Origin of the sequence: Flavobacterium hydrophilum (genome assembly GCF_003202405.1) — a bacterium.
Classification (GTDB): domain Bacteria; phylum Bacteroidota; class Bacteroidia; order Flavobacteriales; family Flavobacteriaceae; genus Flavobacterium; species Flavobacterium hydrophilum.
The window spans coordinates 230685-288355 of record NZ_QJHL01000005.1; the positions used below are offsets into that span (position 1 = coordinate 230685).

At 33.2% G+C, this 57671-nt stretch carries 49 protein-coding genes (2 of these 49 cut by a window edge); 33 read left to right on the forward strand and 16 right to left on the reverse strand.

Going from position 1 to position 57671, the window contains the following annotated elements; all coding sequences use genetic code 11:
• On the forward strand, nt 1-709 hold the 3' portion of the coding sequence (locus DMB68_RS19300) for a DUF294 nucleotidyltransferase-like domain-containing protein (protein ID WP_110348275.1). 1205 nt of this gene lie to the left of the window's left edge; only the last 709 of its 1914 coding nucleotides appear in the window; its start codon lies off the left edge, out of view; the stop codon is at nt 707-709.
• 2 nt (nt 710-711) lie between these two features.
• The gene (locus DMB68_RS19305) at nt 712-1341 is read left to right on the forward strand and encodes a 3'-5' exonuclease (protein ID WP_110348276.1); all 630 of its coding nucleotides are present in this window, start codon (nt 712-714) and stop codon (nt 1339-1341) included.
• Nucleotides 1342-1369: 28 nt separating this feature from the next.
• Here the strand turns inward: DMB68_RS19305 and DMB68_RS19310 are convergent, their stop codons facing one another.
• The 3 genes from DMB68_RS19310 to ychF form a co-directional block, all read right to left on the reverse strand.
• Nucleotides 1370-2284, reverse strand: a complete 915-nt coding sequence (locus DMB68_RS19310; protein ID WP_110348277.1) for a YihY/virulence factor BrkB family protein — start codon at nt 2282-2284, stop codon at nt 1370-1372.
• Between the two features lie 103 nt (nt 2285-2387).
• Nucleotides 2388-3065, reverse strand: a complete 678-nt coding sequence (locus DMB68_RS19315; RefSeq protein WP_110348278.1) for a TIGR02117 family protein — start codon at nt 3063-3065, stop codon at nt 2388-2390.
• 298 nt (nt 3066-3363) lie between these two features.
• Nucleotides 3364-4458: a redox-regulated ATPase YchF gene (ychF, locus tag DMB68_RS19320; protein WP_110348279.1), complete on the reverse strand. Its 1095-nt coding sequence runs from the start codon at nt 4456-4458 to the stop codon at nt 3364-3366.
• Nucleotides 4459-4751: 293 nt separating this feature from the next.
• Between ychF and DMB68_RS19325 the strand changes: the two genes are divergently transcribed.
• The gene (locus DMB68_RS19325; protein ID WP_110348280.1) at nt 4752-7487 is read left to right on the forward strand and encodes a TonB-dependent receptor; all 2736 of its coding nucleotides are present in this window, start codon (nt 4752-4754) and stop codon (nt 7485-7487) included.
• Between the two features lie 73 nt (nt 7488-7560).
• On the opposite strand, the gene DMB68_RS19330 is transcribed toward DMB68_RS19325, so the two are convergent.
• Together DMB68_RS19330 and DMB68_RS19335 are read right to left on the reverse strand one after the other, a co-directional pair.
• Nucleotides 7561-8724 (reverse strand): hypothetical protein, encoded by a 1164-nt coding sequence (locus DMB68_RS19330; RefSeq protein WP_110348281.1) that lies wholly within the window; start codon nt 8722-8724, stop codon nt 7561-7563.
• A gap of 149 nt (nt 8725-8873) precedes the next feature.
• Complete coding sequence (locus DMB68_RS19335) at nt 8874-9224, reverse strand: 4Fe-4S dicluster domain-containing protein (RefSeq protein WP_110348282.1); 351 nt, start codon at nt 9222-9224, stop codon at nt 8874-8876.
• A 127-nt stretch (nt 9225-9351) separates the two neighbouring features.
• On the opposite strand from DMB68_RS19335, the gene DMB68_RS19340 reads away from it, so the two are divergent.
• From DMB68_RS19340 to DMB68_RS19375, 8 genes are all read left to right on the forward strand, one after another.
• Nucleotides 9352-10434 carry an acyl-CoA reductase gene (locus tag DMB68_RS19340; RefSeq protein ID WP_110348283.1) on the forward strand — a complete coding sequence of 361 codons (1083 nt, stop codon included), beginning with the start codon at nt 9352-9354 and terminating at the stop codon, nt 10432-10434.
• Nucleotides 10435-10513: 79 nt separating this feature from the next.
• Entirely contained in the window at nt 10514-11584 is a 1071-nt protein-coding gene (gene serC, locus DMB68_RS19345; protein WP_110348284.1) for a 3-phosphoserine/phosphohydroxythreonine transaminase, read from the forward strand.
• Between the two features lie 193 nt (nt 11585-11777).
• On the forward strand, nt 11778-12728 hold the full coding sequence (locus tag DMB68_RS19350; RefSeq protein WP_110348285.1) for a D-2-hydroxyacid dehydrogenase: 951 nt from the start codon (nt 11778-11780) through the stop codon (nt 12726-12728).
• Between the two features lie 101 nt (nt 12729-12829).
• On the forward strand, nt 12830-13393 hold the full coding sequence (locus tag DMB68_RS19355) for a DUF937 domain-containing protein (protein ID WP_110348286.1): 564 nt from the start codon (nt 12830-12832) through the stop codon (nt 13391-13393).
• 161 nt (nt 13394-13554) lie between these two features.
• A complete protein-coding gene (locus tag DMB68_RS19360; RefSeq protein ID WP_110348287.1) occupies nt 13555-13992 on the forward strand; it encodes a DUF6146 family protein in 438 nt (145 codons plus the stop codon).
• Nucleotides 13993-14026: 34 nt separating this feature from the next.
• Nucleotides 14027-14329 (forward strand): DUF6787 family protein, encoded by a 303-nt coding sequence (locus tag DMB68_RS19365; RefSeq protein ID WP_110348288.1) that lies wholly within the window; start codon nt 14027-14029, stop codon nt 14327-14329.
• Nucleotides 14330-14683: 354 nt separating this feature from the next.
• Nucleotides 14684-17461 carry a T9SS type A sorting domain-containing protein gene (locus DMB68_RS19370; RefSeq protein WP_110348289.1) on the forward strand — a complete coding sequence of 926 codons (2778 nt, stop codon included), beginning with the start codon at nt 14684-14686 and terminating at the stop codon, nt 17459-17461.
• A gap of 109 nt (nt 17462-17570) precedes the next feature.
• Complete coding sequence (locus DMB68_RS19375; protein WP_124019454.1) at nt 17571-18305, forward strand: trypsin-like serine protease; 735 nt, start codon at nt 17571-17573, stop codon at nt 18303-18305.
• 18 nt (nt 18306-18323) lie between these two features.
• Here DMB68_RS19375 and DMB68_RS19380 read toward each other — a convergent pair whose 3' ends face one another.
• Entirely contained in the window at nt 18324-18620 is a 297-nt protein-coding gene (locus tag DMB68_RS19380; RefSeq protein ID WP_110348291.1) for a hypothetical protein, read from the reverse strand.
• 187 nt (nt 18621-18807) lie between these two features.
• On the opposite strand from DMB68_RS19380, the gene DMB68_RS19385 reads away from it, so the two are divergent.
• From DMB68_RS19385 to DMB68_RS19430, 9 genes are all read left to right on the forward strand, one after another.
• Entirely contained in the window at nt 18808-19470 is a 663-nt protein-coding gene (locus DMB68_RS19385) for an ABC transporter ATP-binding protein (RefSeq protein WP_110348292.1), read from the forward strand.
• 1 nt (nt 19471) lies between these two features.
• The gene (locus DMB68_RS19390; protein ID WP_110348293.1) at nt 19472-21172 is read left to right on the forward strand and encodes an LIC_10190 family membrane protein; all 1701 of its coding nucleotides are present in this window, start codon (nt 19472-19474) and stop codon (nt 21170-21172) included.
• Nucleotides 21165-21929, forward strand: a complete 765-nt coding sequence (locus DMB68_RS19395) for a TIGR02757 family protein (protein ID WP_110348294.1) — start codon at nt 21165-21167, stop codon at nt 21927-21929. The genes DMB68_RS19390 and DMB68_RS19395 overlap by 8 nt, the downstream gene beginning before the upstream one ends.
• 210 nt (nt 21930-22139) lie before the next feature.
• A complete protein-coding gene (locus DMB68_RS19400) occupies nt 22140-23207 on the forward strand; it encodes a HEAT repeat domain-containing protein (protein WP_110348295.1) in 1068 nt (355 codons plus the stop codon).
• Complete coding sequence (locus tag DMB68_RS23685; RefSeq protein WP_231131694.1) at nt 23197-26991, forward strand: sulfatase-like hydrolase/transferase; 3795 nt, start codon at nt 23197-23199, stop codon at nt 26989-26991. Before DMB68_RS19400 ends, DMB68_RS23685 begins: the two co-directional genes overlap by 11 nt.
• Nucleotides 26992-27011: 20 nt before the next feature.
• A complete protein-coding gene (locus DMB68_RS19415; RefSeq protein WP_110348400.1) occupies nt 27012-28286 on the forward strand; it encodes a YaiO family outer membrane beta-barrel protein in 1275 nt (424 codons plus the stop codon).
• A 182-nt stretch (nt 28287-28468) separates the two neighbouring features.
• A complete protein-coding gene (locus DMB68_RS19420) occupies nt 28469-30637 on the forward strand; it encodes a DUF4838 domain-containing protein (protein ID WP_231131696.1) in 2169 nt (722 codons plus the stop codon).
• Between the two features lie 2 nt (nt 30638-30639).
• Complete coding sequence (locus tag DMB68_RS19425) at nt 30640-31023, forward strand: response regulator transcription factor (RefSeq protein WP_231131697.1); 384 nt, start codon at nt 30640-30642, stop codon at nt 31021-31023.
• Between the two features lie 97 nt (nt 31024-31120).
• Nucleotides 31121-32473, forward strand: a complete 1353-nt coding sequence (locus tag DMB68_RS19430) for a DEAD/DEAH box helicase (protein ID WP_110348297.1) — start codon at nt 31121-31123, stop codon at nt 32471-32473.
• Between the two features lie 82 nt (nt 32474-32555).
• On the opposite strand, the gene DMB68_RS19435 is transcribed toward DMB68_RS19430, so the two are convergent.
• On the reverse strand, nt 32556-33668 hold the full coding sequence (locus tag DMB68_RS19435) for a lactonase family protein (RefSeq protein WP_110348298.1): 1113 nt from the start codon (nt 33666-33668) through the stop codon (nt 32556-32558).
• A 213-nt stretch (nt 33669-33881) separates the two neighbouring features.
• On the opposite strand from DMB68_RS19435, the gene DMB68_RS19440 reads away from it, so the two are divergent.
• The 5 genes from DMB68_RS19440 to DMB68_RS19460 all read left to right on the forward strand — a co-directional run bounded on the left by DMB68_RS19440 (nt 33882) and on the right by DMB68_RS19460 (nt 38799).
• Nucleotides 33882-35813 (forward strand): vWA domain-containing protein, encoded by a 1932-nt coding sequence (locus tag DMB68_RS19440; RefSeq protein WP_110348299.1) that lies wholly within the window; start codon nt 33882-33884, stop codon nt 35811-35813.
• Nucleotides 35814-35880: 67 nt separating this feature from the next.
• The gene (locus DMB68_RS19445) at nt 35881-37137 is read left to right on the forward strand and encodes a dihydroorotase (protein WP_110348300.1); all 1257 of its coding nucleotides are present in this window, start codon (nt 35881-35883) and stop codon (nt 37135-37137) included.
• A gap of 4 nt (nt 37138-37141) precedes the next feature.
• Nucleotides 37142-37468, forward strand: a complete 327-nt coding sequence (locus DMB68_RS19450) for a hypothetical protein (RefSeq protein WP_110348301.1) — start codon at nt 37142-37144, stop codon at nt 37466-37468.
• Nucleotides 37469-37565: 97 nt separating this feature from the next.
• Complete coding sequence (locus tag DMB68_RS19455; protein WP_110348302.1) at nt 37566-38210, forward strand: alpha/beta hydrolase; 645 nt, start codon at nt 37566-37568, stop codon at nt 38208-38210.
• Nucleotides 38211-38232: 22 nt separating this feature from the next.
• The gene (locus DMB68_RS19460) at nt 38233-38799 is read left to right on the forward strand and encodes a hypothetical protein (RefSeq protein WP_124019455.1); all 567 of its coding nucleotides are present in this window, start codon (nt 38233-38235) and stop codon (nt 38797-38799) included.
• A gap of 46 nt (nt 38800-38845) precedes the next feature.
• On the opposite strand, the gene DMB68_RS19465 is transcribed toward DMB68_RS19460, so the two are convergent.
• The gene (locus DMB68_RS19465) at nt 38846-39349 is read right to left on the reverse strand and encodes a hypothetical protein (RefSeq protein ID WP_110348304.1); all 504 of its coding nucleotides are present in this window, start codon (nt 39347-39349) and stop codon (nt 38846-38848) included.
• Nucleotides 39350-39362: 13 nt separating this feature from the next.
• Nucleotides 39363-40127 carry an MBL fold metallo-hydrolase gene (locus tag DMB68_RS19470; protein ID WP_110348305.1) on the reverse strand — a complete coding sequence of 255 codons (765 nt, stop codon included), beginning with the start codon at nt 40125-40127 and terminating at the stop codon, nt 39363-39365.
• 92 nt (nt 40128-40219) lie between these two features.
• Between DMB68_RS19470 and DMB68_RS19475 the strand changes: the two genes are divergently transcribed.
• From DMB68_RS19475 to DMB68_RS19505, 7 genes are all read left to right on the forward strand, one after another.
• Nucleotides 40220-41677, forward strand: coding sequence for a TonB-dependent receptor (locus DMB68_RS19475; protein WP_110348306.1), 1458 nt, complete (start codon nt 40220-40222; stop codon nt 41675-41677).
• A gap of 141 nt (nt 41678-41818) precedes the next feature.
• Complete coding sequence (locus DMB68_RS19480) at nt 41819-42346, forward strand: NADPH-dependent FMN reductase (protein WP_110348307.1); 528 nt, start codon at nt 41819-41821, stop codon at nt 42344-42346.
• Nucleotides 42346-43326, forward strand: coding sequence for a transglutaminase domain-containing protein (locus DMB68_RS19485; RefSeq protein WP_110348308.1), 981 nt, complete (start codon nt 42346-42348; stop codon nt 43324-43326). The genes DMB68_RS19480 and DMB68_RS19485 overlap by 1 nt, the downstream gene beginning before the upstream one ends.
• 90 nt (nt 43327-43416) lie before the next feature.
• Nucleotides 43417-44592 (forward strand): nicotinate phosphoribosyltransferase, encoded by a 1176-nt coding sequence (pncB, locus tag DMB68_RS19490; protein WP_110348309.1) that lies wholly within the window; start codon nt 43417-43419, stop codon nt 44590-44592.
• A 163-nt stretch (nt 44593-44755) separates the two neighbouring features.
• Complete coding sequence (locus tag DMB68_RS19495) at nt 44756-46624, forward strand: DNA topoisomerase IV subunit B (protein ID WP_110348310.1); 1869 nt, start codon at nt 44756-44758, stop codon at nt 46622-46624.
• Nucleotides 46625-46861: 237 nt separating this feature from the next.
• On the forward strand, nt 46862-47425 hold the full coding sequence (locus tag DMB68_RS19500) for a hypothetical protein (RefSeq protein WP_110348311.1): 564 nt from the start codon (nt 46862-46864) through the stop codon (nt 47423-47425).
• A 32-nt stretch (nt 47426-47457) separates the two neighbouring features.
• The gene (locus DMB68_RS19505) at nt 47458-50178 is read left to right on the forward strand and encodes a DNA gyrase/topoisomerase IV subunit A (RefSeq protein ID WP_110348312.1); all 2721 of its coding nucleotides are present in this window, start codon (nt 47458-47460) and stop codon (nt 50176-50178) included.
• 66 nt (nt 50179-50244) lie between these two features.
• Here the strand turns inward: DMB68_RS19505 and bcp are convergent, their stop codons facing one another.
• The gene (gene bcp, locus DMB68_RS19510; RefSeq protein ID WP_110348313.1) at nt 50245-50697 is read right to left on the reverse strand and encodes a thioredoxin-dependent thiol peroxidase; all 453 of its coding nucleotides are present in this window, start codon (nt 50695-50697) and stop codon (nt 50245-50247) included.
• 261 nt (nt 50698-50958) lie between these two features.
• Between bcp and DMB68_RS19515 the strand changes: the two genes are divergently transcribed.
• Nucleotides 50959-51609, forward strand: a complete 651-nt coding sequence (locus tag DMB68_RS19515) for an endonuclease III domain-containing protein (RefSeq protein ID WP_110348314.1) — start codon at nt 50959-50961, stop codon at nt 51607-51609.
• An 81-nt stretch (nt 51610-51690) separates the two neighbouring features.
• Here DMB68_RS19515 and DMB68_RS19520 read toward each other — a convergent pair whose 3' ends face one another.
• The 6 genes from DMB68_RS19520 to DMB68_RS19540 all read right to left on the reverse strand — a co-directional run.
• Nucleotides 51691-52755: a tetratricopeptide repeat protein gene (locus tag DMB68_RS19520; protein ID WP_231131698.1), complete on the reverse strand. Its 1065-nt coding sequence runs from the start codon at nt 52753-52755 to the stop codon at nt 51691-51693.
• A gap of 495 nt (nt 52756-53250) precedes the next feature.
• On the reverse strand, nt 53251-53394 hold the full coding sequence (locus DMB68_RS23420; protein ID WP_165830175.1) for a hypothetical protein: 144 nt from the start codon (nt 53392-53394) through the stop codon (nt 53251-53253).
• 51 nt (nt 53395-53445) lie between these two features.
• Nucleotides 53446-54030, reverse strand: coding sequence for an RNA polymerase sigma factor (locus DMB68_RS19525; protein WP_110348315.1), 585 nt, complete (start codon nt 54028-54030; stop codon nt 53446-53448).
• 317 nt (nt 54031-54347) lie between these two features.
• Nucleotides 54348-55103: a glycoside hydrolase family 16 protein gene (locus DMB68_RS19530; RefSeq protein ID WP_110348316.1), complete on the reverse strand. Its 756-nt coding sequence runs from the start codon at nt 55101-55103 to the stop codon at nt 54348-54350.
• A gap of 75 nt (nt 55104-55178) precedes the next feature.
• The gene (locus DMB68_RS19535) at nt 55179-56846 is read right to left on the reverse strand and encodes a glycoside hydrolase family 16 protein (RefSeq protein WP_110348317.1); all 1668 of its coding nucleotides are present in this window, start codon (nt 56844-56846) and stop codon (nt 55179-55181) included.
• A gap of 11 nt (nt 56847-56857) precedes the next feature.
• Nucleotides 56858-57671, reverse strand: partial view of a PKD domain-containing protein gene (locus tag DMB68_RS19540; RefSeq protein ID WP_110348318.1) — the 3' portion only. It continues 812 nt past the right edge of the window; the window shows 814 of its 1626 coding nt (coding positions 813-1626); its start codon lies beyond the right edge, outside the window — the gene reads right to left on this strand; it ends in the stop codon at nt 56858-56860.

Here is a 57671-nt window from a genome sequence, read left to right on the forward strand (position 1 = left end):
TTTTCTAAAATTAGCCACGTATATCAACAAAGGACTTTTTACTATAGGCTATGAATATTGTCCTGCCGAAATGATGGCATCCAACCCAAAATGGTGTATGAGCCTTGACGAATGGAAAAATCAGGTGGCTTACTGGATTAAAAATCCGGGTAAAAATGAAGTTTTGCTATCGTTCATCTTTTTTGATTATAGTGTAAAATATGGGAATCGTGAAATTGTAGACCAGCTATCTGATTCAATATTTGAGAATGTAAAAGCTAATCCTATTTTTTATGTTCATTTGGTGAGCGGTGCTCTGCAAAGCCCATCTCCTACTGGCTTTTTCAGGCAATTTTTAGTGGAGCAGGATGGCGCCAATAAAGATCAGTTCGATATTAAAAGAAGAGCCTTAATGCCTCTGACAGATGCAGCCAGGGTTCTGATTTTGTCACATTCGGTAAAATCTATAAGCAATACTGCTGAACGTTTTGAAAAATTAGCCGAACTTGAACCTCAAAATAGTGAACTGTACTTATCGTGCTCTTATTCGTTTAAAGCTTTATTGAAATTTAGGACAAAACAGGGCCTTTTGCATCACGATTCAGGACAATTTATCGCTTTGGAATCCCTTTCTAAAATGGAAAAAATAAAACTGAAAAGAACTTTTAAAACCATTAAGGAACTTCAGGAATTAATTTCAGTACGTTTTAATGTTTCTAATCTTGTATAAGGATGAGTTTATTTAATTTTTGGCAAAAAGAAGAAGAAAAATTTTTCGATGAAAACATCACCATCGAAGAAACACGTTTTGTGGTTCTGGATACAGAAACAACAGGATTTGATTTTACAAACGACCGGATTTTATGTATTGGCGCACTTGTTTTACAAAATGGCACTATTTCGGTTCAGCATAGCCTTGAGATTTATATAGAGCAGGATCATTATGATGAATCGACTGCCCAGATTCATGGTATTTTGAAAGATTTTGTTGTAAAACGCCCTTCAGAATTAGAAGCTTTGGAACAGTTTTTAGCCTATTTGGGAGATGCCATTATTATTGCACATCATGCGTATTTTGATATCACAATGATTAACAAAGCCCTTGAAAGAAATGGTTTTTCAGAGTTAAAAAACAAAGCACTTGATACCGGAGTTTTATACAAAAAAACTTTAATAAAATCTCATCTCTTTGAAAGAAAAGACCATTACTCATTAGATGATCTGGCCGATAAATTTGATATTTCAAAAAAAGACCGACATACCGCATTGGGAGATGCTTACATAACTGCTATTGCCTTTTTGAAAATTGTAAAAAAATTAAGAGAAAAAAAAGAGGTTAATCTGAATCAGCTTTTTAAATAATTTTGAGTCAGGGTTTCAGACTAAGATTTTACTCACTAATTTCAAAAATCTCTTTCTTAATTTCTACAGAATAATCGTTTGGAGAAATATTTCCTCCAAAAGTTTTCGCATAAACTTTAGTAAACTCAGCTCCAAAATATAAAATAATAGCCGAGTAATATACCCAAACCAATATAATAACTACGGATCCTGCAGCTCCGTAAATATTTGCTATAGTGGAACTTCCCAAGTAAAACCCGATAGCAAACTTACCAATCATAAACAATACTGAAGTAAATCCGGCTCCAATAAACGCATCTTTCCATTTTATATTTCCATCAGGCAATGTTCTGAAAATGATCGCAAAAAGAAGTGCTATACTCCCTAATACAATGATAATATTTATAAAATAAAACAGATATACTGTACTTTCTGGAAAATAAATCTTTAATCTGGAATTTAAAACATCTAAAGTTGCATTTAGCATTAAACTGACTAACATTAAAAATCCAACTGACACGATCATTGAAAAAGACATTAGCCTGTTTTGAATAAATTTTTTAAGACCTTTATTAGGTTTTGCACGTAATCCCCAAATATAATTAATAGAACTCTGTATCTCAGCAAAAACTCCAGAAGCCCCTATAAGTAACATAATTACGCCGAAAACAGTTACAAAAACATTACTATCTGAAAGCTGCACATTTTTTATTGCTTCCTGAATTTGTTTGGCAGCATCGTTTCCAACCAACTCATTAATCTGACCATACAGCTGACCAGTAACAGCTTCCTCGCCAAAAAAGAAACCACAAATAGTAATAATGATAATTAACAATGGTGGCAAAGCAAAAATGGTGTAATAAGATAATGCAGCACTCAATTTTATAGCGTCATCTTCAGTAAATTCTAAAAAAGTTCTTTTTAGCAGATACCAGGATTTGGAAAGAATATTTTGATTTTTCATTTACTGATTTTTTAATATTCTCTCAAATTTAAGGAATATTAAAAATCATTCATTCTCTTATTTTTACCGAATTTTATATTTTTTCCATGCTAATAAATTTTATTTACTTATAGTGACAAAAAATCCCTTTATCATAAACTGTCCACAAGCTCGCTTTTTGATTAGCTGCTTTTAAAGCATTGTTTGCCCAGGTATTACAGGTATAAAAAAGGCTGTAGCTTCCTTTTGCTTCATAAAAAGCATCTTTTTTTCCGTAGCTGTGACCTTCAATCCACTCAGGGTGAACTGAATCACTAAAACTGTCTGAAATATAAGTAACTAAACTTTGATAATCTTCTTTTGAAATTAAAATACGTTTGCAGTCATCTCCTTCTTTCAATTGTTTAAAAAATGTAGTATGCATGGCAGATGAGCTGACACCAAATGCTGCTTTTAATGCCGTACTGGCTTTCAGGTCTGACCATTCCGGAGTATACAGATAGAAACCTTTGTCGCCCCACCCGAAAGCAATATAATTCATCAATGAATCTTTTGATTGTGTATGACTAAACTGGATTTCGTTGCGCCAGTCTTTGATTTCGTTTTTTACCGGAACAACAATATCAGTATGAACGCCGTTTGAAAGAATGTAAATCGGAATTGCGTTTTGTTCTTCAACCTGAACAATATCAGAATTGACCGTTATTTTTGAAATTAGAAGAACTGATGAAACGTACAACGCAAGAAAAGCGAAAATTCCGAAAAGTGTCCAGCCCAGAAATTTGAAAGTTTTTTTTAGCATTTTGATTGGTTTTTAGATTTAGTTATTGGTTGATTTTCTGTAACCAATTTTTGAGCCAAAAATTTACATTCGAAAAAACAGGGCACGGATTTTTCTGATTCGCTTTCGCGAAAGCGCAGATTTACACGGATTTTTTTTCTTACTTTTTTTTCTTTTCTCATTTTGTCATCCTGATGAAGGTAGGAATGACAAACTTTATGTAAAACCAATTCAATAGTTATTAAACATAAAAAAACTGCTGAATTTCTCCAGCAGTTTTCTCTATTCTTTTTCTTCTTTCTTCTATGCTCTAAGAAAACTATACGTTAAAACGGAAATGCATTACATCACCATCTTTTACAACATATTCTTTTCCTTCTACTTTGAATTTCCCAGCCTCTTTAGCTTTTGCTTCAGAACCATATTGAACGTAGTCTTCGTATGAAATTACCTCAGCACGAATAAAACCTTTCTCAAAATCAGTATGGATAACTCCTGCAGCTTGTGGTGCAGTTGCTCCGATATTTATTGTCCAGGCACGAACTTCTTTTACACCAGCGGTAAAGTAGGTTTGTTGCTTTAATAATTTGTAAGCAGCACGAATTAAAACGGATGCTCCCGGCTCTTCCAATCCCATATCTTCAAGGAAAACCTGACGCTCTTCGTAACTTTCTAATTCTGTAATATCAGCCTCAGCTCCAACAGAAAGAATGATAACTTCTGCATCTTCGTCTTTCACTAATTCACGAACCTGATCTACATATTTGTTTCCGTTTACAGCAGAACCTTCGTCAACATTACAAACGTATAAAACTGGTTTTGCAGTAATTAACTGAAAAGATTCTAGTAAAACTTCTTCATCATTACTTTGAGGCAAAATTGTTCTTGCAGATTTAGCCTGTAATAAAGCTTCTCTAATTCTGTCTAAAAGCGCTTTTTCTGTCTGAGCTTCTTTATTTCCGGTTTTTGCAGCGCGATTTACTTTTTCTAAACGTTTTTCAACAGTTTCTAAATCTTTAAGCTGTAATTCGATATCAATTGTTTCTTTGTCACGAATAGGATTTACGTTTCCGTCAACGTGTACAATATTATCATTGTCAAAACAACGTAAAACGTGAATAATAGCATTACATTCTCTAATGTTTCCTAAAAACTGGTTTCCAAGACCTTCACCTTTACTTGCTCCTTTTACTAAACCTGCGATATCAACAATATCAACAGTTGCCATCTGTACACGTTCTGGTTTTACCAATTCTTCTAATTTATTGATTCTCGGATCCGGAACATTTACAACACCAATATTAGGTTCGATTGTACAAAACGGAAAGTTGGCACTTTGCGCTTTTGCATTAGATAAACAATTAAATAATGTTGATTTTCCAACATTTGGTAATCCTACAATTCCTGCTTTCATCTGTTTGTTTCTATATTATTTTATTCGGCCTTTTTGTTCAGGCTCAACATTAATCCCTGTAATTTAATTCTTTATGAATTACTCATTTCTTTTAGTTTCTGCCAAATTGCTATTTTTTGGCTTTAAAATTTTGCAAATATAAGATTTAATAACTCGGGAGTGAAGTAAAAATGTGTATTAATGTATTTTCCGATGTCTACTTTTAAATTTTTAAACTTTTTACTAATATTTTGTTAAAAAACATTAATTTTATAGAAACAACAAACAAAAACAAACCAAAAAATTAAACAACCATGAAAAAGATTGCATTATTTTTATTTCTGATAAATTCAGCTTTTCTTTTTGCCCAAAAAGAAGTTTCAGGGACCGTTAAAGACAAGTCAGGCGCACCCTTGCCGGGTGTAAACGTTGTCGAAAAAGGAACAACAAACGGTGTTTCTACCGATTTCGAAGGTAATTTTGTTATTAAAGTAAAAGAAGGAGCCACCTTAATTTTTACTTATGTCGGATACGCTGCTGTAGAAAAACCAGCTTCAGACAGTAAAATAGAGGTTATTCTCGACGAAAGCGGTGGCCAGATTTTGAGCGATGTTGTAGTCGTAGGTTCGAGAAGTACAAAAAGAACGGTTGTCAATTCGGCTGTCCCTATTGATGTCATTAATGTAAAAGATGTTACTACACAAAGCGGAAAACTTGAGATTAACGAATTATTACAATATGTTGCCCCGTCATTCAATGCTAATAAACAATCCGGTTCTGATGGTGCCGATCACGTTGACCCTGCTTCTTTAAGAGGAATGGGACCTGATCAGACTTTGGTTTTGATTAACGGAAAAAGAAGACATCAATCATCGCTTATCAATTTATTTGGAACTCGTGGGCGTGGAAATACAGGGACCGACTTAAATGCAATTCCGGCTGCTTCTATCAAAAGAATTGAAATTCTGAGAGATGGAGCTGCTGCGCAGTATGGTTCTGATGCCATTGCAGGTGTAATTAATATTGTCACAAATGATAATGTAAAAGAATTTACCGGAGCTATAACTTATGGTGCCTTTAATACCGATGCAAAAGGTGATTTCCCTGAAGGAACTGCCAATACAAAAGGTTACAGATTAGACCAAAACGGAAACGGAAATTCTTTTGGAAAAGATCAGGATTTTGATGGAGGTTCTGTAAAAATATCGGCTAATTATGGGGTTCCAATTGGCACCAAAGGTGGTTACGTAAATGTTACCGGAGAATTTTTGAATAAAAACAAAACCTTACGTCCTGGTTTTGATTTTCGAAAAGGTTTTGGTGAAGCTGAAATTCAAGGAGTAAACTTTTTTGTGAATTTTGCTGTTCCAATTTCTGAAAAAACTCAATTTTATGCTTTTGGAGGAAGCAACTTCAGGAATACAGACGCTTATGCTTTTACCAGAAATGATGGTGAAAGAGTTGTAGAGGAAATTTATCCGGGAGGCTATACGCCAAGAATTACCTCAAAAATAAACGATAATTCAATTGCAGCAGGAATCAAAACCGAAACTTCCGGAGGCTGGAAATGGGATTTCAGTAATACCTTAGGAAAAAACAAATTTCATTACGATATAAAAGGAACTCTAAATGCTTCACTTGAAGAAAAATCTCCAACAGAATTTGATGCCGGAGGCCATAGCTTGCTTCAAAACACTACTAATGTAGATCTTTCTAAAAATTATGGAGACATTCTTGGAGGTTTAAATTTAGCCTTTGGAGCCGAATTTAGAGTAGAACAATTCGAAATTTTTGCAGGAGAACAAGGTTCATACGCCACCTATGACACAAATGGAAATCCGATTACCGATCCAACGACACAGAGCCCACCAACAGTTCCAAATCCTGATTATGATCCTACAGATCCTGAATCATCTCCAACTATCGCAAGACCTGGAGGTTCTCAGGGCTTCCCAGGGTACAGTCCTGCGAATCAAGTCAATGAAAACCGCAATAATTTCTCTTTATACACCGATGCAGAATTAGACATTACTGAAGCTTTTATGGTTAGTGGTGCCGTACGTTTTGAAAATTATAGTGATTTTGGAAGTACCATAAATGGTAAATTCGCCTCAAGGCTTAAAATTACAGATAACATTAACTTAAGAGGATCTGTGAGTACCGGTTTCCGTGCTCCATCTTTAGCGCAAATTTATTACAATTTGCGTTTTACAAACTTTAGTTCTGCCGGTGCAACAGAAGTATTATTAGCCCCAAATGACAGTGAGGTTACAAGAGCTTTTGGAATCCAAAAATTAAATGAAGAAAAAGCGATAAATGCTTCTTTAGGATTTACCGCTAATTTTGGGGATTTTACTGCAACTGTAGATGGCTACTTAATTAATGTAAAAGACAGAATTGTATTAACGGGTTATTTTGACGCTTCAGCTTTAGGTCTTGGTGTTGACAAAGCCCAGTTTTTCGTAAATGGTGTAGATACCAAAAGCATCGGACTTGATGTTGTTTTAGCATGGAAAAAAACAATTAATGAAAACAGATTAAGCGCAACCTTAGTTGGAAACATTAATGATATGAAAATCGATAAAGTAAAAAATGGTGATTTAGAAGAAAAAACATTCTTTGGAGAACGTGATAAAGCTTTTTTACTGGCCTCTGCCCCACCAAATAAATTTGGACTGAACCTAAACTATGGCAGAAAATGGTTTGACGCAGGACTGGCATTTACCAGATTCAGTGAAGTAAAACTATTAGATTATCAAATGGACGAAGATCCTGAAGATTACAGAACTGATCCGTCTGAAACTGATGAACAGGTATTTTCAAACCAAAAGAGAGCAGCTACAGACACTTACGGTGCCAAAATTGTAACCGATCTGACTTTAGGTTTTAAACTTTGTAAGTCTACCAAATTAAGTATTGGCGCCAATAATTTGCTAAATATTTATCCAGATCAGCAAGATGATTGGGTTGAAGCAGGAGGTTATTGGGATGCTGTTCAAATGGGGTTCAGCGGAGCTTATTACTATGCAAGGCTTGGATTTAATTTTTAATCCTAAAAATATAAAACGAAAAATCCTGAGTTATCCTCAGGATTTTTTTATTTCAATCTGTTATTTGCTAAAACTACAACTTAAATTCTAATGCATCTATAAGCCCTTTTTCTTCTTCAGTAGCAGTGAATCCGGAAATATCCCAATATTTAGTCAGAACTTTATTTTTTTTGTTGAAAAGTGATTTTTCCTTAAAAACATCACTTTCTTTATATGTGAAATTTTGTCTGTTGAAATTGGTCGTAATAAAACTATTGCGAACCTGAATATTTTTGATCTCCTCTTTCAAAACCAAATCATATCCTATCTCTTCATTTGCAGTCAATAAATAATAATCCAAACCATCTATCCTATAATTAACCCTTACAGATGATTTTGTAATGTTTTTAGAACCAATTTGCTCGTTCTCCTGAATTTCTGCGAGATTTGTAGGTAAAATAATAACACTAAATTCTACTATCAGCTTTTTTTCAGGATCATAAACTATTTCATAGGTATCTAAGGCAGTTTTTGAATTATCTAACGGCGTTACAGACATAATATAATAGTTGTTATTGTTAGGATGTCCCTTGGTTGTAAAGCTGTATTCCTTTTTTGTTTTTGAATCCAAAAGAGGGTCAAAATACTTTAAATTTGAATAATTTTCCATGATATTATTCAAATTGTAGCCCATTAAATCAGCACTAATATCACTTTCCAACAAACCATAAGACCTGTTTTGCTCTACCAATAATGTAGTAGTTGCTTTTTTCTGGCTGACTGAAAACTGAAAATTTACAAGTCCGTCATTATAATAAGAGTATTTGTTATTTAACAAAAAAAATTCTCGCACATATACTTTTAAGCGGTAAGAAGCAGCTAATTTTTGCCTTGAATTAATAACAATTTTTTGCAGAATTTTTTGTGGGTTTTCATGAGAAACAACTATTTCATCTAATTTATTATGATTGCTTTTAAGATAAACTACAAATTGATCTTGCTTTAGAGCGGCCCAGCGAAGCGTCAATTTTTCATAGTTAGTTTCAGAAACCTGAACATTTGAAGCTCCGTTCAATTCAAAAGTTACTTTGCCTTCTTTATTACTTATTAAAGTCTGCTTGGTTTTCATGATAAATACGGTTGCATTTTCAATAGGCAGCTGCGTTTCAATATCTTTTACAAGAATAGAATACTCAGTATTTTGTGCAAAAATACCGACACTAAATAACAGAATAAATACAAGTATTAGTCTTCTCATGGTAATTAGTAAAATACAAAAATTATTGCCAAATTTAACAAAAATAAAACATTAAAAACCAGCTCAGTACGAAATAAATTAAATATTTTATTTACAAAAAAAAATCCTAAGTTCTACACTCAGGATTTTTTATATCATAATTCAGAAAATTATTCTCCATGCAAAAACGCTTGTCTATTTAACAAGGTTTCTTCATCTTCTACGTGATTATCATCTGGTACACAGCAATCAACAGGACATACAGCAGCACACTGAGGTTCGTCATGGAAACCTTTACACTCTGTACATTTTCCAGGTACAATATAATATACTTCATCCGAAATTGGTGTTTGAGCATCATCTGCATCAACTTCTGTTCCGTCTGGTAAAATTACTGTTCCTGAAAGACTTGTTCCGTCTTTATATCTCCAATCATCAGCACCTTCATAAATTGCTGTATTTGGGCACTCTGGTTCACAAGCCCCACAATTAATGCATTCGTCAGTTATAATTATTGCCATCTTATTCTTGGTTACGAGTTAAAAATTATAAGATCTCACAAACATTTTATTCTGCTTTGCCTTATAACTTAATATAGCTTATTTTTGTGCAAAATTACAATCAAAACCTTTCATAAACAAATTACTTATGTTACAAAACGAAAAAAAACAATCTTTTATAGCACTTGGTCGGTTTTTGAGTCAGTTTTCTGAAGAAAAAAGCGCTCAAAATGAATCTGTTTTAGGCAATGATTTGTTTTTTGAAGATTTTATAAAACTTATTCAGCTTTCGCAATCACACAATGGATGGTACACTCCTGAACAGGTATATTTTGCCATAAAATCATGGGCAGATGCTTTAACGGAAGAAAATATGGACAAATGGCTTTCCGGTTATTCTGCTGAATTTTCTCAAAATAAAAAAGAAAAAACAGTAGCTTTAATTTTAGCCGGGAATATTCCGTTGGTAGGATTTCATGATTTTTTATGCGTATTAATTACGGGAAATAAAGCTTTAGTAAAAACGTCTTCAAATGATCAGCATTTATTACCGTTTTTAGCAAAATATTTAATTTTTATTGATGAGGACTTAAAGGACAAAATCACTTTCGTGGAAGGAAAATTAGAGAATTTTGATGCTGTAATTGCAACCGGAAGCAACAACACATCCCGTTATTTTGAATATTATTTTAAAGATAAGCCTTCCATTATTCGTAAAAACAGAAATTCGGTTGCAGTATTAAATGGCCAGGAAACAAAAGAAGATCTGGAAGTTTTAGGCGAAGATATTTTTCGTTATTTCGGTTTGGGATGTCGTAACGTATCCAAAATTTTTGTTCCTAAAGATTATAAATTTGAAGCTTTTTTTGAAGCCATTTTTAAATATCAGGATGTTATTCATTATGAAAAATATGCTAATAATTATGACTACAATAAAGCTGTTTTTTTAATGAGTAATTTCAAATTACTGGACAATGGTTTTTTAACAATTAAAGAAGATTCCAGTTATGCTTCTCCAATTTCGAGCGTTTTTTATGAATTTTATGAAAGCCTGGAAGATTTACAAAATCGTCTTGATGCTGAAGCCGAGCAAATTCAATGCATTGTAAGCAATAATCTGATTAAAAGCAGTATTTCTTTCGGTAAAACACAGACTCCTCAATTATGGGATTACGCAGACAATGTTGATACTATATCGTTTTTGTTAATAACATCGGATAAAAATTTATAATTATTGCGAATAATTTAACGGTTTTTCGGCTTGTATTCCCGAAATTTGCGTTTTTAAAATTTGGACTTTTAACTATACCATGAAAAAACACAACTACAGCGCAGGACCAAGTATTTTACCTCAGGAAGTTTTTGAAAAAGCATCAAAAGCAGTTTTAGATTTTAATAATTCAGGATTATCAATTCTTGAAATTTCGCACCGAAGCAAAGATTTCGTTGCAGTTATGGATGAAGCCCGTGCATTGGCTTTAGACTTATTAGGCCTTACAGGCAAAGGATATCAGGCTTTATTTTTACAAGGTGGAGCAAGTACAGCATTTATAATGGCTCCTTATAACCTGATGAAAGAAAACGGAAAAGCAGCTTATTTAGATTCTGGAACATGGGCGACAGCAGCCATCAAAGAAGCTAAACTTTTTGGAGAGACTGTTATCGTAGGTTCTTCAAAAGATGACAATTATACATATGTCCCAAAAGGTTATGAAATACCAGCTGACGCAGATTATTTTCACTGCACAAGCAACAACACCATTTTCGGAACACAAATGAAAGAATTCCCGACAACAAACATTCCTGTTGTATGTGATATGAGTTCTGATATTTTTTCACGTGTATTAGACTTCTCTAAATTTGATATAATTTATGCGGGAGCTCAAAAAAACATGGGACCTGCAGGAGCTACTTTAGTCGTAGTAAAGGAGGAAATCTTAGGTAAAAATGGAAGAACAATTCCTAGTATGTTAGATTACAGCAAACATATTAAAGCAGAAAGTATGTACAACACTCCTTCTGTTTTCCCTGTATATGTTTCTTTGTTAACATTACAATGGATCAAAGAAAAAGGCGGTATAGCTGCTGTTGAAAAATTAAACAATGCAAAAGCAGCATTACTTTATAATGAAATCGACAGAAACCCATTATTCAAAGGAGCCGCAGTTGTAGAAGATCGTTCTAACATGAACGTTACTTTCCTTCTTACAAACGCTGATCATACAGAAACGTTTGATAAATTATGGAAAGAAGCCGGAATTTCAGGATTGCCTGGACACCGTTCTGTTGGCGGATACAGAGCTTCAATTTACAACGCTATGCCTATCGAAAGCGTACAGGTGTTAGTTGATGTAATGAAAGCTTTGGAAAGCAACGTTTAATTTTCAAACAAACGTTAATTCAAGGACAAGAGCCCTAGCCCCGATAGAAATGAAAATCCTTTTGTTTTTTTTCTTTAAAAAATAACAGATTGTAATGTATAGCGGGAATAGCTTCTAATTAAAAAAAGAAAAAATTATATATCAGGGTTAATTGTAATCTTAAACTGTTAACCAAATAAACACATAAACTAAAATGAAAGTATTAGCGAATGACGGAATTTCAAAAAGTGGAATTCTAGCTTTAGAAAAAGGTGGATTTGAAGTTATCACTACAAAAGTAGCTCAGGAACAAGTTGCTAACTATATTAACGAAAATAACGTAAGCGTAATTTTAGTTCGTAGTGCAACTAAAGTACGTAAAGATATTATAGATGCATGTCCTGGTATCAAAATCATCGGACGTGGTGGTGTTGGTATGGATAATATTGATGTTGATTATGCTAAAAGCAAAGGAATCCATGTAATTAACACACCTGCTTCTTCATCAGAATCAGTGGCAGAATTGGTATTTGGACACTTACTTTCTGGTGTTCGTTTTTTACATGATTCTAACAGAAATATGCCTTTGGAAGGTGATTCAAACTTTGACGGTTTGAAAAAAGCTTACGCAAACGGTACTGAATTAAGAGGAAAAACATTAGGAATTGTTGGAATTGGCCGTATTGGTCAGGCTACTGCAAAAATGGCCCTTGGTTTAGGTATGAAAGTTATTGCTGCTGATGGATTTATTCCGTCTGTAGATGTAAAAGTGGAGTTTTTTGATGGTCAGTCAATCACGACTACTATTGTTCCTCAATCATTGGAATCATTATTAAAAGAATCTGATTTCATTACATTACACGTTCCTGCTCAGGATGGTTACATCATTAGTGAGAAAGAGTTTGAAATCATGAAAGATGGTGTTGGAATCGTAAACTGTGCCCGTGGAGGTGTTATTGATGAAGTTGCTTTAATCAAAGCTTTAGATGCCGGAAAAGTAGCATTTGCAGGATTAGACGTTTTCGAAAGCGAACCAAAACCTGAAATGGCAATTTTGATGCATTCTAAAATTTCTTTGACTCCTCACATTGGAGCTGCAACAGGAGAAGCTCAGGATAGAATTGGTACTGAATTAGCTTCACAAATCATTACTTTATTAAGTTAATTCATTATAACTAAATAATTTTGAGGGGATTTATTAACATTGCTTAATAAATCCCCTTTCTTTTTTTATTAAATTTGAGTCTAATCTAAACACTAAAAACCATGCTAGATCAATTAACCCAATTAGTACAGCAATTCGGTGGTGATGCTGTTGTAAAAAATGATGCCATTCCAAATGAGCATAATGAAGGCGTAATCAACGAGACAAGCAATTCTATATTTTCAGGACTGCAAAAAATCGCTTCAGAAGGTGGCGGAGAACAATTAGCAGCCTTGTTTCAGGGAAAATCAATTGACAGTTCGAATCCGGTGGTACAACAGCTGAGCCAGCAGTTGTCGGGGAATCTTGGCGAAAAATTCGGGTTAAGCAGTGACACTTCTTCTAATGTTGCCGGAAGTATGATTCCGCAAATTTTAAATTCTTTAGTAAACAAAGCTAAAGATCCAAACGACGGAAGTTTCCAAATTACCGATATTATAAATGCAGTTACAGGAAATAGTGATCAGGCTTCGGGCATTATGGATACCATTTCGAAATACGGAACACAATTTGGTCTGGATCAAAATGCGGATGGTAAACTTGATATTGAAGATGTTTTGGTCGTTACAAAAAGCAGTGGCGGTATAGCAGGATTTATTGGTAAATTTTTTAAAAGCAAAAAATAACCTTCAGATATTATAAAATTAGACTACTTTATAAAATATTTAAAAGCTGTTTGTTTAAATTCAAACAGCTTTTTCTTTTTAAATCCTGATTTTCATGACAAAGTGTTAAATAACAAAAGTCATCACTCCTTTTTTTGTAAATTTAAGTTCAAATTTAAACAATGAAAAATTTCATTTACATATTAATGGTTTTATTTACGATTATTGCCTGTTCTACATCTTCTAAGAACACAGTTGCATCGACAGATCCTAAATCTAAAGTAGCTGTAAACGATACTGTACGGATTGCAAATGATTCTTTAGAATATGAAGTGATTATTATAGACAATGGATTTAGTTTTTGGCTTTCTTCTCAGGCATTGCCAAGAAATTATTATTCTTTGGGGTATCTGGAAAATAAAAATATGATATACGTAACCGAATGGAACAATCGTGTTTTACAGCCTCAACGCTACAATCCGAACTTATATGAGATGACTATAGATTATCAGTCACATATTAATTATGGTTATGAAGTAAATTATCTCATCTACAATTATATGATTTACTTTCAAAATACTTACAAACAAAAATTAGGAGGCTATGTTCCTTCCAGATAATGTTTAGTATATTTGTAATCATTCCAAACAAAAAATGAATCGATTAAAGCAGCGCTGGGGTGTAACCTCTAATTTTCAGTTTGTCATCATATTTATTGTTTTTGCCATCACAGGATCGGCATCTGCATGGTTGTCCAGACCATTTTGTGAATGGCTTAATATTACCAAAGAAGATTTTGGCGGCTGGTTCACTCTTATTCGATTAATAATTATCTTTCCTATTTATCAGGTTCTTTTGGTTGCCATTGGAACTATTTTTGGACAATTCCGTTTTTTTTGGAACTTCGAGAAGAAGATGCTTAAGAGTATGGGATTTGGTTTTCTTTTTAAAGATTAATCCTTTTTCTTTATTTATCATTCACGATAGTTTCCGTCTCTTGATTTAAATATTTAAAAACAGATTTCTTTGATGATTTTGTTTATAAATTATTTTTTTTTCTAGAATATTCCCTTTTATTCAGGCAGAACGGTTACAAAATTTTAAAAAGAGCACTCAAATTTTCCCCTTACACTAAACCTTAGTGTTATCAATACTTTTTTAATAGTAAAAAGTATTTTTATTCAAAAAAAGAGCAAAAAATATCTTTTTTCAGCTACCAGAACAGGATAGAACAGGACAGTATTTTTATTAGTATTTTAAAACTTTACTACTAAGATTCAATTCTTTACTAATCACTAACCAACCATCACAATGTTAAACAGTACATTAAAACTTTCATTTGTAATAGCAATAGTTTGCTTTACAATATCAACCCAAAGGTGCTTTGCCCAAAATCCGGTAGCCAAAATCGATTTCGACCAATCGGGCAGACAAACAGCAGAAGTAGGGGAACCAGACTACACTCCTTGGGTAATTACAACAAATTCAGACACTAAAACTGTAAACGGAGTTACATTTACACTAACGCGGGTTGGTGATAAGGGAGACGTATTAGGAACCAATTGGTATAAAGCCGGAATTTCGTCACCTTATTATGCCAGATTAGTCTGTGATGGAGTCACTGTGAAAAATGGAACTGCAAATGAAGGAGGCCAAATAGAGGTGAAAATTAGCGGTTTAGAAACCGGCACGCATACCTTATTAGCTTTTTTGAATGCGGTAGATAGCCCCGTCTATACTTTTAGTCCGATTGATATATCGATTGATGGAAATTTAGTAATCGACAATCTAATTCCAAGCGTGAGAGCAGTGAAAACAGCAGATGCAAAATCGGCATATTTAACCTTTGAGGCTACTACAGGAAAAGATGTCGTTATTCTTTTTGCTGCCGAAAGATCAGGCAACGAAACTTACAAAAATGTAATGTTGAACGGATTTGAATTAAATACACCTAATATTTTTAATCAGGCAACAAATCCCTCCCCAAAAAACAATAATGAGCATGTCGAACTAAGTTCCGGAGGCACAACGTTGAGCTGGACACCTGCTATTAATGCAGTATCACATAATATTTATTTTGGAACAGATTTAACATCTATTGAGACTGCTGGTGTTTCATCACCTGAATTTAAAGGTAACCAACCCAAAGTAAACGCTTCTTATCAGGTGAATGGCTTATATACCGGAGAGACATATTACTGGAGAGTAGATGAAATTTTAGCAAATAATGAAATCATAAAAGGAAACATATGGCGCTTCCGCCCAGCCCAGCTTGCTTTCCCGGGTGCGGAAGGCTATGGACGTTTTGCCCGGGGCGGAAGGGGCGGAAAAGTAGTAGCCGTCACCAACCTAAATGACAGCGGACCTGGAAGCTTACGTGAAGCGATTACTAATGATATAGGCCCACGGACTATTGTTTTTAATACATCTGGAATCATTCAACTTGAATCTCGTTTAGTATCAAATCAGCCTTACGTAACAATTGCGGGGCAAACTGCTCCCGGAAAAGGAATTTGCATACGTAAAGCTCCTCTAGGAATTACAGGAAATGATGCCATAGTTCAAAACATAAGAGTGAGATTAGGAGGAGGTCCCACTTTTGACGGCATGGGTTTAACAGGTGCCGATAACAGCATAATAGACCATTGCTCTATCAGCTGGACTATTGACGAAAGTTTTAGTTCCCGCGGAGGAAAAAACATTACATTACAAAAAACACTAATATCTGAAGCACTAAATGCTGCTGGACACCAAAATTATCCTGCAGGAACTGAACATGGTTATGCTGCAACAATAGGTGGAGATATAGGAAGCTTTCATCATAACTTACTTGTACATAATTATGGCCGTAATTGGAGTTTAGGCGGTGGATTGGATGGCAGCGGTGCTTATACAGGAAAAATGGATATTACCAACAACGTAGTTTATAATTGGGGAGGCAGAACAACTGATGGGGGAACAAAAGAAGTTAATTTTGTAAACAACTATTATAAGCCGGGGGCTGGTTCCAAAATATTTGTTGCCTTTAGTGCAGACAACGAAAATGTTGGAACAGGAATGCAACGCTGTTACTTTAACGGAAATGTAATGCCGGGCTATTTTGACGAGAGCAATCAAACTATTGGAAGAAGATCTACGTATAAAAATGGCGCTACTAATACTTACGATAATTTTGTCAATACTCCATTTTTCCCATCATACGTAACCACACAATCTGCAAAAACGGCCTATAAAATTGTGTTATCTGATGTTGGATGTATTCAGCCTGAATTTGATCAGCATGACGAACGAATGATCACAGAAACATTGAACGGGACGTATACTTACAGAGGAAGCGTAACCAATAAACCTGGATTTCCGGATAATGAATCTGATGTCGGTGGATACGAAATATATCCTGAAATTGTAAGAGACGCAAATTGGGATACAGATCAGGACGGATTACCAAACTGGTGGGAAACCATTAAAGGAACCAATTTAAACTCAGGAACAGGAGACTTCTCAGATTCAAATACTGATACGGATTTGGACGGATATACCAACTTAAATGACTATTTACAATGGATGTCCCTGCCTCATTATGATTCTCCTGACGGAAGTAAAATAAGTATTAATATTCAGAAACTTTCAAGAGGTTTTACAACTGGAGTTAACTATTCTGTTTCTAATGTGGTTAATGGAAATGCTTCTCTTAACGCAGATATCGTAGATTTTACACCAACAGCAACGGGTTTATGCTCTTTTGATTTTACGGTTACGGATAATGAAGGAGCAACTATGACACGTAAGGTCAATATCGTCAGCGGCTACAGTTCTAATCTATCTGTAGAAAAACCAATCAAAGAAAATACTTCTTTTAAAGTTTGGCCTGTACCAAATAACGGTTCCTTTTCTATTTTAATGGAAAATGACGGAAGCGATGCTGAACTTAAAATCTTTGATATTTTAGGCAAAGAAGTAGTAAAACGAAACATCTCAGGAAAAACACAGGAAAACATCAATTTAAAATCAAAAGGTGTATTTATCTTAAAAGTGTCAGATCCTAAAACAAAAGAAGTATTACACATAAAAAAGATTATAGTTCATTAAGTTTAGTTTATTTTTATAGTTTTTTGATAAATGGCAGCCTAAACAGTTGCCATTTATTTTATTAAAAATAGGTTTAAAAATCATTAATCGAAAATATTTAAAAACAATTATGAAATCTATCTGCTTCGTTATTTTACTGACAATGACAGCCTGTATTGGTCAGGAAAAAACATCCAATAAAACATTTGAAGAAATTGCATTAGTTAATAAAATTGATTTTTTTGACTCTAAATTAGACCAACCAAAATTTAGTTGTGGATTTTTATTACAATTTAATAATGAAATATATGCGGTTACGGCAAAGCATCTGCTAAAAATAATAAAGCCGGAAAAAATGAAAACCTTAGCGTTTGAAAACAATATCAAATCCTGGTCTTTATATCCATTGGAAAACAAATCTGAAATCGTGATTTGTGATAAATTATTAAATGAAAACAAAGCAGAACTTTTAGAAGCCAAATCTACTTATGAAAATGACTGGCTGATTTTTTCTGTAAAAGAAAACCACACAAAAGTCAAACCCTTACAAATTAGAACAACTCCGCTAATTGCCGGAGAAAAATTGTATGTGGTAGGCTGGACGAGAAAAATGGAAAGTGGAAAACAAAGAGTATACGAATTTGAATATTATAAAACCATCAACAATCGTATTCTTCTTAAAGATGTAATTGTTCCGGAACAATTTGGAGGTCTGAGCGGATCTCCTGTGATTGATGAGAAAGGCATGCTTGTTGGCATTGTATCTAACGGAACAACTGATCCTGAAACCGATAAAAAATATTTTTCTCCTTGTTCCGCCACAAGTATTTTGTTATTTTTAGAAAAATTAAAAATACAGCAATAACATTAAAATGTACTGGAATTAAGAAATCCTATTTTGCTTTGAAAAAAAATAAGTATAAATCCATGTGATCGTAAAGGATGGGATCACATCGGTAAACGGAATGATTTCTTCAACAAAAGTCAAAATACTGGCAACCTTCCCTACTCTTCCTTTGTACATTCTGGTCATGATAAAAGCGGCAATTGGTGCCCAAATCACATCTGAAAACTCTCCTAAAAGCGGAATCGAAAAAGAAATCATCCCAATTCCGTCCAAAAGTAAACCGATCAGTAATTTTTGTATTCTGTTATCTTCTACAACTTTCAAATCCTGCATGATATGATAAATTAAGTTACATTCAAAATTAAAAAATAATATACCCAAACTATTATTCAATTAAGTCAATTAATTTCTAAATTCCCATATCAATAAACATACCGCTTACTTTCAGATTTATAAATTTGTGTTACAAACCATTTTAATATCAACAGAATCTTTGTTTCTTTGTAGAAACAGTTTCTAAATGATACACGCAAAAAACATACATAAATTCTACGATCAGCTTGAAGTGTTAAAAGGAGTTGATTTACATATTCAAAAAGGAGAAATTGTATCAATTGTAGGTGCTTCCGGTGCCGGAAAAACCACTTTACTACACATTTTAGGAACTTTGGACAAACCGGAGAAAGGTTCTGAAACATCACTGACTATAAATGGCCAAAATATTTTAGGACTGAATGATAAAGCATTATCAAGTTTCAGAAATCTGAATTTAGGTTTTATTTTTCAGTTTCATCAGCTTTTACCTGAGTTCACCGCTCTCGAAAATGTATGCATTCCTGCATACATCGCAGGCAAAAAGCCATCAGAAACCGAAACCGAAGCCAAAAAACTGCTGGATTATTTAGGATTATCTCATAGAATTAATCATAAACCAAGCGAACTTTCGGGAGGCGAGCAGCAGCGAGTTGCGGTAGCAAGAGCCTTAATCAATAAACCCGATGTAATTTTTGCAGATGAGCCTTCAGGTAATCTGGATACCCATTCTGCCGAAAATTTGCATCAGTTATTCTTTCAGCTTCGCGATGAATTTGGACAAACTTTCGTGATTGTAACTCATAATGAAGAACTGGCAAATATGGCAGATCGAAAGTTAGTAATGTCTGACGGTCAAATTTTGTCTTAAAATGCTTTTAATTCTTTTAAGCTGGATTTATATTGTTTTTACAACCATAAATTTTGGTTTTATTTTTGATAAAATCATCGGTACAAAAAATAATAATTTTGTAATAGCTGCAATATCAGGTCTTTTTTTTACGACAATTTTAGCCAGTATCTGGGCAATTTTCGGAAGAATAAATTTCGAATTTCATCTTGTTTTATTATTTTTAAACATCCTGTTGGTAGTTAAATACAAGCACTCAATTATAAACATATACAAACAATTTCTACTTGATTTTAAAAAACTTGAAAAAGTTTCAAAAGTAATTCTGATTTTAATTACTATTTTAATTATAGCACAATGCTCTACTGCTCCTTTTGTAATTGACAACGAATCGTATTACATTCAAACCATAAAATGGCTTAACGAATATGGTTTTGTAAAAGGAATTGCTAATTTACATATTTACCTGGGGCAAACGAGTGGCTGGCATATTACACAAAGCATTTTTAATTTTTCATTTTTATATAAAAATTTTAATGATCTCAGCGGTTTTTGTTTGCTTTTAGGAAGCTTGTTCTCTATTCAAAAACTAAATGCTTTCTATCAAAACAAAAATCAGAACTACCTTATCATTGGATTACTCCCTATATTTAATGTTTTTCTTTTTCAATTTATCAGTGCTCCTTCACCTGATATTCCTGTTTACGTATTTTCGTTTGTGCTCTTCTTTCATTTACTGGATAACTTCAAAAAAAACATTTTTGAGTCCTTTAACCTGGTTGTCATTTTAGTTCTTTTTTTAATTTATATTAAGAATACAACGATAGTTTTTGCAGTAATTCCGGTTATCTTATTTGTTCTGAATTTTAGATTATTATCAAAAAAGGTCATGGCGCCTATTTTATTGTCCATCATATTATTGTCTCTTTATGTCATAAAGAACATGATTATTTGTGGAGGGCCAGTTTTTCCATCAAAATTTTTTACTAATATAGAAACCAGCTATGCTATTCCGGAGACTATTGGAAGCGCTTACTATGATAGTATTAAACATTATGGATATTTTGTAAACGAACAGCAATACAACACCATGTCTATTAAAGATTTGTTTTTGAAATGGCTTCAACTCCCAAAATTAAATGGTTTATTTGATAAAGTTATTGTAATTATCATGTTTATTACACCCTTTTTAATTTATAAATTTCAAAATAAAAAAAGCCTATGGGGTCTTTATTTTGTAATGATTTTCCAAATGTTTTTGCTTTTTGTTACTTCTCCTCAGTATCGTTTTTTCATGAACTTTGTCATGTTTTTTTCTCTTTTTTGTTTGACTTGTTTTATACAAAATAAAAGAGCAATCTATTCGCTACTGTTATTATCTTTAATCCCAACGTTTATTGTTTTATTTTTTCCTTTAAATTTAAATCAATTTTCGAATCATAAATTCATGATGAAAATTAGTAACTTTTCGATTGACAACTTTATTTTTCCTTATAAAAATACCAAAAGCGATACTGATTTTAAAACAATCCGTTTAGGAAATCTTATCTATCACTCGCCAATAGAAAACGAGGTTTTTTGGTCAAACGGAGACGGTGATTTGCCTTGCGTCAATAAAGACCAGATTGATTACTATAAAAAATATTACAAAACCATTCCTCAAATGCGTACTAACGATATAAAAGACGGGTTTTATCCAAAAAAAGTACAAAAAGATGAATAAAGCGGAATTAAAAGAATTTCTTGACGAAAAAGTCAATCAATATAATAATCTCGATTTTATCGAAAGCGATCCTGTACAGATTCCGCATCTTTTTACTCAAAAAGAAGACGTTGAAATTGCAGGATTTCTAAGTGCAACTATTGCCTGGGGAAACCGTAAAATGATTATTAAAAATGCGCATCAAATGATGAATTTGATGGGCAATACCCCTTACGATTTTGTAATGTCCCATTCTGATTCGGATCTGGAAAGATTAGAAAATTTTGTCCATCGTACTTTTAACGGAAAAGATTTTGCCGGGTTTATAAAAGGATTGCAGCATATTTATAAAAACCACGAAGGTTTAGAAGCTGTTTTTGCTAAAAATCAGGAAAAAGAAAGTCTGCAAAAAAGCATTTCAGAATTCAAAAAAACATTTTTTGAAATCGATCATCTCTCCAGAACCCAAAAACATATTTCAGATCCTTTAAATAATTCTGCAGCAAAGCGCATTAATATGTATTTGCGATGGATGGCTCGTCAGGATACAAAAGGAGTCGATTTAGGCATTTGGAAAACCATTCCGCCCAGCGCTCTATCATGCCCTCTTGATGTACATTCCGGAAATGTTGCCCGCAAATTAGGATTGCTTTCGCGTAAGCAAAATGACGGAAAAGCACTCGCCGAATTGGACTTAAAACTACGTGAATTAGATCCAAATGATCCTGTAAAATACGACTTTGCCTTATTTGGTTTAGGTGTTTTTGAAGGATTTTAAAACATTCTTTTCCGTACAATTCAATTTTTTAAATTTTCAGACTTTAATAATTCTACAACTAATTCTTTCAATTTAATTTCCAATTCCGAAAGAGAGGTTTTCATTTATTTTATACTTTTAAAATAATCGTTATCTTTATGTAAATCTCTAATAAAAAAGAATATATTATTTGTTAAGCTTTCAGAATAACACCCAAATTACTTTTATTAAATGGAAGTATTTATCCATCATTTTATCCGAATCATATTGCCCATACTAATCATCGGGTGTATTTCATTAATTGCATTTTTAATTCTCAATAGATACCGCTACGATTTATTTCATCCAAAATTTGATACCGTAAAAAATGAGATTGATATCTTTTTTACTAATCTGATTTTTTCTCCTCTTGACAAAACAATTCATCATACTGAAATAGAACAATTTAAAAAAACAATTCCTTTTGAAAAAAATTGGTGTAAAAAATTATTACTTAGTGAAATTATCTTTTTGAAACTAAACTTAAAAGGTGAGGTCACTAAAAAATTTGATTACATCTACGAACAATTTGATTTATTTCGATATACTCAAAAACTTTTAAAGAGCCGTCATTTTTATTTCAAATGCCTTGGATTATTTCAACTCGAATCATTAGATTATAAAAAAGGTAAACACTACATCACCCCTTTATTAAATCATAAAAACAGAGATATCAAATCCAGGGCTTTTCTGGCATTAATTTCATTGAGGCCAAATAAACTGGAATCATTGATTGATTTTTCTCATGAGATTACAATTGCAGAAGAGATTAATATCATGGATATTTTGCATCATAAAAAAACAAAAATGCCGGCAAATTTAAGAGACTGGATTGTTTCTGATAATGCATCAATCATTAAACTTAGCATTAAACTGTTGGTATTTTATAACAATACCAATGAAAATGAAAATATAGTAAAATTACTCAACCACGAAGATAAAGGCTTACGCCACGAAGTTATTATGGCTATTAATTCCTTATTCATTATTGAAGCTGAAACGGAATTAATAAAACGCTTCAGACATGAAGATACCCAAAATAAATTGGAAATTTTTAATACACTTTCCAAAATAGGAACTGCAAAATCTGAAGAATTCATCGCTCAATTATTAGAAAACAAGACAGATGAAAACATCAAACTTGATGCTGTTTATTGTCTTCATAAAATAAATCAAAACTATTTTGATAATCATTTTTTAGATAACGAGGATGTGCAAAAAATGGTCAAACATGTAAAAGCCATTAATAATGATAGATGATATCCTATCCATATATCTTAATTTCATAGGTGCTTTTTCGATCACTTACATCAGCTTGTATTGTATATTGGCAGGCCTGTCCTATTATGCAATTAAAAAAAGCCTTAACACCAAACACTTCATCCCTGACAATGTTATTATAAAATCCAATTATATCCCCGGTGTTTCCATTGTAGCTCCGGCATTCAACGAAGGAGCTACTGTAGTAAACAATGTAAAATCTTTACTATCATTAAATTATCCAAAATTTGAAATAGTATTAGTAAATGATGGGAGTTCGGATGGTACTTTAAAAAAATTAATTAAAGAATTCGAACTCGTAAAAGTTGATTTTTATTACCAGGAACAGATTAAAACCCACACCGTTAGAGGCCATTATAAATCAACAAATCCGCTTTATTACAAGCTATTGGTTGTGGATAAGGAAAATGCAAAAAGCAAAGCGGATGCTGTCAATGTTGGAATAAATTCTACCAAATATCCATTATTTATCTGCACTGATGTTGATTGTATTTTAAAAAGTGATACTATTATAAAATTAGCAAAACCGTTCATAGAATCAAAAAAAAGAGTTATTGCAACCGGAGCAGGTATCAGGATATCGAATTCCTGCGAAGTAAAAAATGGTTTTTTGGTTAAAATTCATTTCCCAAAAGGCTGGCTGCCCAGATTTCAGGAATTAGAATATGTCAGAGCCTTTCTTTTTGGCAGAATGGCATGGAGCAAAATTAACGGATTGCTGTTGGTTTCCGGCGCTTTAGGAATGTTTGACAAAGAAATTGCTATAGCGGCCGGAGGTTATTTCCATAAATCTTTAGGGGAAGACATGGAACTTGTAACCCGAATGCGGAAATATATGTATGTTAATAAATTGCCTTTTTCTATACAATATATTCCCGAATCACTTTGCTGGACGGAAGTCCCATCAACAAGAGAAGTCTTTATACGCCAACGTGTACGATGGTCCCGAGGATTAGTCGAGACATTGTATATGCATAAAAATGTATTTTTCAACCCAAAATATCAAAAAACAGCTTTTCTAATATTTCCTTATTTCCTCTTTTTTGAATTTCTGATTCCTATTCTGGAAGTAATTGGAGTTATGGTATTAATTCTTAGCTTTATTTTTTTACATGAAGATTATGTTAATTTCCTTTATCTGACACTAACTGTCTATTTCTTTTATATCATCGTGACATTTATATCCATCTTAATGGATGATGTTATTTATAAAAATTATGCCAATACCAAAGAAATGATTATTTTGGTCCTGATGGCTATTATCGAGCCTTTTTGCTACCATCCTATTTGTGTTTACGCATCGCTAAAAGGATATTATAATTTTTTTAGTCTAAAGGAGCAAAGCTGGGGAAATATGCAACGACAGGGGTTTGATAGTCCGACAGCAGTCAACGAAAAACAAAATTTATTACAATATAAAATAAAAAAAATGTACTCTCACTACTTAAAATATTTGTATCTCACCACATCTTTAGTGGTTATGTTTTGGTTATCTAGTTTGTTCGAAACGTATTCAAAAATATCAAACGGTATTGCAGTGCCAAAGATTGGCATGGAAATTTGCTATAAATTGCTCAATGATTTCTGGTCTGCTATTGTTGTGAGTTTAGTGCTGTTGCCAGTGTTTATTCTCATTGGATTTATACAAAAAAGATTCTCTGTCATATTTATGACCATAATTTTTACCCTGGTTGCACTCATACAATTTGCATTGGTAAAATACAGCTCCACAACCCTAGTCAATTTGGGAGCAGATTTAATGGGTTATTCTTTCTCAGACATGTACCTAACAGTAAAAGCGTCTGAATCACTTTCCTTTATATTCTTTTTACCATTCATTATAATTCCTTTATTGTATTTGGGAATCAATTTTGCTTTTACCAAATTGGACAAAAGAAAAATAGTTTTAGGAACGACATTGGCTCTGGTTATTATTTCAGGTGCTATGAAACTATTTCTTCATGAGCTGTCTGATTCAAAATATGAAAATAAACTGGCATTTTTAACCAAAGAAATTATTCGATTTGAAAGAGACAAAAGTATAGCCGGCGATGTTCAAAACATCAAATTCAAATCAGAATATCCGATGTTAAAACCTTTTAAAGAGACTCCGGATGTTTTGGGGCCGCATTTTAATATTACAAGTGAAAAACCAAATATTGTTGTTATTGTAGTTGAAGGTCTGGGAGACGAATTTATTGGTAAAAACGAATATGCAGGATTTACACCTTACTTAGATTCGATGATTTCAAAATCATTGTATTGGGAAAATTTTTTAAGCAACGGTGGAAGAACTTATGCTGTACTTTCGTCATTGTTGGGTTCGCTGACCTATGGTCAAAAAGGGTTTTTAGAATTAAATCCGTATCCTGCACATCTTTCCCTGATCAATGTGCTGAAAGCGAATGGATATACTACCTCTTTTTATTCTGGTGATGATGCTAATTTTGATAGAAAAATCAATTTTCTGGATCAAAATGGTATTGATAATTTAATCGACAAAAACAATTATGGCCCGGAATACACCAAAACAAAAGCCAATGCTGAAGGTTTTTCCTGGGGATATCCTGATGGTGAAATTTTCAAAAAAGCACTTATTGAAACCAACAAAATGAAACTTCCGCGATTGGATATTATACAAACTCTTACCAATCATGAACCTTTTGACTTTCCGGAAAAAAATGAATATTTGAAAAAAATTGACGGTATTATTGATAGCCATCCGAATCTTAAATCGCAAAAAGAAAACATTATTTCTTATAAAGATATTTTTGCCTGTTTGAATTACACTGATAATTCAATTAAAAATTATATGGAAGCCTATGCCAAAAGACCCGACTATAAAAATACGATCTTTATAATTACAGGTGACCACCGTTTAATTCCTATTGCACAGAAAGATAAATTGTGTCGTTTTCATGTACCTTTATACATTTTTAGCCCGATGTTAAAGAAAGCTGAATTGTTTAAATCAATTTCTTCACATTGGGATGTCACACCAAGTTTGGTTTCTTTTTTATTTAACAATTACAAATTCAACAGACTGGATCAAACTGCCTGGATGGGTAAAGGACTTGACACTTCAAAAGAATTCAGGAACACTCAAGGCATTCCTTTGACACGAAATAAAGGAACTATGGATGATTATGTGTATAAAGATTACTTGTATTCAAGTGGTGAATTATATAAAATAAAAGACAATTTTGAGATTGAAAAAATTAGCGATAGTGATGTTTTGGATAAGATTACCCAGGAATTTAATACTTTTAAACAGCTGAATGCCTATTTGACCCAGAAAGATAAAATCATTCCAAAATCATTGAATTTAAACAAACCAAAAGGCGTTCAGTTTACTAAAGAAGAGCAAGACACTATAAATAAATTAATCAAAGGATTAAACCGCGAGGAAATGTTTTTTGCAGCCAGAGAATTAGCTTTCCATAAAAAGCATAAAAAAGCTATTCTGCTTTGCGATTTTATACTAAATGAATTACCCAATTATTCTGATGCACGAACCTTAAAAGGCAGAATATTAGGTTGGGACGGCGAGTATAAAAAATCAGAAGAGGAATTAATGATTGTCATCAAAAGGATGCCTTCGTATGATGATGCTTATTTGGCCTTGATGGATGTGTGTTGGTGGTCTGATCAAAACAAAAAAGCAATAAAAATTGGTAAATTAGCACTCTCTAACGGCATAGAAAATCCTGAAATCAAAGAAAAAATAGCAAGGTCTAAAAAAACATTAAATAATTCAAAATAACATCAGTAATGGGTACTCTTATGAAAAATAAAAAATTTCAAAAAATCTATATTCTTCTCATTATAATTTTATTTTCAGTTTCTTTTCAAATGACTGGACAGGAAAAAACGTATAATGGTGACCCAGATGTCTCTTTTAAAACAGCTCGTGATCTGGCTTTCAACGAAAACAGAAAACAGGCACAAGATACTTTATTACACATCCTGACAAAATACCCTAATTACCATGATGTGCGTGAATTTTTGGGTTCGACTTATGCCTGGGATGGAGATTATAAAAAAGCAAGAACCGAATTTCAAAAAATTTTAGCAAAAGACACCAACAGACAAACCACATGGGTGGCAGCCATTAAAAATGAAATGTGGGCAGAATATCCTTTTCTGGCTTTGAAATTATCTAAGAAAGCATTGAAAAAATTCCCAAATGATGCAGAAATATTGGAGTTGCAGAAAAGCGCCCAGGAAAGCACAATGATTCCTACTGCAACAGGAGGTGCAGTGCAAACGAAACTCAGTGAAATACCGAAAGATTCTATAACCAAAGAATCTGAATCTTCTTTGAGAAAAACAGTCCGAAATAATACAATTGGGGTTACTTCTGAGGTTAATATTTACTCTGAAGTGTATGATCCTATGTTTTACAATGCAATAAAATATGCACGCCAAACCAAGTACGGCAGTATTATTGGGAGGATAAATATCGATCACAGACTTGATGAGTACGGAGCGCAATATGAAATAGATTTGTATCCTAAAATTGCCAAAGGGATGTATGCCTATTTAAACTTTGGTGTTTCAAGTTCTTCTTTATTCCCGGATTACAGATACGGCGCAGAAATTTTTAAATCGCTTCCGAGGAGTTTCGAAGTTTCAGCAGGACTCAGGGCTTTACAATACGACACAACAACGATGATTTACACAGGCTCCGTAACCTGGTACAATGGAAATAGTTACTGGTCTTTTCGTCCTTATTTTACTCCGGGAGACACTGGGTTAAGCTCATCTGGAACACTAACCTACAGAAAATACAGAAGCGATGCTGATAATTATTTCGGAATCAATATCGGTGCAGGAATTTCACCGGAGCTTAATCAGAATTTTTTCTTTACAAACGATGACCGAATTGTAAATCTGCAATCCCAAAAACTAAATGTTGGTTACTATTTTTCTACCAATAACAAACAAAATGCCTGGGGTGCACAACTCGGAATCATTCATCAGGAAATCCCTTTTGACCAGGGTAATTACTTCTGGATTTCAACCCTTGCATTGTCCTGGGAAATCCGATTTAGATAATAGCATTGATAAAAATTAAAAAAGATTCAAACTATTTTCAAGTCAGGATTTCATAATAGAAAAAAACAAAAATGAAACCAAAGTCACTTTTGAAGTTTCAATCTCAACTCTAAAAAATGCATACTAAACAACGTACTATTTTCTGCATTGTTGTTTTTTTATCTTTTCTAAACTGCAAAATTATGGCTCAAAACTCCTTAAATTTAGCAAATACGAAAGGACAGGAAGTGATTATTATTTCTCCTAATGATGATGCTACACAAAAAGCATCCGTACTTTTAAAAACCTACTTAGATCAGGCTTTTGACAATCCATTTTTAATTCAAAATGGCGAATCAGAAAAGGCCGGCAATTCAAAAATTATTCTTGAAATCAATCCCAAAAAGAGTTCCGGCAAGGATTCTTTCATCATTAAAAGTGACGAAAAGAATATTTATTTAATTGGTTACAATGAAAAAACATTGCGATATGCCATTTATACTTTATTAGAAAAATGGGGCTTTAGAAAATATACTGCAAAAGACAGTTTTATTCCGAAGTTAAAAGAAGTAACATTCCTAAAAAACTTCAATAAAACATACAAACCTTCTTTCGAATATCGGGCTCTATTTTATCCTGATTGTTATGATGAAGATTTTAGAGACTGGCACAAACTGGACTGGCACATTGATGATTTTGGTCTTTGGGGACATTCATTTTATAAATTAGTGAGTGCCAAAGAATATTTTAAAACAAATCCGGCATTTTTTGCTTTATACGAAGGCGAACGAAATACCGAATCATTATGCATGACTAATGATACTGTAGTCAAAATTGTTTCGGCAAAAATGACCGAGATTATAAAGCAAAATCCTAATGCGCGGTTCTTTTCAATAAGCCAAAACGATGATGTTGTTTATTGTGAATGTGATAAATGTAAAGCTTTAAACGAAAAACATGGAGGGCCGCAAGGATCGTTGTATTATTTTCTAAACAGAATTGCTGCAAAATTTCCAAAAACTAAAATAACAACCTTAGCCTATCTTCATACCTATCAGGCTCCTAAAAACATCAAAATTGAGCCTAATATTTATACGCTTTTTTGTCCAATAGAAATGAATCGTGGAAAAGCTATTGAAGAATCATCATACAGTAAAACTTTTTTGAATATTCTCAATAAATGGAATACCACAAGTCAACATTTGTATTTATGGGACTATACCATTGAATTCTCCAATTATCTTTCACCTTTTCCAAACCTTCATACTTTTTCGAAGAACTATAAATTATACGAAAAGAATAAAGTCAAAGGCGTATTTGTTCAGGGTTATGCTGATATTCCCGGTGATTTATATGAATTACGACAATATCTTTTAGCCAAAATAATTTGGGATACAAATACTGATGTTGAAGCCGTAACGAATGATTTCCTAAATGATTTTTATGGTGATGCCTCTCCATTCGTAAAAAAATACCTTGATTTACTTACTCAAAATCAGATAAAGAACAATCGCTATCTGGATATTTACACCAACCCGGTAGAAAGCAGGAATACATTTCTCTCTCCTGAAGCAATGGATCAATACGACGAGTTAATAACTCAGGCAGAAAAGGTTTCTAAAAACGAGCCTGTAATAGCTAAACGAATTTTAAAACTAAGGTTAGCATTAGAATATGTTTATTTTGAACAGGCAAAATTTTATGGAAAAGAGTCTCGGGGAATGTATCAAAAAAATGGAGATTCATTTTCCGTTAAAGATAATCTGGAAAACAGATTACAGGATTTTTTAAAAAATTGTACTGATTTTGGAATTTACGAACTCAGTGAAGGTGGTCTGAGTCCTGAAGAATATAGGAAGCAATGGAAATATATTGCCCAAAATAATGTTGTAGATCATTTAGGAGAAAATCTGAAATATGAATTTAAAACACAACCAGAACCTGAATTTAATCTAAAAAAAGAAAACGGAATAAACGACGGAATAAAAGGATACAAAGATTTTAATCTCAACTGGACAGGCTGGTATGGGCAAAAAGCAGAAGTCATTATTAATTGTAATAATACCGAATTCAATTCGTTAGAATTTCAATGTTTAGAAGATCAAAGACATTGGATATTTCTACCCACAAAGATTATTCTAAAAGGCTTTCGAAATCAAAAATGGGAAATCATCGAAGAACACAAAACCAGGGAACTAACAGAGAATTACAACATTAAACAGGAACATTACAGCTTTTTTAATATTAGTTTTCGTATTTTTGAAAAAATAAAAATCATTCTGATTCCTGAACAGAAATTACCTGATTGGCGAGAAAGAAAAAATAAAAAGCCAATGCTTATGCTAGATGAAATAGTACTAACGCAGAAATAAAAATGTCAAAAGATTTTGCCATGCATACCAAGAAGATATTTATTATTGAAGACGACAACATGACGATTGAAATATTGAAATATATATTTTCTAAAGAAGGATATCAACTTTCAATTTCAAAAGACGGCCTGGATGCTATTGAAAGAATTCCTGAGGAAGTTCCTGATTTAGTCTTAACAGATATTATGCTACCGATGAAATCAGGTTTGGAAATCATACAGTTTATTAAAGATAATTTTACCAATTTACCTGTAATCGTTTTGTCCTCTTTAGGCGAAGAAGAAGCTACAGTACTGGATGCTTTTAAATTAGGCGCTGATGATTTTATAGCCAAACCCTTTAGTCCAAGTGAATTATTACTACGCGTAAAAAGGTTTTTAAAATAAGATTTTAACATTCAAACTTACAATTGATTAACGATGTCTCCAGTATTTATCTGTTATAAGGGGATTTAATGCTATCTTTGCAAAAAAATTAAGGCAAATGAGCACGTTCGAAAAATTCAATCTTCCAAAATCATTACAAAAAGCAATCGATGAATTAGGATTTGTTACCCCTACCCCTATTCAGGAAAAATCTTTTTCTGTGATTATGTCAGGCCGCGATATGATGGGGATTGCACAAACCGGTACTGGTAAAACATTCGCTTATTTACTGCCTCTTTTAAAATTATATAAATTCACCAATACCAATACTCCCAAAATTGTTGTTTTAGTTCCAACGCGTGAATTAGTGGTTCAGGTCGTAGAAGAAGTTGAAAAGCTGACCAAATACATGTCAGTTAAAACGCTTGGAATTTATGGAGGTGTAAACATCAATACACAAAAAAAAGCAGTTTATGAAGGTATTGATATTTTAGTGGGAACACCGGGCCGTACTATGGATTTAGCACTTGATGCTGTTGTTCGTTTCGATGAAACTCAAAAACTGGTTATTGACGAATTTGACGAAATGTTAAATTTAGGGTTCAGACCACAGCTTACTGCGCTTTTAGCAATGATGAAAACTAAACGTCAGAATATTTTGTTCTCTGCAACGATGACAGATGAAGTTGACGATATCTTAAATGATTATTTTGATTTTCCGGAAGAAGTTACCCTTGCTGCTTCAGGAACACCGCTTGAAAAAATTACCCAGATTACCTATAACGTTCCGAATTTCAATACAAAGGTAAATTTGCTAAAACATTTATTGGAAACTGACGAAAGCATGAGTCGTATTTTAGTTTTCGTAAATAATAAAAAAATTTCAGACATGCTTTTCAATCGTATTGATGAACTTTTTGAAGGACAATTTGGTGTAATTCACTCTAATAAATCCCAAAATTACCGTTTGAGTACGATGGCTGAATTTCAGGAAGGAAATCTTCGCGGATTAATCACAACTGATGTCATGGCCAGAGGTCTGGATATTTCTAACATCACACACGTAATTAACTTTGAATTTCCGGAAGAGCCTGAGTTGTATATGCACCGAATTGGCCGTACAGGCCGTGCAGACGCAACGGGAACAGCAATTAGTTTTGTTTCCCCAAGAGAAGAAGAATTTAAAATTGAGACTGAACTTTTAATGGATCAGGAACTTGAAATCACTGATTTTCCTGAGGAAATTGAAATTTCAACCAAACTGATAGAACCTGAAAAAGACAAACAGCCGATTAAGTTTTTAATGAAAAAAGTAAAACTGGAGGGCGAAGGTGCTTTTCATGAAAAAGCTAAAAAGAACAAGAAAGTTAACTTAGGAGGGCCTTCAAAAACCAAAAAGAAAACTCATGGATCTGTTAACAGAAATATGCTAAAAACAAGAGACAAGAAAAGAAAAGACAAGGACAAATAAAAAACATAAATCCAAAATAAAAAATTCCAAATTCCAAAGTTATTATGCCTGGAATTTGGAATTTTTATTGGATTTTATAAAACTAAATTTTCGTAAAAACCAGTCCAACCGGCGAACACAATTCTATTTTCTTCCCTGTATTAGTTAGTTTTCCGGTAGTTTTATCTCTTTTAAAAATAATAATTTCATTAGTGTGCTGATGCCCTACCAAAAGATAATTTCCCATTGGATCAATCGCAAAATCCCTTGGTCCTTTTCCTAAGGTACTCTGCTGCTCTATCAATTGAATACTACCATTTTTAAGGATCTTATAGACTGAGATATTATTCGCATCTACACGATCTGTTACATATAAAAATTTTCCGTCAGGCGAAATTTTAATTGCTGCAGCACCTGTACCACCTTTAAAATCTTTAGCAAGAATACTTGTTTCGGCAATCTTCTTTAAACTTCCGCTTTTATCATAGCTAAAAGTCGTCAGCGTTGCATCTAATTCCTGAATTAAGTACACAAATTTACCATCCTTGCTAAAAGTCAAATGCCTTGGACCGCTTCCTGCCTTTACATCAACACTTTCTTTTAATTTTAAAATATCGTGTGCCGCACCCGGATTATATGTATAGATAAAAACTTTATCCAAACCTAGATCACTGGCTAAAACAAACTTTTTATCCGGAGAAAAAGCCACCATATGCATATGAGCTTTTTCCTGACGTGCTTCATTTGGTCCTTTACCTTCGTGCTGAATGAGTTGCTGTCCTTCGGTGATACTTCCGTCAGCGTTTTTCTTAAATACAGCGATATTTCCACCAGAATAATTAGCCGTAATTACATTTTTGCTGTCATTAATCAAATGGCAGGGATCTGCACCTAAAGCATCATTCTTATTTATTAACTTAATTGTACCCGACTTTGAATCATAACTAAAAGCACTCACTGTACTTTGTTTTCCATTTTCATTTACCGCATAAACAAATTTATTATCTCCCGAAACCGATAAATAACTCGGACTTACAACACCTTCAGAAGATTTTTTCAATTTTAGATCTCCAGAGTTGGCATCAAATTCATACACGTAAATTCCTTTGCTCTCGCAAGTATTGGTATAAGTTCCTACCAACAAATTAAACTTATTTTGAGCTTTTGAAGTGGTAACTGCCAAAGCTGAAAATAATATTAAATACATTTTTTTCATATTTTAAAGTGGTTTTTTGAATTAGCTAAAATAGGCAATAATATCTTTTACTGCAGATTTTTCACTTATAAATGAATTTTGAAAAGTTATATTATTCAAATATCTTTTTGAATAAAAAATCCTGCTTTGAAAAGCTTTTAACTCTCAACAAATTTGTATTTTTGGCAGGCACATTCGCGAAAATATAACGTAGTGAAATAAATCAAAGCCTGAATGCATTTTAAACACCCCGAAATTCTATACTTTCTGTTCTTATTGATTGTTCCAATTTTGGTTCATTTATTTCAATTACGACGTTTTAAAACATCTTATTTCACAAACGTTCGCTTTTTAAAAGAACTTGCGGTTCAAACCCGTAAAAGTTCGAAAATCAAAAAGCGATTATTACTGGCAACCCGTTTATTACTTCTTACTTGTGCAATTATTGCTTTTGCACAGCCTTTTTTTGAAGCTAAAGACAGCAAAAATGCATCAAACGAAATGTACATTGTCCTGGATAATTCCTTTAGTATGCAGGCCAAAGGAAAAAAAGGCGAATTATTAAAACGGGCTGTTCAGGAACTATTAGAAAATACGCCCGAAAATGCCCAATTTTCATTATTGACCAATACCGAGAACTTTTGGAATACAGACATCAAGTCTGCTAAAAGTTCGCTTCAAAATCTAAACTACAGTGCAACTCCGTTTGAACTTTCCGCAATAATGGCAAAGATAAAAGCGCATAAATCGGCACATAAAAAGGATATTGTAATTATTACTGATGCTGTTGGTTTGGCCGAAAAAGAGGTGAAAAATATCGATTCTGAAGAAAAGCCCTATTTTATCATTTCGGAAGCAGAACAAAAAAACAATATTTCTATTGACAGCGTTTTCATTAACCAAACCTTAGAAAATTTCTACGAAATCGGAATTAATTTATCAGCATACGGTGAAGATTTTAAACCCGTTTCAACCGCTTTATACAATCAAAACAAACTAATTGCGAAAACGATTATCAATTTCGATTCGAATAAGAAAAAGAAAATCAACTTTACGATTCCAAAAGAAGCCTTTCATGGTTATGTGATCATTGAAGATAATGGTTTGAGTTATGACAATAAACTATTTTTCAGTATTTCAAAAGCTAAAAAAACAAATGTGATTAGTATCGGAGAGCCTGAAAAAAGCAGCTTTTTATCAAGAATTTATACTCCGGCAGAATTCAATTACAACAATTATTCGATTAGTTCTTTAGATTACAATAGCCTCGAAAAACAAAACACTATAATCCTGAATGAATTAACTGATGTTCCACAGGCATTACAGACTACTTTAAAAGCTTTTGTTTCAAAAGGTGGTAATCTGGTTGTTATTCCTTCTGAAAAAAGTTCAGCTTCTAATTTAAATACTTTTTTAGGAAATTTTGGAAAAATACAATTCAATAATCTAAAACCAGAAAGTAAACTGATTACAAAAATCAACTTTGATCATCCTTTATTTTCGGATGTTTTTGAGAATAAAATCACGAATTTCCAGTATCCAAAAACAAATTCCTCTTTTGATATTTCCAGTCCGTACCCTGCAGTTTTATCTTATGAAGATCAAAGTCCTTTTGTAACCATGATTCAGAATCCGGTTGCTGGAATCACTGTTTTTTCAGCACCAATAAATAGTATCAACTCAAACTTTCAGCAATCTCCGTTAATTGTTCCTTTATTTTATAAAATGGGGCAAAACAATCAAAAAACAGGTGTAAATGCCCTGACTATTGGCAACAACCAGCCTTATTTTGTGGATGTCTTACTGAGCAAAGATGCCATTTTGGAAGTTAAAGGAACAGATGATTCGTTTATACCAATTCAGCAGATTCTGAACAATAAGGTCAAATTAACTTTCAATGACTTCCCTGAAACAGCTGGAAATTACAGTGTTTTTGATAAAAAAGAATCAGTCGAAAACCTGAGTTTCAATTACAAACGAAGCGAAAGCGATTTGAGTCAGGTAAATACTAACGTAGTTTCAGATTTTAAAACTGCCGATACGATTTCAACTATTTTTAATACGCTACAAACAGAACGAACTGACAGCCAAATTTGGAAATGGTTTGTTATCTTTGCACTGTTATTTTTAGCATTAGAAATGGCCATTATCAAATTTGTAAAATAGATTTCACTATAATTTTGAACGTCTTACTTTTTACAAAAATCATTTTACGACAAAAAAACATCTACATATGAAAATAATCATCAGAAGCGCCAAAATTATCGATTCAAAAAGTCCGTTTCACAATCAGACAGTTGATCTTTTAATTGCAGATGGTTTAATTGAAAAAATAGGAACATCCATTCTTGACATTGACGATACAACCGAAGTTAAGTTTGAAAACTTACACCTTTCCCAAGGTTGGTTTGACAGCAGTGTCTCTTTTGGAGAGCCTGGTTACGAAGACAGAGAAACGATAGCAAACGGTTTAAATGTTGCTGCAAAAAGCGGATTTACTGCCATTGCTTTACAACCTAACTCCTACCCGATTATTGATAACCAATCGCAGGTAAATTTCGTAAAAAACAAAGCAAATGGTTTTGCCACAGAATTATTTCCTATTGGTGCTTTAACCAAAGCCAGCGAAGGAAAAGACATGGCCGAATTGTTTGACATGAAAAAATCCGGAGCTATCGCTTTTGGAGATTATAATAAAAGTCTGGACAACGCCAATCTGCTTAAAATAGCCTTACAATATGTGCAGGATTTTGACGGTTTAGTAATTGCCTATTCTCAGGATGCCAACATCAAAGGAAACGGAGTGGCAAACGAAGGAATTGTTTCGACAAGATTAGGTTTAAAAGGAATTCCGAATTTAGCCGAAGAATTACAAATAGCAAGAAACTTATTTTTACTTGAATATACAGGTGGAAAACTTCATATTCCAACCATTTCTACAGCAAAATCAGTCGAATTAATAAAAGCAGCAAAAGCTAAAGGAGTACAAGTTACTAGTAGTGTTTGTGTTCATCATTTAGTTCTAATAGATGAAAAACTGGAAGGTTTTGACACACGTTTTAAAGTTACACCGCCATTGCGAACTGAAGCTGACAGAACAGCTCTTGTAGATGCCGTTTTAGACGGAACAATCGATATGATAACTTCAGATCATAACCCTATTGATATTGAATTCAAAAAAATGGAATTTGATACTGCGAAAAACGGAACTATAGGTTTAGAAAGTGCTTTTGGAGCTTTATTAACGGTTTTACCTTTAGAAACTGTAATTGAAAAACTAACTTCAGGAAGAGTTGTTTTTGGTCTTGAAAACAATACGATTGAAGAAGGTGCAAAAGCTAATTTCACGTTTTTTACTCCAGAAGGAAAATCAACTTTTACAAAAGAAAACATTCTTTCAAAATCTAAAAATTCTGCTTTTTTAGGAACTGAAATCAAAGGTTCTGTGTATGGAATTTTAAATCAAAATCAACTTGTCATCACAAAATAATAAAATGAATAATTCAATCGAAGAGGGGAAATCAATCGCCATTACCAGTTATATTTTAATTATTGGCGTATTAATTGCGATGTCGATGAATGCTGAAAATAAAAATAGTTTTGCTTCTTTTCATATTCGTCAGGCGTTAGGATTGTCTTTGGCTTTTATTTCTTTTGGAGCTATAATAAGTAATTTTGACAGCTTTTTTATCACTTTCCCAATGTGGATCTGTATTTCTATTTTATGGACATACGGAATTTTTAGTGCTATTCAAGGACAGACAAGACCAATTCCTTTAGTTGGAAATTTATTTCAAAAATGGTTTAAATCTATTGGATAGTAAATTACAAATTTTTAAATTGATTCGCCAGTTTGCTGTTACTCGTCCCCAGATTCAAACAATTTACATTTCACAACTCACAATTCACCATTAAAAAATGAACCTATCTTTAGAATATAAAATACAAGAACCAAAAATAATTTTAGATAAAAATCCGTTATTGCTTTTGTTACACGGATACGGCAGCAACGAAGCCGATTTGTTTTCGTTTGCTACTGAACTTCCAGATAATTATTACGTTATTTCCGCAAGAGCGCCTTATGATTTACAATATGGTGCCTATGCATGGTACGCTATCAATTTTGATGCTGATCAAAATAAATTTTCAGACAACGAGCAGGCTAAAACTTCACGTGATATAATCGCTGGTTTTATTGATGAATTGATCGCAAATTATCCTATTGACACTAATAATGTAACATTGATTGGTTTTAGCCAGGGTTCCATTTTAAGTTATTCCGTGGCACTTTCATATCCGGAAAAAATTCAACGGGTTGTAGCAATGAGTGGTTATTTTAATGAAGAAATCATAAAAGAAGGTTATGAGAAAAACGATTTCAAAAACCTGAAAATATTCGCTTCACACGGGACAGTAGATCAGGTTATTCCAATTGAATGGGCCAGAAAAACTCCTAATATTTTAGAAAATTTAAATATCCCGGTTACTTATAAGGAATATCCTGTTGGTCATGGCGTGGCTCCTCAGAATTTCTTTGATTTTAAGAATTGGCTGGGTAAATAGCCTTCAATTAAAAAACACTTTTATGAGTAATTATAAAATTATTGATTCTAGAAATATTTTCATAATTACTCTTATTGTCATCCCATTAACAATTTTATCCGTTTGGATTTTGGGCCTGGTGCTTGATAATTCAATCTTCAAAAATTCATTAATTTCCACCACAATTTTATCTCTTGCTTTCTTTTTATTTATCTCAATCGGATTATATAAAGGAATTAAAATAAAAGATAATTTGGGAGAGCTCGAACAGGAAAATATATTTTTTCAAAAAAACATAGCTATTGACTCAGATATTCCGGACGTTGGAGAAGGAATAATTGGAGTTATATTTAGTATCCTTTTATGGTTGATTGTTTCTATCATAGCCAGTTATTTATTTTGGGCTTTTGAGACTATATTATGGATTACAATCTTAAATTTTATCGGAATACTTTATTGGATTTTTTTCAGAGCATTAAGACTCGTTTTTAAAAAATCATCTGTTTGTAAAAACAATTTTTCAAAAAGTATTTTATATGCTTTTAGTTTTACAATATTGTATAACTTCTGGATCTATGCAATCATTTTTATGACTCATCATGTTTTCTAAAACAAAAACAGAAATAATTTAAAACAAAAAAATAGGATTAAAAATCCTATTTTTGATATAACCAGGTTTGATTTACTTCAAAAGTTATATTTTCCTTATCATCAACAAAATACTTCAATAGTACCTCTCCCCATAACTCTCCATTACTGTAATCAGCAATGATCCATCTGTGGTTTAATATTTTTACTTTATTAATAATAAATTTATTCGGACCAATTTTATCCTGTCCTGTATAAGGATTTCCGTTTGGATTAGCATTTAAATCTAATAATTTTTCAGTCACTACCGGAATAAGTTTTTCGAACAGGATTACTTTTCCACCAGAAGCACTATTATCAAAATAATTTTGAGCATTTTCATTGTTTTCCAAAGAAAAATAGTTTGATTCTGCCAGTTTTGTCGAAACTGTACTTATGCTGTCTCTAAGTCTTTTAGTCGTTTTATCATATCTTTCCTTTTCAAATTTCACTTCTCTGCTGTAGAACATATAAGTAAAAATATTCATTAAAATTGCTAATAAAAAAAGATAAAGCATTAAGGATTTCTTCATTTTGTAGGTATAATTAAATGGTGATTTCTAAATTATCATAAGCCAGGAAAACATTTTCAGGAAGTTGCTTCTGAACTTCTGCATGAAATCCCAAAACATGGCTAATGTGGGTTAAATAAGCTTTTTCAGGTTTTACTAAATTGATAAAATCAAGCGCTTCCTGCAAATTAAAATGGGTATCATGAGGCTCCACACGCAAGGCATTCACAACCAGAACTTTCAGATTTTTCAATTTTTTAACCTCTGCCTTGTCGATTGTTTTTACATCTGTTAAATAGGCAAAATCATCTATTCTATAACCAAAAACCTGTAAATCACCGTGCATAACATTTATTGGAATAGCGGTTTTATCTCCAATTGCAAAGGGTTTGTCATTGATTACTTCAATAGTTTTTACACTTGGTGCGCCCGGATATTTATTTACCGTTTCAAAAACATAATCAAAACGTTTTCTGAGATTATCAATCACACGCTGATGTGCATAAACCGGAATTTCGCCTTGTCTGAAATTATACGGACGAATATCATCTAAACCAGCCGTGTGATCGGCATGTTCGTGAGTAAATAAAATTGCATCGAGTTTTCGACAGCCGCAGGAAAGCATTTGCTGCCTGAAATCCGGTCCGCAGTCTACAACATAAGAATGCTCGTCCCATGTGATCCAAATCGACACACGAAGCCTTTTATCTTTTGCATCTGTGCTCTTACAAACAGGATGATCAATCCCAATGATGGGAATACCTTGAGAAGTACCGGTACCTAAAAAATAGATCTTCAATTGAACTTGTTTTTTTTTACAAAAATAGGGATTATTTCTCTTTCATTAGAACGCTAATTTACTAACTTTGTAACAAATCTATTTAAAATAAAATGGGCACAGAAATAAAACTCAAAGGTGACAAGGTCATCGCTCAGATTCCTTCTATAAAAGACAAAGCACTACGCATTAATTTAAACGAGAATATTTACGGAACTTTTGCAGAAATTGGGGCCGGACAAGAAACTGTCAGACATTTTTTCAGATCCGGAGGTTCCTCAGGAACAATTGCAAAAGCGATGTCTGCCTATGATAAAGATTTTAGTGATGCTGTTTACGGAACTGAAGGTGACGGACGTTACGTAACTGAAAACCGACTCAAAAAAATGTTAACCTTTGAAGGAGAACTTATTGAAGAACGTTTGAGCAGAGAAAAACACCCAAATAAACTTTTTTTTAGTTATGCCAACACTGTTGCTACTATAGATTTTGCCAAACAATTTAAAGGGCACGGTTGGGTTGGAATCCGATATCAGATTGAACCTGACGAAGCTTACAACGAAATTATTCTGCACATTCGTTTTAAAGAAACCGATGCCCGATTACAGCAGGAAACATTAGGGATTTTGGGTGTTAACCTGATTTACGGTGCTTTCTACAAATATAATGACCCTAAACGTTTACTTCGTTATTTATACGATCACCTCGATAAAGACCAATTAGAAATTGATACTATTAACTTCTCAGGACCTCGTTTTGCAGATGTTGACAATCGTTTAATGAGTCTTCAACTGGTAAAAAATGGCATGACAGATGCCGTAATGTTTAATCCTGAAGGAAAAAACGTTTTACCGGCAGCTATTTTATACAAGAAGAACCTTCTTGCTTTTAGAGGAAGTTTCCGTCCTGTTACCAATGTAAATGTGGACATGTACAGAAAATCTTTAAGAATGTTTCTTGAAGAAAATAAGGTTGAGAAAGAAAACACATTAGTCGTTTTTGAAATTACGCTTTCAAACCTGCGTTCTGATGGTGAAATTGATGAACGTGATTTTATGGACAGAGCCGAATTACTTTGTTCATTAGGCCAGACTGTTATGATTTCTAATTTTCAGGAATATTACAAAGTAGTGGAATATTTTTCTAATTATACCAAAGCCCGTATGGGACTTGCAATGGGCGTAAATAATTTAGTCGATATCTTTGACGAGAAATATTACCGCCATTTAAGTGGAGGAATCCTCGAAGCTTTCGGAAAATTATTCTATCGCGATATGAAAGTATTTTTATATCCAATGCTCGGTGAAGATGGAGAAATTATTACTTCTGAAAACCTGAAAGTACATCCAAGAATGAAAGAATTGTACAAATTCTTTAAATTTAACGGAAAAGTGGTTGATATTGTAGACTACAATCCTGATATCTTAAATGTATTCTCCCGTGAGGTATTAAAAATGATTAGCAATGGAACACCTGGCTGGGAACCTATGCTTCCATCTGGAGTTGCCGAAATCATCAAAGAGCATCACCTTTTTGGGTATCATCCTCAAAAAACATTAGAACAGAATTAAATCAAATTATATAAAATTCAAATCACAAAAGTCCAAAATAGAGCAATTCTTTTTTGGACTTTTATTTTACTGAAATTTATTGCATTTAATTACGTTTTAAATTATATTTAATTTTTAGTAATTTTAATAAAAAACAAAACCATGAAAATAATCGCATTTGCTGGAAGTAACAGCCAACAATCTATCAATAAACATTTAGCAGCTTATGCAGCAAATCAATTTGAGAATGCAGAAATAGAAGTTTTAGATTTAAATGATTTTGCAATGCCTTTATTCAGTGTTGATTTAGAAAAAGAAATTGGCCAGCACGAAATCGCAAAATCGTTTCTAAAAAAAATAGAAAGTGCAGATATTCTGGTTGTCTCCCTTGCTGAAAATAATGGGAATTATTCGACTGCTTTTAAAAACGTTTTCGATTGGAGTTCGAGAATTTTAAAAGATGTGTTCCAGCAAAAACCAATGCTTTTGATGGCAACTTCACCTGGAGCAAGAGGTGGTGCTTCGGTTTTAGAAATTGCAAAAACGGCTTTTCCAAGATATGGTGCTCAGGTAAAAGGGCTTTTTTCATTACCTTCTTTCAATGCGAATTTTGATCTGGAAAAAAATGAAATCTCAAATCCTGAATTCGATAATGAACTAAAAACAATTGTAAAAAACAGTTTTAATTAATGAAAATAAAACAATTCGTTCTTGTATTTATATTTTTAAATGTTGTTTTCCTGCACGTCTCTTATTCTCAAAGATATAATGCTGTTGATAATATCATTTTGAAATATCCTAAAAACTTTAGCAGCACAGAGGAATTAGCAGAAAGAATCGATAAAGATTTTAAATCCGATTATGACAAAGCCCGGGCTATTTACAGCTGGATGGCTTTTAATATAAAATATGATTTTAATGCTTTTTTAAATCCGCCAAAAACGCAACGTTTCTCTTATCGCACGGAAGAAGAAAAGCAAAGAAAAATACAGGAATTTAATACTCAAATGCTACAAAAGGCTTTCAAATCTGAAAAAGCGGTATGTGAAGGTTTTACGCTGCTATTTCAGCATTTAAGCTCATTAGTTGGAATTAAATCTGAAATTATTAAAGGAGATTCAAAAACAAAATTAGCTGATATTGGCCGAAAAAACACCTCTTCAAATCACGCATGGAATACCGCTTTAATTGATGGAAAATGGCGTTTAATTGACGTTACCTGGGGACAAGGTTATTATGACAATAGCAAAGGCAGAATGGTAAAAGATTTTGATCCCGCCTATTTTGATACAGAACCTGATTATTTTTTTGCAAAGCATTTTCCTGATTCAGGTTCCTTTCTTGGCAAGAAATTAAACAAAGATGAGTTTCTAAATGGCCCTTTAATTTACAACAAAACCATTACAGGAGATAATAAAATCATAACACCTGAATCCGGAATAATTGAAGTCAATAATGGTGATAAAATAACTTTTGTGATAAAAAACATTTCAAAATCAGATCCCTTTTATTACTTAAACAAAAAAAATCAACCTATCCGAATAGTTAACTCAAAAGAAAAAAGAGGTGCTTTGGAATTTCAAGTTATTTTTGATAATACAATCGGAAATTATATTACATTTTATCTGGAAACAAATAGTATTGTTTCTTTTAAAGTTGTTCAGAAATAATTACAGTAACTCTTCTATTCCGTAATTTCTTTATTTTATTGAATTGGCGTAACTTTACTGATAAGTAAAATGATACACAGTAAATAGGTCATGGAAACAACTTTTTTGAAATCGATCTTAGACAATGATTTCTATAAATTTACGATGCAGCATGCTGTAATCAGACTTTTCCCAAAAGCAAAAGTTCGTTATGGCTTTATCAATCGTGGCAAGCACACTTTCCCATCAGGTTTTGCGGATTTACTTCGAAAATCGGTAGACGCAATGGCAGATCTGAAACTGACAAAAGACGAAAAGAATTATTTATCACACTACTGTCCGTATCTCGATCCTACCTATTTAGATTTTCTGCAAGGCTACAGCTATGATCCATCAGAGGTTCAAATTACCCAGGAAGGCTCAGAAATCAAAGTTACAATTGAAGGTTATTGGTATCGTACTATTTTGTGGGAAGTGCCATTGATGGCCTTAATTTCAGAGCTTTTTTATAAATCAAATCATTTAATCCGATTAAATGATGAAGCCATAAAAGAACGGACCAAAAACAAAGTTGATGATTACAATAAACTCGGAGTTTCTGTTTTAGAATTCGGTACCAGACGCCGTCATTCTTACGATGTACATCAATTAGTAAATGAAACATTAAGAACTTATGGCTCTGAAAGTTTCATGGGAACCAGCAACGTTCATTTTGCAATGATTAACAACAGAAGACCATTAGGAACCCATGCACACGAATGGTTTATGTTCCATGCTGCACAATACGGTTTTAAAATGGCCAATTCAATCAGTCTTGAGCATTGGACACAAGTTTACGAAGGAGACCTCGGGATTGCATTGACAGACACTTACACTACAGATATATTTTTCAATCAGTTTGACAAAAAATATTCTAAACTTTTTGATGGTGTTCGTCACGACAGCGGTGATCCGATTGACTTTGCGCAAAAAGTGATTTCGCATTATACAAAAATGGGAATTGACCCAAAATCAAAAGCGATTGTTTTCTCTGATTCCCTCAATTTTGACAAAGTTAAAATCATAGCAGATTTCTGTAGGGATAAAATCAGAATGTCTTTTGGAATCGGAACCAATTTCACCAATGACGTTGGTCTCCCGGCTATGAATATGGTGATTAAATTAACCGATACAAAACCCGAGAACACACATTGGCAAGGCGTGGTAAAACTTTCAGATGAAAAAAACAAAAATACGGGAACTCCCGAAATGATTGAGCTCGCAAAACAAGTACTTGAAATTAAATAGCTTTTTTTACTGGAAAAAGCATTTTTATCATGTTTTAGCTCCCATTTTATTTTTAAAATCAATTTAAATAGATTTTAAACTGTTACTATTAATAACAAAAAGGAAATACGCTTTTATTTTTTACCGATAAATGGTACATTAGCCAAAAATCCTAAATTCATTTATGCTAGAGCAAAATCAATACAACGAAGATAATATTCGTTCACTCGATTGGAAGGAACATATTCGTATGCGTCCGGGTATGTACATCGGGAAATTAGGGGACGGATCATCACCGGATGATGGTATTTATATTCTTTTAAAAGAGGTTCTGGACAACTGTATCGATGAATTCGTTATGGGTGCCGGAAAAACCATCGAAGTAACAATCAAGGACAAAACGGTTTCTGTTCGTGATTACGGACGTGGAATTCCGTTGGGAAAAGTAGTCGATGTAGTTTCAAAAATGAATACGGGTGGAAAGTACGATTCTAAAGCTTTCCAAAAATCAGTTGGTCTTAATGGTGTCGGAACAAAAGCAGTAAATGCTTTGTCAGATTATTTCCGTGTAGAATCTGTTCGTGACGATAAACAAAAAGCGGCTGAGTTCTCTGCCGGGAACCTGGTTCAGGAAGAAGATGTTATCGATACAACAAAACGAAAAGGAACAAAAGTGACTTTCACGCCAGACGAATCTATCTTTAAGAACTTTAAATTCCGTTTAGAATATGTAATTAAAATGGTAAAAAACTATTGCTACCTAAACAATGGTTTGACTATTATTTTTAATGGCGAAAAATACATTTCAGAAAACGGTCTTCGCGATTTATTAGAAGAAACAATCAACGAAGAAGATTTAGAATATCCGATCATTCATTTGAAAGATCATGATATCGAAATTGCTCTTACGCATAGTAAAACACAATACAGCGAAGAATATCATTCTTTTGTAAACGGTCAGAACACTACACAGGGAGGAACGCACTTAGCAGCTTATAGAGAAGCTATTGTAAAAACAATTCGTGAATTTTACAATAAAAATTTCGAAGCATCAGATGTCCGTAAATCGATTGTAAGTGCGATTAGTATTAAAGTTATGGAACCGGTTTTTGAGTCTCAGACCAAAACCAAATTAGGTTCTACTGATATGGGGTCTGATGACGGAACGCCCGCAGTTTCTGTTCGTACTTTCGTTAATGATTTTGTTAAAAATAAATTAGACAATTATTTACACAAAAATCCGCCAACAGCCGAAGCCTTATTACGAAAAATTCTTCAGGCAGAACGTGAGCGTAAAGAATTGTCGGGAATTAGAAAACTGGCGACAGATCGTGCTAAAAAAGCTAATCTTCACAATAAAAAATTAAGAGATTGTCGTGCACACCTTCCGGATACCAAAAACCCAAGAAACTTAGAAAGTACGCTTTTTATTACCGAGGGAGATTCGGCTTCGGGATCGATTACAAAGTCCCGAGACGTAAATACACAGGCAGTTTTCAGTTTGCGTGGTAAACCTCTGAATTCATACGGAATGAGCAAAAAAATCGTGTATGAAAACGAAGAATTTAACTTGCTACAAGCTGCATTAGATATCGAAGACGGATTAGAAAAACTAAGATACAATAACATCGTAATCGCAACCGATGCCGATGTCGATGGAATGCACATTCGTTTGTTATTGATTACTTTCTTTTTGCAGTTTTTCCCGGAATTAATAAAAGAAGGGCATTTATATATATTACAAACACCTCTTTTCAGGGTTCGAAACAGAAAAGAAACGATTTATTGTTATTCTGAAGACGAGAGAAAAGATGCGATCGAAAAACTAAAACCAAAACCGGAAATCACCCGATTTAAAGGTTTAGGAGAGATTTCTCCGGATGAGTTCAAGAACTTTATCGGAGATACGATTCGCCTTGACCCGGTTATGATGGACAAACACACTTCGATTGAGCAGTTGTTGTCTTTCTATATGGGTAAAAACACACCGGACAGACAGGATTTTATTATCAAGAACCTGAAGGTGGAAATTGATGAATTGGAAGAAATATAAAAAATGGAATGGAAAAGAAGAAATTAATTTATGCAGCACTAGTGTTCATTGTAAGTTTTGCAATCACTTATGTTTTAATCAAAAATTACAAAAAGAGTAAGAATACAATTGAAAACGTTCAGACTAAATAATATATACAAATTCGTTAACAATGTCTAAGAATTTGCAAATTGATTTTTTTTAAGTAATTTTTTGTAGTGGCTATAGAACCTGCAAAGTAAATAATCCTATAGTTCTATGAAGAAAATTATATTTTTGATTATCACTTTTATATTCATCTCTTGTAAGAAAGAGAAAGAAAACTCTCAATCTGATGAAAGTCCAATGGTAGCTAAATCTGCAACAGAAATAATCAAAGAAAGAGAGTTTCCTTTAAAAGAATTATCCAAGGTTGAAATTTTATCTTATGAGAATAGGATGTATTGGGATAAACAAAGTAAAGAAACAAAGTATAATAAATATACAAAAGACCTTGTTGTTGATTATAAATTGAATTTCGACAGTACTAAGGTTAAAGAAAGAGTATTATTAGATTCGGTACTAAAAACAGAATTACTGGAATTAATGTTTCAGGATAGTTGTAAAGTAGAAGAGTTACCTGCAGATTGTTATATGCCACGGCATATGATACTTTTTAGAGATCATAAAAATAGAATAATTGGCTATAAAGAACTTTGTTTAGGATGTAAAGGTTTTAGAGAATCAAAAAATCTGGAAAATTACAATGGCTTTTGCTTTAGTCAAATGGAGGAGCTTTTTAAAAAAGCAGGTATCAAATATTTTGACGATGATTATGAATAAAAAAAGTTTACTGAAATAATTCAGCATATAAAATGAAAGACGAAGAAGACGATAACATAATTCCAAACGACGACGAAAATAATCAGGATGAAAACCAGATTGATGACAATCAAAATGGAGATGATGATGAGATTATCGACGTAGATGCCAAGCATTTTGAAGGACAGCATTTTTACGAAAATCAGGAAGAAGAAGGCGAAGACGTGATAACCAAAGTAACCGGAATGTACAAAGACTGGTTTCTGGATTACGCTTCATACGTAATTCTGGAACGTGCAGTTCCTGCCATCGAGGACGGATTCAAACCTGTTCAGCGTCGTATTATGCACTCTTTGAAAGAACTGGATGATGGTCGTTATAATAAAGTTGCCAATGTTGTAGGCCACACCATGCAGTATCACCCACATGGAGATGCGAGTATCGGTGATGCAATGGTACAGATTGGTCAGAAAGATTTATTGATTGACTGCCAGGGAAACTGGGGAAATATCTTAACAGGCGACGGTGCGGCTGCTTCGCGTTATATTGAGGCACGTTTATCTAAATTTGCTTTAGAGGTTTTATATTCTCCAAAAATTACCGATTGGGGAGTTTCTTACGATGGTCGTCGTGCTGAACCCAACAATCTTCCGGTAAAATTTCCTTTACTTTTAGCACAAGGAGCTGAAGGAATTGCCGTTGGTCTTTCCACGAAAGTTTTACCACACAACTTCAACGAATTAATAGACGCTTCGATAAAAATCTTAAAAGGAAAAGCTTTTACGCTTTATCCTGATTTTATGACTGCGGGTATTGCAGACGTTTCAAATTACAATGACGGTTTACGTGGCGGACGTGTACGTGTGCGTGCTAAAATTTCGCAATTAGACAAAAATACATTGGTGATTACACAGATTCCGTTTTCGACCAATACTTCGACTTTAATTGACAGTATTTTGAAAGCCAATGATAAAGGTAAAATCAAAATCAAGAAAATTGAAGACAATACGGCTGCCGATGTTGAGATTTTAATTCACCTTTTCCCAGGCGTTTCTCCTGATAAAACAATTGATGCTTTGTTTGCTTTTACAGCCTGTGAAACTTCTGTAGCCCCTTTAGGCTGTGTCATTGAAGACAACAAACCATTGTTTATCGGAGTTTCTGAAATGTTGAAAATTTCAACACACAGAACTGTTGATTTGCTTCGTCAGGAATTAGAAATTCAATTAGAAGAATTAAAAAATAAATGGCATTTTTCTACTCTGGAGAAAATTTTCATTCGTGAGGAAATGTACATCGATTTCAAATTATACGGTGACAGAGAATCCCTTTACAAATATTTGTATGACCGATTTGAGCCTTTTAAAAAATCATTCGTCAGAGAAATTAATGACGATGATTTACAAAGACTGACTCAAATCCCTATGATTCGTATTACACGTTTCGACTCTGATAAAGCTGATGATTTAATTGCGAAGTTAGAGGATGAAATGAAAGAAGTAGAACACAATCTGGAACATCTTACAGATTTTGCGATAGCTTATTTCACCAAACTAAAAGAGAAGTACGGAAAAGGTCGTGAACGCCAGACAGAACTTCGTGTGTTTGATAATGTTGAGGCGACAAAAGTAGTTTTACGAAACACCAAATTATATGTAAACCGTGAAGAAGGTTTTGTTGGGACGAGCTTAAAAAAAGACGAATATGTTGGGGATTGCTCCGATATTGATGATGTAATTGTCTTTTTACGTGATGGTACTATGATGATTACAAAAGTGGATGCCAAAACATTTGTAGGTAAAGATATTATACACATTGCCGTTTTTGACAAGAGCGATAAACGAACCATTTACAACATGATTTACCGGGATGGAAAATCAGGCCCATCTTACATTAAACGTTTTAACGTCACGGGAATAACCAGAGATAAAGCATATGATTTAACGAACGGAACCAAAGGTTCGCAGGTTGTTTATTTTTCGCATAATCCGAACGGAGAAGCTGAGGTTGTAACCATTTTGCTTCGTCAGATTGGGACAATTAAAAAATTGAAATTCGATATTGATTTTGCCGCTCTGGCAATTAAAGGCCGTGCTTCAAAAGGGAATTTGGTGACTAAATATCCAATCAAAAAAATCGAATTAAAAGAAAAAGGAATTTCGACGTTACTCCCAAGAAAAGTTTGGTTTGATGATACTGTAAAACGTTTAAATGTTGACGCAAGAGGAGAATTATTAGGAGAATTTAAACCAAGTGACAAAATCCTTGTTATCAGCCAGTCCGGAAAATTAAAAGTTATAATTCCGGAATTGTCTACTCATTTTGAGGAAGACATGATTGTACTGGAAAAATGGAAACCTAAGAAACCTATTTCGGCAATTTATTATGATGGTGAAAAAGAACGTTATTTTCTAAAACGTTTCCTTGTAGAAAACGAAGGTAAAGAAGAAAGCTTTATTACCGATCATCCAAATTCGCAATTAGAAATTGTATCGACTGATTATCGTCCTGTGGCACAATTGGTATTTGCAAAAGTAAAAGGAGTTCAGAAAGAAGACTTGCACATTGATGTTGAAGACTTTATAAGTGTAAAAGGTTTCAAGGCTTTAGGAAATCAATTGACGACTGATAAATTACGACAAGTTAATTTATTGGATCCATTACCTTATGAAGAACCTGTTGAAGAAATTCCTGAAAAACCAGAGATTTCAGATGATGATCCAGTGGAAACAGAATTAGATGACGATGGTCAGATAGGTTTGGTTTTAGAATAAATATTTGAATAGAAACAACACAAAATGCCCTTTTTGAAAGGGCATTTTTATTGGACTTTACTTTTATTATTTTAAAATTTGAGCGGCGTGTTCTTTTGTTTTGACCTGCGAAATAACCTCATCGATAATTCCGTTTTCATCAATTACGAATGTTGTTCTGTGAATCCCATCATATTCTCTTCCCATGAACTTTTTAGGTCCCCAAACGCCAAATGCATTGATTACTGATTTATCTTCATCTGCTAATAACGGAAACGGAAATTCGTATTTGTCTTTGAATTTCAACTGTACTTTTTGACTATCGGCACTTACACCAAGGAGTTCGTAATTATTAGCTTTAAAACGTTCAAAATTATCTCTTAAATCACATGCTTCTGCTGTACATCCCGGTGTGCTTGCTTTTGGATAAAAGAAAACTACTAATTTTTTACCTTTATAATCTGTTAATTGATGTGTTTTTCCTTCCTGATCAATTCCTGAAAAATTTGGGGCCTTATCGCCTTTTTTTAATGTTGTCATTTATTTTAGATGTTAGATTGTTGGACTTGCTTAGATTTTAATTGATAGTTAACAATTGATAATTGTCAATTATTTATGCCCCGGGTTGCAGTGAAAACCCCGGAATTGTGGGAGTTTACATTTTTTGCATTGACAAAGCGACCAGCGGAAGCTCTTGTGAATGCTTAAAAATGTTACTGCCGCAATGAGGAGTTGAAACGGAAAACCGGATTAGGCACAACATAAAAATTATACTATTTTTACAGCTTTAAAAATACGGAAATGAATAAAGAAGCCAGAGTACAATTTGTTATAAATACGTTAAAAGAACTCTACCCTACTATACCTGTACCGCTTGACCATAAAGATCCTTATACTTTATTGATTGCTGTTTTACTTTCTGCACAATGTACAGATGTCCGGGTAAATCAAATCACTCCTTTATTATTTGCTAAAGCTGATAATCCGTATGATATGATTAAAATGTCGGTGGAAGAAATTAAGGAAATTATACGTCCATGTGGTTTGTCTCCAATGAAATCGAAAGGAATTCATGGCTTGTCACATATTTTGATTGACAAACATAATGGTGAAGTTCCTCAGAGTTTTGAAGCACTCGAAGCTTTACCAGCCGTTGGACACAAAACAGCAAGTGTAGTGATGTCACAGGCATTTGGGGTTCCTGCTTTTCCGGTTGATACCCATATTCACAGATTAATGTATCGATGGAACCTCTCTAATGGAAAAAATGTGGTGCAGACAGAAAAAGATGCAAAAAGATTATTTCCAAGAGATTTGTGGAATGATTTACACCTTCAAATTATCTGGTACGGACGTGAGTATTCACCTGCAAGAGGCTGGAGTCTGGAAAAAGATATTATTACGAGAACTATTGGTAAAAAATCAATTATTGAAGAGATGAGCAAGGTTTAATCCTACTACTGCCAAACAAAAAAACAAAGGTTTTAATTTCTTCCCAAAAACCTTTGTTTTTTTTTACAGTTCCTTTAGTTTTTAGTTACTTATTGCTTTTAGTGAATTATATTCTTTTGTCATATCAAGTGATCTGTAAATTCCTAACAGCGTTTTTGTTACATCCGGGTTTTTTGGTTCAATAGACAACGCTTTTTGAAGATACGGGATTGCACTCCTGGTTATATCATCTTTTTTAGCGGTTAATTTATCATACTCCAGCATTTCTTTTTTAGAATTTCCTAAAGCATCTATCTTATCCACTAATTCTTTTTTGGATTGTAGTTTTAAATACGCCAGATTAATATAAGAATCAATAAAATTAGGATTTAACTCTACAAGATAATTGTAAGCTGCCTCGGCTTTAATAAAATCTTTTCGCTCCAAATAGGCATACGCTAAGTTCTTATAAACATCAAACTTTCTGGAAGGTATTGCTTCATTTCTCGGTTTTTCGTAAAGTCCTTCCTGAATATAGGAATCACGTGCTTTTGGAGAAATAAAAGCATCTTCTTCTTTTGTTTTTTTGTTAGTGGCGTAATAGATAATACCATTTCCTGAGAAATTAATTTTTTTTAACTGCTCATAATGCTGAATTGCCAAGTTGTATTCCTTTGCATTTAAATAGGCGGCAGCAGCATTATATAAGTTCAATGTATCTTTCTTATCAAACAAATATACTTTATAGCTCTTTTCGGCACTTTCCTTAAAATTACCTGCTTTGAAATCAGCAGTAGCACCATTTACAAGTTTAGATTTCATATCCTTTAAAGCTAAATTGGCTTTTACTGAAAATTTATATTTTCCGGATTCATTTTCATATAAAATTACATCTTGATAAGACTGAGAAGCATCAGAAAAATTATTAACCGCATCAATATTTTTGATAGCCAAATCCTTTAACACGTTTCCTTTTAAAAAATAAAAATCTGATTTTTCTTCATCCGGGGCATTCAAAATGAGGTATTCTGTCTTTTTTAAAATCACAAGTGCCTCATCTGACTTTCCTTTTTCAAACAAGGACTGAGCATCTTTTATTTGAGACTTTTGAGAATATACTCCAACATTTATCAATACTATTGATAACATTATAAATTTTATTTTCATGTTTTTGATTAGTTTGATTGTTAAAATAGATTTTTGATTAGCATTTTCTATGCTAAAACATCATTATCTTTTAAATCTATAAGATTCAAAAGGTGTATCAAACTAAATAAAATATGGAGGGTAGTTTTTTATCATATTAGCTGGTTTATTGGTTAGACATTTTATTTGTAAAAAAATCGTTTTTTAACAATATAAAAATTATAAATGTTTTTTTATATAACTTTTTTTGAATACAATTTATTTTTTATCTAAAATAGAATTAAAAAATGAATACGCAAATAAAAATTAAACTATTTTTCAAATAGGTCTTTAATGTAAATAATAACTTATAGTCATCATTTTTTTACAACATTCAGGATTACAAATATTTAACACTGTACACAATGAGAAATAAAAAAAGCTCACTATTCATATTTTCATACGAATAGTGAGCTTTAACCAAAACGACCATTTGGTTTTCTTTCGAATAAACATCCGACAAAAGTAGTGGGCTGCTTAATTAGCTATAATTTCAAAACTATTATTATCGATTTTCACAACTTTTAAAGCTTGTGAATAACTTAATAAAAAAGAAACGACTTCTTTCTTTGGTTTTAAATCTTTAGAAGCTAATGCTTTTTTAGAGTAAATTTTCGCCATACTATGAAAATGTTTTATATATAGTATAACGGGCTATTACTCAAAATAGTATTAGTTGGTTAAAATAATTTGATGCTTATCAATAATTTTTCTTAAATTCATTAGCGCATAACGCATTCTGCCTAGTGCTGTATTGATACTCACCCCTGTCAGTTCAGATATTTCCTTAAAGCTCATATCCTGATACATACGCATCACCAAAACTTCTTTTTGATCTTCAGGCAGCTCCTGAATCAGTTTTTTAAGATCCACTTCGACCTGATCTAAAATCATTTTACCTTCAATAGTTAAAGAATCGTCAGACATAATTGAAAAAATCGAAAATTCTTCTGTTTCTCTGTACATGGGCATTTTTTTTGTTTTGCGAAAGTGATCTACAATTAAATTGTGAGAGATACGCATGACCCAAGGCAGAAATTTACCTTCTTCATTATAACAATTGGATTTTAAAGTTTTAATAACTTTAATGAAAGTATCCTGAAAAATATCGTTTGAAACATCTCTATCAGCAATCTTAGAATATATAAATCCATATATTTTGGATTCGTGCCTTTTTATTAATGTCGCTAAAGCATTTTCATTGCCTTCAACATAATTTTTAACCAATAGAGCGTCAGGAATATGCAGATCAGCCATAATACTACTTTTTTAGTTTTGTTTAAAATTTGGAGTAATTTTCTAAAAAGTAATTTTATTGTATAGGCTTGTCTTTTTTTGAGTTGTTAATAATCAGTCCAAATTTAACAAATTTTTATTTTAAAAAGCAAATGAATAGAATAATAATTAATAATAAAATTGTAAATAATAGCAATTAATATTAAATTTCATCGATAAAGTGCTGTTAAATGTCAAATAATGGAAATGTTTTAACAGTTAAAAAAGAGAAGTGCAATTATTTAAATTACTTATTACAAACAAGTTACACTCCTTTTTTTAACAGTACTTATTTTATATTATTGGTACACACGAACATAATCAACATAGAATTTTTGAGGCAATACAGTATCATCAACAGCTGGTCCTCCAAAATTTCCTCCAATTGCTAAATTAACAATGATGTAAAATGGCTTATTAAAAGGCCATGTATCATCATTTTTAACTTCGGGATTGAAAGTGTAGACGAGAATTTCATCAACGAAAAAATCAATTTTATCTTTATCCCATTCGATTGCATAAACATGATATCCTTCTTCTATGTTTAGAAATTCGGTTCTTTTGGTATTGATGGTATTTCCATGGCTGTCCTGAGTATGTAAGGTTGTATATACCATGTGAGGATCTCTTCCTATATATTCTAAAATATCAATTTCACCTGTTTTAGGCCATTTTACCTCATCAATATTAGCACCTAACATCCAAAATGCAGGCCATAAACCATGACCAACAGGCAGTTTTGCTCTTGCTTCGATTCGGCCATACAAAAATTCTTTTTTTCCTTTAGTTGTGATTTTTGTAGAAGTATATTTTTCTCCTTCTTTTCGGGCTTCAATAATTAAATTACCGTCTTTTATTTCATGATTTATTTTTGTATAAAGTTGTCTCTCATTATTTCCCCAACCACAAAGAATTGGGCAACCATCACCGAGTTCAAAATTCCAAACAGATTCGTTTATCTTCTTACTAAAATTTTCTTCCCAAATCAGTTTTCTTTTTGCTTGTTGGGCCATGCAAAAACTACTTATTATAAAAAGCAACATTACTTTTTTCATGCCAATATTTTTTAAATTATAAATTAGGAAGGCCAGTAAAAAACTGACCTTCCAATTTTATTTTTACTAATTAATTTATTGATAAACCCTTACATAATCAATCTCCATTGAAGACTGCGTGAAAGCGGGATCAATATTTCCTCCCAGGTTTCCTCCCATTGCAACGTTTAATATTAAAAAGAAATCGCTGTTGAATGGTAATGACGCTGAATTAACAACTGAATGGATGAGTGTATCATCAGCATATATTTTTATGGATGCAGCACTCCAAACTGCTTTGTATACATGGAATTCCGTTGAAACATTTGCAATTGTTTTACTGCCCGAGTCAGCACTTCCTCCAGAACGGCCTGGGTAATGGAATGTCCCAAGCACAACATTTTGATTGTTTCCGACATGTTCCATAATATCAATTTCTCCACAGGCAGGCCATGGCTTTGTTGCATAATTTTGACCTAACATCCAGATTGCCGGCCATGTTCCGGCGCCTATAGGAAGTTTAGCCCTAATTTCTACTTTTCCGTAAGTAAACTTGAATTTGTTGTCACTCACTAATCTTGCTGATGAATAAGCCTGACCTCCGGAAGCTTCTTTTTTAGCTGTAATTTTAAGGCTTCCACCCTGAACAACAACATTTGTTGCAGAATTAGTATAATTTTGTTTTTCATTATTTCCCCAGCCATTGTCTCCTGTACCTAAATTATACCCCCATTTTGCAGCGTCAGGAGCACCATCAGTATTAAATTCATCAGACCAAACTAAATTGGTATAATCTACATCTGTATCCGGAACCTGCGTAGGTTTTGTTGTTGTAAATATATGATACCATGCCAATGCAGAATTATTTCCCATAACAGCTCTTACAACCATTCTATTAGCTGTAATTGATAAAATCTCATAAGAACTCTGTCCAATGTAATACCCCATGAAACCTCCATCAGAGAAGTTTAACATCGTTCCGCGAGTTTGTGTCGCATGATTAGCATTTTTTGTAACAACAGATTCTGATGGGCTTAATGAAACCGTTTTTACTCCGCCTGCATTGTATGCCAGACAAGCATCATCAGGTGAACTTCCTCCTGCTACACTTGCAAAAGAAGCATTAAAGAAAGTCGAACCGCCATTGTTCAACTCGTATTTTAATTGTTCTCCATCCAAAGAAAAAGTCAATACATTTTCATACAAACAACTGCTTGCAGGTGAGCCAGCTTTTTCAAATGGGCCTGCCTGATAATAGTTGGCAAAATAATTTTTAGTTGCATCCCCATCATTTTGCCCCACTCCTAAATGCCCTGGCTCAGAAGCTGACCAATACCATTTTTTAGATGTTCCTCCAGTTAAGAAATTAACTGCATCAGGGTCACTGAAATTACTTAAAACCTCAACTTCAATTGTAGTATTGGTAGCAACACCACCTTTTCCGTAGGCAACGGCTGTAACAATATATTTATTTACACCTGTTTTGGTAAATCTTTTATCAAAATGCCCTCCAGGAGAATTTTCGGAAGTTCCATCACTAAATACGTATTTATATGAAATCACATCATCACCTGTAGCTACAAGCTTAACAATTCCTGATCCGTCTCCATAAGGTTCTGCTACTGTTTTTCCAACAATTTCTGCTGTTATCTGGATATTTGTTGGAGCAGTTATGTCTCCAAACGTGTAATCATCTTTTTGACAACCCGTCATCAGGAGAATCGCAAATAAGGATACTATTTTTATGATTATTTTTTTGCTCATGATTTCTTATTTTAATTGGATTGTTTTATATCATCGAAGTAATAGATAGAACCTGTTCCCATTTGTCCGAAGTCCGGAAACAAAATTACTCTGTCGTATTTATTTGCGGTACTAAAATTTGGAGCTGTAGTCAGATCAAACGTTAATACCTGCCATGCATTTGCTGTTGTTGTAGTTGCATGTGCTTCAAAAAATACCGTTGGATTTCCATTTCCGTCTTTTGGAGATGTTGAAACTTCCATTTTGTATAAAATATCTGCACCAACTTTAGGAGACCACACATTTACTTTTACAGTAGTACCTTTAGTAAAATCAATTGTGTTTTCTAAATTCAGACTCGCACCAGCCCAAACCTGAGCTCCTGATGTTTTCTCAATTTTAACTACTTTGTTTGATGTGTTAGCTCCTGTTTTATCAGGATTTACTACTACAGAAACCGGAATTGGCCCAAAACCTGCATCTCCAAAACCGCCCCAGGCATAAGTTAAACTAGCTGATTCGAAATCAAGAGGTAATTGTACCGATTGAGCAGCAGTTTTGTAAAAATAAATATTATCAATAAATACTGTTCCACCAGCCCAAGGTGTTCCAACCAATTTTAATTGAAAAATTTTATCAACTGACAATCCCTGGCTTGTAAATGCTGAAATTGGAATATCAATACTTGTCCACTGATTTGCCGTAAGATCTTTTGTTACAGGCTTTTCTGAAGGACCAACATTAATCAATGAAGTTTCAATTTTCTGTAAATCTGCAGTCCAGACATCCATATGCAAATACTCCATACCGGAAACATCTATTGATGTACCATCTGCCAACGCAATT

Bases quoted from the DNA above. Each gene is read 5' to 3' on its own strand.
- DMB68_RS19305 (WP_110348276.1), top strand. From the start codon at position 712: ATGAGTTTATTTAATTTTTGGCAAAAAGAAGAAGAAAAATTTTTCGAT.
- DMB68_RS19310 (WP_110348277.1), bottom strand. From the start codon at position 2,284: ATGAAAAATCAAAATATTCTTTCCAAATCCTGGTATCTGCTAAAAAGA.
- DMB68_RS19315 (WP_110348278.1), bottom strand. From the start codon at position 3,065: ATGCTAAAAAAAACTTTCAAATTTCTGGGCTGGACACTTTTCGGAATT.
- ychF (WP_110348279.1), bottom strand. From the start codon at position 4,458: ATGAAAGCAGGAATTGTAGGATTACCAAATGTTGGAAAATCAACATTA.
- DMB68_RS19325 (WP_110348280.1), top strand. From the start codon at position 4,752: ATGAAAAAGATTGCATTATTTTTATTTCTGATAAATTCAGCTTTTCTT.
- DMB68_RS19330 (WP_110348281.1), bottom strand. From the start codon at position 8,724: ATGAGAAGACTAATACTTGTATTTATTCTGTTATTTAGTGTCGGTATT.
- DMB68_RS19335 (WP_110348282.1), bottom strand. From the start codon at position 9,224: ATGGCAATAATTATAACTGACGAATGCATTAATTGTGGGGCTTGTGAA.
- DMB68_RS19340 (WP_110348283.1), top strand. From the start codon at position 9,352: ATGTTACAAAACGAAAAAAAACAATCTTTTATAGCACTTGGTCGGTTT.
- serC (WP_110348284.1), top strand. From the start codon at position 10,514: ATGAAAAAACACAACTACAGCGCAGGACCAAGTATTTTACCTCAGGAA.
- DMB68_RS19350 (WP_110348285.1), top strand. From the start codon at position 11,778: ATGAAAGTATTAGCGAATGACGGAATTTCAAAAAGTGGAATTCTAGCT.
- DMB68_RS19355 (WP_110348286.1), top strand. From the start codon at position 12,830: ATGCTAGATCAATTAACCCAATTAGTACAGCAATTCGGTGGTGATGCT.
- DMB68_RS19360 (WP_110348287.1), top strand. From the start codon at position 13,555: ATGAAAAATTTCATTTACATATTAATGGTTTTATTTACGATTATTGCC.
- DMB68_RS19365 (WP_110348288.1), top strand. From the start codon at position 14,027: ATGAATCGATTAAAGCAGCGCTGGGGTGTAACCTCTAATTTTCAGTTT.
- DMB68_RS19370 (WP_110348289.1), top strand. From the start codon at position 14,684: ATGTTAAACAGTACATTAAAACTTTCATTTGTAATAGCAATAGTTTGC.
- DMB68_RS19375 (WP_124019454.1), top strand. From the start codon at position 17,571: ATGAAATCTATCTGCTTCGTTATTTTACTGACAATGACAGCCTGTATT.
- DMB68_RS19380 (WP_110348291.1), bottom strand. From the start codon at position 18,620: ATGCAGGATTTGAAAGTTGTAGAAGATAACAGAATACAAAAATTACTG.
- DMB68_RS19385 (WP_110348292.1), top strand. From the start codon at position 18,808: ATGATACACGCAAAAAACATACATAAATTCTACGATCAGCTTGAAGTG.
- DMB68_RS19390 (WP_110348293.1), top strand. From the start codon at position 19,472: ATGCTTTTAATTCTTTTAAGCTGGATTTATATTGTTTTTACAACCATA.
- DMB68_RS19395 (WP_110348294.1), top strand. From the start codon at position 21,165: ATGAATAAAGCGGAATTAAAAGAATTTCTTGACGAAAAAGTCAATCAA.
- DMB68_RS19400 (WP_110348295.1), top strand. From the start codon at position 22,140: ATGGAAGTATTTATCCATCATTTTATCCGAATCATATTGCCCATACTA.
- DMB68_RS23685 (WP_231131694.1), top strand. From the start codon at position 23,197: ATGATAGATGATATCCTATCCATATATCTTAATTTCATAGGTGCTTTT.
- DMB68_RS19415 (WP_110348400.1), top strand. From the start codon at position 27,012: ATGAAAAATAAAAAATTTCAAAAAATCTATATTCTTCTCATTATAATT.
- DMB68_RS19420 (WP_231131696.1), top strand. From the start codon at position 28,469: ATGGCTCAAAACTCCTTAAATTTAGCAAATACGAAAGGACAGGAAGTG.
- DMB68_RS19425 (WP_231131697.1), top strand. From the start codon at position 30,640: ATGTCAAAAGATTTTGCCATGCATACCAAGAAGATATTTATTATTGAA.
- DMB68_RS19430 (WP_110348297.1), top strand. From the start codon at position 31,121: ATGAGCACGTTCGAAAAATTCAATCTTCCAAAATCATTACAAAAAGCA.
- DMB68_RS19435 (WP_110348298.1), bottom strand. From the start codon at position 33,668: ATGAAAAAAATGTATTTAATATTATTTTCAGCTTTGGCAGTTACCACT.
- DMB68_RS19440 (WP_110348299.1), top strand. From the start codon at position 33,882: ATGCATTTTAAACACCCCGAAATTCTATACTTTCTGTTCTTATTGATT.
- DMB68_RS19445 (WP_110348300.1), top strand. From the start codon at position 35,881: ATGAAAATAATCATCAGAAGCGCCAAAATTATCGATTCAAAAAGTCCG.
- DMB68_RS19450 (WP_110348301.1), top strand. From the start codon at position 37,142: ATGAATAATTCAATCGAAGAGGGGAAATCAATCGCCATTACCAGTTAT.
- DMB68_RS19455 (WP_110348302.1), top strand. From the start codon at position 37,566: ATGAACCTATCTTTAGAATATAAAATACAAGAACCAAAAATAATTTTA.
- DMB68_RS19460 (WP_124019455.1), top strand. From the start codon at position 38,233: ATGAGTAATTATAAAATTATTGATTCTAGAAATATTTTCATAATTACT.
- DMB68_RS19465 (WP_110348304.1), bottom strand. From the start codon at position 39,349: ATGAAGAAATCCTTAATGCTTTATCTTTTTTTATTAGCAATTTTAATG.
- DMB68_RS19475 (WP_110348306.1), top strand. From the start codon at position 40,220: ATGGGCACAGAAATAAAACTCAAAGGTGACAAGGTCATCGCTCAGATT.
- DMB68_RS19480 (WP_110348307.1), top strand. From the start codon at position 41,819: ATGAAAATAATCGCATTTGCTGGAAGTAACAGCCAACAATCTATCAAT.
- DMB68_RS19485 (WP_110348308.1), top strand. From the start codon at position 42,346: ATGAAAATAAAACAATTCGTTCTTGTATTTATATTTTTAAATGTTGTT.
- pncB (WP_110348309.1), top strand. From the start codon at position 43,417: ATGGAAACAACTTTTTTGAAATCGATCTTAGACAATGATTTCTATAAA.
- DMB68_RS19495 (WP_110348310.1), top strand. From the start codon at position 44,756: ATGCTAGAGCAAAATCAATACAACGAAGATAATATTCGTTCACTCGAT.
- DMB68_RS19500 (WP_110348311.1), top strand. From the start codon at position 46,862: ATGAAGAAAATTATATTTTTGATTATCACTTTTATATTCATCTCTTGT.
- DMB68_RS19505 (WP_110348312.1), top strand. From the start codon at position 47,458: ATGAAAGACGAAGAAGACGATAACATAATTCCAAACGACGACGAAAAT.
- bcp (WP_110348313.1), bottom strand. From the start codon at position 50,697: ATGACAACATTAAAAAAAGGCGATAAGGCCCCAAATTTTTCAGGAATT.
- DMB68_RS19515 (WP_110348314.1), top strand. From the start codon at position 50,959: ATGAATAAAGAAGCCAGAGTACAATTTGTTATAAATACGTTAAAAGAA.
- DMB68_RS19520 (WP_231131698.1), bottom strand. From the start codon at position 52,755: ATGAAAATAAAATTTATAATGTTATCAATAGTATTGATAAATGTTGGA.
- DMB68_RS23420 (WP_165830175.1), bottom strand. From the start codon at position 53,394: ATGGCGAAAATTTACTCTAAAAAAGCATTAGCTTCTAAAGATTTAAAA.
- DMB68_RS19525 (WP_110348315.1), bottom strand. From the start codon at position 54,030: ATGGCTGATCTGCATATTCCTGACGCTCTATTGGTTAAAAATTATGTT.
- DMB68_RS19530 (WP_110348316.1), bottom strand. From the start codon at position 55,103: ATGAAAAAAGTAATGTTGCTTTTTATAATAAGTAGTTTTTGCATGGCC.
- DMB68_RS19535 (WP_110348317.1), bottom strand. From the start codon at position 56,846: ATGAGCAAAAAAATAATCATAAAAATAGTATCCTTATTTGCGATTCTC.